This is a genomic window from Mesorhizobium sp. M0227, assembly GCF_040321855.1.
In the GTDB taxonomy this organism is placed as follows: Bacteria; Pseudomonadota; Alphaproteobacteria; order Rhizobiales; family Rhizobiaceae; genus Mesorhizobium.
Genome location: NZ_JAMYSJ010000001.1, coordinates 57,672 through 113,830, shown reverse-complemented (window position 1 = coordinate 113,830; position 56,159 = coordinate 57,672). Strand labels below are relative to the sequence as shown.

Annotated in this window: 54 protein-coding genes and 1 pseudogene (2 of these 55 cut by a window edge); 38 read left to right on the top strand and 17 right to left on the bottom strand. The window is 62.5% G+C overall.

Annotated elements, in window-relative coordinates; genetic code table 11:
- Together NKJ00_RS00485 and NKJ00_RS00480 are read left to right on the top strand one after the other, a co-directional pair.
- Positions 1 to 832 carry the 3' portion of a carbohydrate ABC transporter permease gene (locus NKJ00_RS00485; RefSeq protein ID WP_352440741.1) on the top strand. The gene continues 77 nt to the left of window position 1, outside the view, so 832 of the gene's 909 nt are visible here — the last part of the coding sequence; the start codon falls outside the window, past its left edge; its stop codon occupies positions 830 to 832.
- A 1-nt stretch (position 833) separates the two neighbouring features.
- Positions 834 to 1,904 carry a Gfo/Idh/MocA family oxidoreductase gene (locus NKJ00_RS00480; protein WP_352440742.1) on the top strand — a complete coding sequence of 357 codons (1,071 nt, stop codon included), beginning with the start codon at positions 834 to 836 and terminating at the stop codon, positions 1,902 to 1,904.
- Here NKJ00_RS00480 and NKJ00_RS00475 read toward each other — a convergent pair.
- The gene (locus tag NKJ00_RS00475) at positions 1,901 to 2,707 is read right to left on the bottom strand and encodes an SDR family NAD(P)-dependent oxidoreductase (RefSeq protein ID WP_352628333.1); all 807 of its coding nucleotides are present in this window, start codon (positions 2,705 to 2,707) and stop codon (positions 1,901 to 1,903) included. The genes NKJ00_RS00480 and NKJ00_RS00475 overlap by 4 nt on opposite strands.
- Positions 2,704 to 3,558 (bottom strand): NAD-dependent epimerase/dehydratase family protein, encoded by an 855-nt coding sequence (locus NKJ00_RS00470; protein ID WP_352628331.1) that lies wholly within the window; start codon positions 3,556 to 3,558, stop codon positions 2,704 to 2,706. Before NKJ00_RS00470 ends, NKJ00_RS00475 begins: the two co-directional genes overlap by 4 nt.
- Before the next feature lie 232 nt (positions 3,559 to 3,790).
- Between NKJ00_RS00470 and NKJ00_RS00465 the strand changes: the two genes are divergently transcribed.
- The 3 genes from NKJ00_RS00465 to NKJ00_RS00455 are packed head-to-tail and all read left to right on the top strand — an operon-like array spanning position 3,791 to position 6,274.
- Positions 3,791 to 4,435, top strand: coding sequence for a cysteine hydrolase family protein (locus tag NKJ00_RS00465; RefSeq protein WP_128302615.1), 645 nt, complete (start codon positions 3,791 to 3,793; stop codon positions 4,433 to 4,435).
- A 49-nt stretch (positions 4,436 to 4,484) separates the two neighbouring features.
- The gene (locus tag NKJ00_RS00460) at positions 4,485 to 5,036 is read left to right on the top strand and encodes a MarR family winged helix-turn-helix transcriptional regulator (protein WP_023809100.1); all 552 of its coding nucleotides are present in this window, start codon (positions 4,485 to 4,487) and stop codon (positions 5,034 to 5,036) included.
- A 44-nt stretch (positions 5,037 to 5,080) separates the two neighbouring features.
- The gene (locus NKJ00_RS00455; protein WP_023809101.1) at positions 5,081 to 6,274 is read left to right on the top strand and encodes an amidohydrolase family protein; all 1,194 of its coding nucleotides are present in this window, start codon (positions 5,081 to 5,083) and stop codon (positions 6,272 to 6,274) included.
- A gap of 3 nt (positions 6,275 to 6,277) precedes the next feature.
- Here NKJ00_RS00455 and NKJ00_RS00450 read toward each other — a convergent pair whose 3' ends face one another.
- Together NKJ00_RS00450 and NKJ00_RS00445 are read right to left on the bottom strand one after the other, a co-directional pair.
- Positions 6,278 to 6,862, bottom strand: coding sequence for an amino acid synthesis family protein (locus tag NKJ00_RS00450; protein WP_023809102.1), 585 nt, complete (start codon positions 6,860 to 6,862; stop codon positions 6,278 to 6,280).
- Positions 6,859 to 7,443 (bottom strand): amino acid synthesis family protein, encoded by a 585-nt coding sequence (locus NKJ00_RS00445; protein ID WP_352628328.1) that lies wholly within the window; start codon positions 7,441 to 7,443, stop codon positions 6,859 to 6,861. The genes NKJ00_RS00450 and NKJ00_RS00445 overlap by 4 nt, the downstream gene beginning before the upstream one ends.
- Before the next feature lie 254 nt (positions 7,444 to 7,697).
- Here NKJ00_RS00445 and NKJ00_RS00440 point away from each other — a divergent pair, with 254 nt between their 5' ends.
- From NKJ00_RS00440 to NKJ00_RS00415, 6 genes are all read left to right on the top strand, one after another.
- A complete protein-coding gene (locus NKJ00_RS00440) occupies positions 7,698 to 8,702 on the top strand; it encodes a BMP family lipoprotein (protein ID WP_013530296.1) in 1,005 nt (334 codons plus the stop codon).
- Between the two features lie 136 nt (positions 8,703 to 8,838).
- Positions 8,839 to 10,368 carry an ABC transporter ATP-binding protein gene (locus NKJ00_RS00435; RefSeq protein WP_502895793.1) on the top strand — a complete coding sequence of 510 codons (1,530 nt, stop codon included), beginning with the start codon at positions 8,839 to 8,841 and terminating at the stop codon, positions 10,366 to 10,368.
- A complete protein-coding gene (locus NKJ00_RS00430; protein ID WP_023809105.1) occupies positions 10,365 to 11,405 on the top strand; it encodes an ABC transporter permease in 1,041 nt (346 codons plus the stop codon). Before NKJ00_RS00435 ends, NKJ00_RS00430 begins: the two co-directional genes overlap by 4 nt.
- On the top strand, positions 11,393 to 12,379 hold the full coding sequence (locus NKJ00_RS00425; protein WP_352628323.1) for an ABC transporter permease: 987 nt from the start codon (positions 11,393 to 11,395) through the stop codon (positions 12,377 to 12,379). Before NKJ00_RS00430 ends, NKJ00_RS00425 begins: the two co-directional genes overlap by 13 nt.
- 10 nt (positions 12,380 to 12,389) lie before the next feature.
- Entirely contained in the window at positions 12,390 to 13,403 is a 1,014-nt protein-coding gene (locus NKJ00_RS00420; RefSeq protein WP_352628321.1) for a nucleoside hydrolase, read from the top strand.
- Positions 13,400 to 14,347, top strand: coding sequence for a nucleoside hydrolase (locus NKJ00_RS00415; RefSeq protein ID WP_352584258.1), 948 nt, complete (start codon positions 13,400 to 13,402; stop codon positions 14,345 to 14,347). Before NKJ00_RS00420 ends, NKJ00_RS00415 begins: the two co-directional genes overlap by 4 nt.
- A gap of 180 nt (positions 14,348 to 14,527) precedes the next feature.
- Here NKJ00_RS00415 and NKJ00_RS00410 read toward each other — a convergent pair whose 3' ends face one another.
- From NKJ00_RS00410 to NKJ00_RS00390, 5 genes are read right to left on the bottom strand one after another with little or no spacing between them, the layout of a single operon-like run.
- Positions 14,528 to 15,067, bottom strand: a complete 540-nt coding sequence (locus tag NKJ00_RS00410; RefSeq protein WP_352628319.1) for a prepilin peptidase — start codon at positions 15,065 to 15,067, stop codon at positions 14,528 to 14,530.
- A 1-nt stretch (position 15,068) separates the two neighbouring features.
- On the bottom strand, positions 15,069 to 15,611 hold the full coding sequence (locus tag NKJ00_RS00405; RefSeq protein WP_352628317.1) for a tetratricopeptide repeat protein: 543 nt from the start codon (positions 15,609 to 15,611) through the stop codon (positions 15,069 to 15,071).
- Positions 15,612 to 15,663: 52 nt separating this feature from the next.
- On the bottom strand, positions 15,664 to 16,614 hold the full coding sequence (locus tag NKJ00_RS00400; protein WP_352628315.1) for a type II secretion system F family protein: 951 nt from the start codon (positions 16,612 to 16,614) through the stop codon (positions 15,664 to 15,666).
- Positions 16,615 to 16,631: 17 nt separating this feature from the next.
- The gene (locus NKJ00_RS00395; RefSeq protein WP_352628313.1) at positions 16,632 to 17,603 is read right to left on the bottom strand and encodes a type II secretion system F family protein; all 972 of its coding nucleotides are present in this window, start codon (positions 17,601 to 17,603) and stop codon (positions 16,632 to 16,634) included.
- Positions 17,603 to 18,991, bottom strand: a complete 1,389-nt coding sequence (locus NKJ00_RS00390; protein ID WP_352628311.1) for a TadA family conjugal transfer-associated ATPase — start codon at positions 18,989 to 18,991, stop codon at positions 17,603 to 17,605. Before NKJ00_RS00390 ends, NKJ00_RS00395 begins: the two co-directional genes overlap by 1 nt.
- Positions 18,992 to 19,521: 530 nt before the next feature.
- Here NKJ00_RS00390 and NKJ00_RS00385 point away from each other — a divergent pair.
- The 10 genes from NKJ00_RS00385 (at position 19,522) to NKJ00_RS00340 (ending at position 27,751) form a co-directional block, all read left to right on the top strand.
- Positions 19,522 to 19,734 carry a Flp family type IVb pilin gene (locus tag NKJ00_RS00385; protein WP_352628309.1) on the top strand — a complete coding sequence of 71 codons (213 nt, stop codon included), beginning with the start codon at positions 19,522 to 19,524 and terminating at the stop codon, positions 19,732 to 19,734.
- Positions 19,735 to 19,822: 88 nt separating this feature from the next.
- Positions 19,823 to 20,851, top strand: a complete 1,029-nt coding sequence (gene cpaB / locus NKJ00_RS00380) for a Flp pilus assembly protein CpaB (protein ID WP_352628307.1) — start codon at positions 19,823 to 19,825, stop codon at positions 20,849 to 20,851.
- 54 nt (positions 20,852 to 20,905) lie between these two features.
- Complete coding sequence (locus NKJ00_RS00375) at positions 20,906 to 22,345, top strand: type II and III secretion system protein family protein (protein WP_352628305.1); 1,440 nt, start codon at positions 20,906 to 20,908, stop codon at positions 22,343 to 22,345.
- Positions 22,332 to 22,616, top strand: a complete 285-nt coding sequence (locus tag NKJ00_RS00370) for a hypothetical protein (protein WP_352628302.1) — start codon at positions 22,332 to 22,334, stop codon at positions 22,614 to 22,616. Before NKJ00_RS00375 ends, NKJ00_RS00370 begins: the two co-directional genes overlap by 14 nt.
- Positions 22,617 to 22,696: 80 nt before the next feature.
- A complete protein-coding gene (locus NKJ00_RS00365; RefSeq protein WP_352628300.1) occupies positions 22,697 to 24,247 on the top strand; it encodes a TadE/TadG family type IV pilus assembly protein in 1,551 nt (516 codons plus the stop codon).
- A gap of 5 nt (positions 24,248 to 24,252) precedes the next feature.
- Positions 24,253 to 24,777: a TadE/TadG family type IV pilus assembly protein gene (locus NKJ00_RS00360; RefSeq protein ID WP_352628297.1), complete on the top strand. Its 525-nt coding sequence runs from the start codon at positions 24,253 to 24,255 to the stop codon at positions 24,775 to 24,777.
- 41 nt (positions 24,778 to 24,818) lie between these two features.
- Positions 24,819 to 25,427: a TadE family protein gene (locus tag NKJ00_RS00355; RefSeq protein ID WP_352628295.1), complete on the top strand. Its 609-nt coding sequence runs from the start codon at positions 24,819 to 24,821 to the stop codon at positions 25,425 to 25,427.
- Positions 25,424 to 26,587: a CpaE/TadZ family protein gene (locus NKJ00_RS00350; protein ID WP_127366254.1), complete on the top strand. Its 1,164-nt coding sequence runs from the start codon at positions 25,424 to 25,426 to the stop codon at positions 26,585 to 26,587. The genes NKJ00_RS00355 and NKJ00_RS00350 overlap by 4 nt, the downstream gene beginning before the upstream one ends.
- A complete protein-coding gene (locus NKJ00_RS00345; protein WP_352628293.1) occupies positions 26,571 to 27,161 on the top strand; it encodes a L,D-transpeptidase in 591 nt (196 codons plus the stop codon). Before NKJ00_RS00350 ends, NKJ00_RS00345 begins: the two co-directional genes overlap by 17 nt.
- Entirely contained in the window at positions 27,158 to 27,751 is a 594-nt protein-coding gene (locus tag NKJ00_RS00340; protein WP_352628291.1) for a hypothetical protein, read from the top strand. The genes NKJ00_RS00345 and NKJ00_RS00340 overlap by 4 nt, the downstream gene beginning before the upstream one ends.
- 44 nt (positions 27,752 to 27,795) lie before the next feature.
- On the opposite strand, the gene NKJ00_RS00335 is transcribed toward NKJ00_RS00340, so the two are convergent.
- The 6 genes from NKJ00_RS00335 to NKJ00_RS00310 form a co-directional block, all read right to left on the bottom strand.
- Positions 27,796 to 28,329 (bottom strand): hypothetical protein, encoded by a 534-nt coding sequence (locus tag NKJ00_RS00335; RefSeq protein WP_352628289.1) that lies wholly within the window; start codon positions 28,327 to 28,329, stop codon positions 27,796 to 27,798.
- Positions 28,330 to 28,388: 59 nt separating this feature from the next.
- Positions 28,389 to 29,303 (bottom strand): carbohydrate ABC transporter permease, encoded by a 915-nt coding sequence (locus tag NKJ00_RS00330; RefSeq protein ID WP_127395315.1) that lies wholly within the window; start codon positions 29,301 to 29,303, stop codon positions 28,389 to 28,391.
- A gap of 113 nt (positions 29,304 to 29,416) precedes the next feature.
- Positions 29,417 to 30,712 carry an extracellular solute-binding protein gene (locus NKJ00_RS00325; RefSeq protein WP_352628287.1) on the bottom strand — a complete coding sequence of 432 codons (1,296 nt, stop codon included), beginning with the start codon at positions 30,710 to 30,712 and terminating at the stop codon, positions 29,417 to 29,419.
- Positions 30,713 to 30,807: 95 nt separating this feature from the next.
- Positions 30,808 to 31,632 carry a carbohydrate ABC transporter permease gene (locus NKJ00_RS00320; protein WP_081734746.1) on the bottom strand — a complete coding sequence of 275 codons (825 nt, stop codon included), beginning with the start codon at positions 31,630 to 31,632 and terminating at the stop codon, positions 30,808 to 30,810.
- Entirely contained in the window at positions 31,629 to 32,804 is a 1,176-nt protein-coding gene (locus tag NKJ00_RS00315) for an ABC transporter ATP-binding protein (protein WP_352440768.1), read from the bottom strand. The genes NKJ00_RS00320 and NKJ00_RS00315 overlap by 4 nt, the downstream gene beginning before the upstream one ends.
- A 174-nt stretch (positions 32,805 to 32,978) precedes the next feature.
- Positions 32,979 to 33,779, bottom strand: a complete 801-nt coding sequence (locus tag NKJ00_RS00310) for an SDR family NAD(P)-dependent oxidoreductase (protein WP_352628739.1) — start codon at positions 33,777 to 33,779, stop codon at positions 32,979 to 32,981.
- A 165-nt stretch (positions 33,780 to 33,944) separates the two neighbouring features.
- Here NKJ00_RS00310 and NKJ00_RS00305 point away from each other — a divergent pair, with 165 nt between their 5' ends.
- From NKJ00_RS00305 to NKJ00_RS00280, 6 genes are all read left to right on the top strand, one after another.
- Positions 33,945 to 34,805 carry a DeoR/GlpR family DNA-binding transcription regulator gene (locus tag NKJ00_RS00305; RefSeq protein WP_352628285.1) on the top strand — a complete coding sequence of 287 codons (861 nt, stop codon included), beginning with the start codon at positions 33,945 to 33,947 and terminating at the stop codon, positions 34,803 to 34,805.
- A gap of 39 nt (positions 34,806 to 34,844) precedes the next feature.
- Entirely contained in the window at positions 34,845 to 35,645 is an 801-nt protein-coding gene (locus NKJ00_RS00300) for a BtpA/SgcQ family protein (protein ID WP_023809131.1), read from the top strand.
- Between the two features lie 160 nt (positions 35,646 to 35,805).
- Positions 35,806 to 37,326 carry an FGGY-family carbohydrate kinase gene (locus NKJ00_RS00295; RefSeq protein WP_352628283.1) on the top strand — a complete coding sequence of 507 codons (1,521 nt, stop codon included), beginning with the start codon at positions 35,806 to 35,808 and terminating at the stop codon, positions 37,324 to 37,326.
- Complete coding sequence (locus NKJ00_RS00290) at positions 37,326 to 37,955, top strand: HAD family hydrolase (protein WP_292336009.1); 630 nt, start codon at positions 37,326 to 37,328, stop codon at positions 37,953 to 37,955. Before NKJ00_RS00295 ends, NKJ00_RS00290 begins: the two co-directional genes overlap by 1 nt.
- A gap of 156 nt (positions 37,956 to 38,111) precedes the next feature.
- Positions 38,112 to 39,098, top strand: coding sequence for a tagatose kinase (locus tag NKJ00_RS00285; protein WP_128302642.1), 987 nt, complete (start codon positions 38,112 to 38,114; stop codon positions 39,096 to 39,098).
- Complete coding sequence (locus NKJ00_RS00280) at positions 39,098 to 40,366, top strand: D-tagatose-bisphosphate aldolase, class II, non-catalytic subunit (protein WP_352628281.1); 1,269 nt, start codon at positions 39,098 to 39,100, stop codon at positions 40,364 to 40,366. The genes NKJ00_RS00285 and NKJ00_RS00280 overlap by 1 nt, the downstream gene beginning before the upstream one ends.
- Positions 40,367 to 40,423: 57 nt before the next feature.
- On the opposite strand, the gene NKJ00_RS00275 is transcribed toward NKJ00_RS00280, so the two are convergent.
- Positions 40,424 to 41,770, bottom strand: coding sequence for an NAD(P)/FAD-dependent oxidoreductase (locus tag NKJ00_RS00275; protein ID WP_352628737.1), 1,347 nt, complete (start codon positions 41,768 to 41,770; stop codon positions 40,424 to 40,426).
- 318 nt (positions 41,771 to 42,088) lie between these two features.
- Between NKJ00_RS00275 and NKJ00_RS00270 the strand changes: the two are divergent.
- Positions 42,089 to 42,304, top strand: a pseudogene (locus NKJ00_RS00270) (L-2-hydroxyglutarate oxidase); the annotation flags it as partial.
- 731 nt (positions 42,305 to 43,035) lie between these two features.
- On the opposite strand, the gene tssH reads toward NKJ00_RS00270, so the two are convergent.
- A complete protein-coding gene (tssH, locus tag NKJ00_RS00265; RefSeq protein ID WP_352440776.1) occupies positions 43,036 to 45,816 on the bottom strand; it encodes a type VI secretion system ATPase TssH in 2,781 nt (926 codons plus the stop codon).
- Positions 45,817 to 46,128: 312 nt separating this feature from the next.
- Between tssH and tssA the strand changes: the two genes are divergently transcribed.
- The 10 genes in view from tssA to tssK are tightly spaced (at most 47 nt apart) and all read left to right on the top strand, a layout consistent with a single transcriptional unit that may run on beyond the window.
- Entirely contained in the window at positions 46,129 to 47,301 is a 1,173-nt protein-coding gene (gene tssA / locus NKJ00_RS00260; RefSeq protein ID WP_352440777.1) for a type VI secretion system protein TssA, read from the top strand.
- Positions 47,302 to 47,307: 6 nt separating this feature from the next.
- Positions 47,308 to 47,847: a type VI secretion system contractile sheath small subunit gene (gene tssB / locus NKJ00_RS00255; RefSeq protein ID WP_352440778.1), complete on the top strand. Its 540-nt coding sequence runs from the start codon at positions 47,308 to 47,310 to the stop codon at positions 47,845 to 47,847.
- Between the two features lie 3 nt (positions 47,848 to 47,850).
- Entirely contained in the window at positions 47,851 to 49,356 is a 1,506-nt protein-coding gene (gene tssC / locus NKJ00_RS00250) for a type VI secretion system contractile sheath large subunit (RefSeq protein WP_023809141.1), read from the top strand.
- A 47-nt stretch (positions 49,357 to 49,403) separates the two neighbouring features.
- Positions 49,404 to 49,865, top strand: a complete 462-nt coding sequence (locus tag NKJ00_RS00245) for an Hcp family type VI secretion system effector (RefSeq protein ID WP_027035516.1) — start codon at positions 49,404 to 49,406, stop codon at positions 49,863 to 49,865.
- Positions 49,852 to 50,607 (top strand): type VI secretion system baseplate subunit TssE, encoded by a 756-nt coding sequence (tssE, locus tag NKJ00_RS00240; protein ID WP_023809143.1) that lies wholly within the window; start codon positions 49,852 to 49,854, stop codon positions 50,605 to 50,607. Before NKJ00_RS00245 ends, tssE begins: the two co-directional genes overlap by 14 nt.
- A gap of 1 nt (position 50,608) precedes the next feature.
- The gene (gene tssF, locus NKJ00_RS00235; protein ID WP_352628278.1) at positions 50,609 to 52,483 is read left to right on the top strand and encodes a type VI secretion system baseplate subunit TssF; all 1,875 of its coding nucleotides are present in this window, start codon (positions 50,609 to 50,611) and stop codon (positions 52,481 to 52,483) included.
- Positions 52,447 to 53,514: a type VI secretion system baseplate subunit TssG gene (tssG, locus tag NKJ00_RS00230; RefSeq protein ID WP_023809145.1), complete on the top strand. Its 1,068-nt coding sequence runs from the start codon at positions 52,447 to 52,449 to the stop codon at positions 53,512 to 53,514. The genes tssF and tssG overlap by 37 nt, the downstream gene beginning before the upstream one ends.
- Complete coding sequence (gene tagH / locus NKJ00_RS00225; protein WP_023809146.1) at positions 53,511 to 54,983, top strand: type VI secretion system-associated FHA domain protein TagH; 1,473 nt, start codon at positions 53,511 to 53,513, stop codon at positions 54,981 to 54,983. Before tssG ends, tagH begins: the two co-directional genes overlap by 4 nt.
- A gap of 3 nt (positions 54,984 to 54,986) precedes the next feature.
- On the top strand, positions 54,987 to 55,439 hold the full coding sequence (gene tssJ / locus NKJ00_RS00220) for a type VI secretion system lipoprotein TssJ (protein ID WP_023809147.1): 453 nt from the start codon (positions 54,987 to 54,989) through the stop codon (positions 55,437 to 55,439).
- Between the two features lie 39 nt (positions 55,440 to 55,478).
- Positions 55,479 to 56,159, top strand: partial view of a type VI secretion system baseplate subunit TssK gene (gene tssK / locus NKJ00_RS00215; RefSeq protein WP_023809148.1) — the 5' portion only. The gene runs 654 nt beyond the window's last position; 681 of the gene's 1,335 nt are visible here — the first part of the coding sequence; its start codon is at positions 55,479 to 55,481; its stop codon lies beyond the right edge, outside the window.

Genomic DNA, 56,159 nt, shown 5'->3' with positions numbered 1-56,159 from the left:
CCTCGGCATGCGCGGCATCCTCGAACTTGGCGGCATCTATGCCGCGCTCATTCTCGTGCTCTTCGAGACCCTTTATCCGCTGCTTTGGGTGCTGTTCGGTTCGCTCAAGACCAAACAGGAAATGCTCAGCAATGTCTGGGGTCCGCCATCGAGCCTGGTGCTGCAGAACTATGCCGATGCCTGGCGGATCGCCGGCATGGGATCGCGCATCGTCAACAGCATCTTCGTCACCGGCTCGGCATTGATCATCCTGGTGGCCGTCGCGACGCCGTGCGCCTATGCGGTGGCGCGTCTTCGTTTCCCCGGACGCGGTCTTGTGGTCGCAGTCGCAGTTGCGGCCATGCTGGTGCCGCCGCAGGTGATGGCCATTCCGCTGTTCCTGGTGGCGCGCGATCTCGGCCTGATAAACAGCCGGCTCGGCATTGCCTTCATCTATGCCGCGACGTCGCTGCCGCTTTCGGTCTTCATCCTGCGCAGCTTCTTCATCACATTGCCGGCCGACCTCGAAGATGCCGCTCGCATCGATGGCGCCAGCCGGCTCGAGATCCTGATCCACATCATGCTGCCCCTGGTGCGGCCGGGCGTGGCGCTGATCCTCATCTTCGGCTTCATCGAGATCTGGAACGATTTCTTCCTGGCCTTCCTGCTGTTGCGCGACCCTTTAGTGCAGACCATTCCGCTTGGACTGGTCAGCTTCTTCCAGCAATACGACTCGCTCTGGACGCTCTATTTCGCCGCGTTGACGATCACGACACTGCCGGTGATCGTCGTCTTTGTCGCCATGCAACGGCAGTTCATCGCCGGCCTGACAGCCGGCGCCGTGAAGGGTTGACATGCAGGATCGCGTCATTGGCGTTGGCGTCATCGGCTGCGGCGAGATCGCCCAGTTGATGCACTTGCCTTATCTCATGGAATTGCCGGCGTTTCGCATCGCCGCCTTGTGCGACATCTCTCCCGGCACGGTCGACAAGGTGGCGGAACATTATGGCGTCACTGCCAGATATACCGACCATCGCGCGCTGCTTGCCGACCCGAATGTCGACGCGGTCGTGATCTGCACCTACGATCATGGCGAGATGGTCGCCGATGCAATCCGAGCCGGCAAGCACCTGATCGTCGAGAAGCCGCTTGCCTTCACGCCGCAGGAGGCGCGCCCGCTGGTCGAGCAGGCCGAGCGGAGCGGCCTCGTCGCCCTTGTCGGCTACATGAAATTCTATGATCCCGGCTATGAGATCGGGCTGGAGCGCATCGCCGCCATCGGCCGGCCGAAGTCGATCCATGTCCACGATTTCGCGGGCCGCTTCGACCGTTATGGCCAACTCTACACGCAGACCAGGGTCACCGACGTGCCGGCCGATGTGTTAGCGGCGGGACGCGAAACGGTCGCTCGGCGCATCGAGGCGGCGCTCGGTGTGGACCATGCCGGCTATCGCGATCTCTATCTTGTACTGCTCAGCCTCGCCAGCCACGACCTTGCCGTCATGCGCGGCGCTTTCGGCACGCCGGACCGCGTCGTGCATGCACAGCAGACCGGTCCCAACCAGCTGCTGGCCGTGCTCGATTATGGCGGCGTCCCTTGCCTCTTCGACATGGCACTTGCCCAGTATGAATGGTGGGACGAGTGGATCCACGTGCATGGTGAGCGCGACGAGGTGCGGATCGAATTCCAGAACCCCTATTTCCGCAATGCCTCGGCGACCGTCCGGCTGCGCGAAACCACAGGCGAAGCTGCATCCGAACGCGCTCTGCCTGGCGTTCCGGATACGTCGTTCCGCCGCGAATGGCTGCATTTCGCCGATTGCGTCCATGGCGGCGCGAAGCCGCGCACGCCGCTTTCGGGCGGGCTCGCCGATCTCGATCTTGCCGTTCGGATCATCCAGGCAATGCCGCCGAAAAGACTTTAGCGAAATTTCGGAAACGCGCCGCCAGCCGGCGCGTTGGCCCAGCTCTGCAAGGTCTGGCCGCCGTCGATCAGCCAATCCACGCCTGTGACGTGCTTCGCCTCGTCGGAGGCCAGGAAAGCCACGGCGGCCGCGACATCGTCCGGCTGGCCAATGCGGCGCAACGGAATGCGGTCGGCGAAATGCTGGACGCTGCTCTTGAATTCGCCGTCGCCGGAAACCGGCACGCCAAGCGTCGTCTCGATCACGCCGGGGCAGATGGCGTTGACGCGTATGCCGTAAGGCGCGGCATCGAGCGCCGCGACCCGCGTCAGGCCGACCACCCCGTGTTTGGAAGCGACATAGCCGGCACCCCCCGAAAGGACGTCCCAACCGGCCATGGACGAGCCCATGTTGACGATCGAGCCACCGGTCCCGGCCTTGATCATCGCCCGAAGCGAAGCCTGCAGCACGAGGAAGATGCCGCGCAGATTGATGCGGATGGTCGTATCCCAGTCCTCGACCGGCAGGTCGTGAACGGGAGCGACGACGCCGGAAATGCCGGCATTGTTGAACACCACGTCGAGGCCGCCGAACGTCTCGACGGTCGTTGCGACGGCGCGCCGCACATCCGCTTCATCGGTGACGTCGGCTTGGATCGCCAGGATGTCCTCGCCGAGAGAGCGGGCCAGTTGCCGCGCCGCCGCGCCATCGCGGTCGACAATCGCGACCCGCGCGCCTTCATCACGGAAGCGCCGCACCGCGGCGCTGCCGATCGCCCCCGCGCCACCGGTGACGAGAACATTCTGTTTGTCGAACCGTTTCATTGTCCAGCCTCCGGCTTCGGATAGGAACGCCACGAATGGCTTGGCTCGAAGCCGATCGTTTCGCGCGCATGGATCGTATCAAGCACGGCGCCGAAGCCGGTGATCGGCCGCGACAGCGCGACATCAGGGTAGACCCGGCGCAAAAGCGCTTCGGTTTCTTCTTCCATGAACGTATCGGCAGCGCTCAGGAGGACGCGCAGATGGCCGTCGCCTTGCCATTCAAGCGCCCGCAGGAAGCCCTGCCCGGCGTCGCGCGCATCGAGATAGGCCCACAGGTCGCGGGCACTGTCGGCGGTGGCGCGGCGCGGCCCGACGCCCTCGAAAAAAGAACCCGGCGTCTGGATCCACGGCATGCGGACACTGACCGCCGAGAAGGCCCCCCGGCGCACCGCCGCGTCGACGATTTCCTCGCCCAGCCATTTCGACAGGCCGTACGGGTCCTGCGCGCCGACCGGATGGTTCAAGTCGACCGGCAGATAGGGCGGCCGCACAGGTTTCTCGAAAAAGGGATAGCCGAAAACGCTGAAGGACGAGGCATAGACGAAGCGCCTGGCGCCGGCCATGGCAGCTGCCTCGACCACATTGTAGGCGGTCGTGATGTTGGTCTTGAACACCTCGCCGCCGGCCCGGCCGGTCGGCCGCGGAATGGCCGCGACATGCACAACGGCATCGCAATCGCGCACCAGCTGCAGTGTCGATCCCAGATCGGTCAAATCGGCGGTTGCGTGGCGCCATGCGACCTCACCCGGCACCACGGCATCGACACCAAGCACATCGTGGCCGGCCGCAACCAGAGCCTCGGCCACATGGCGGCCAAGCAGGCCGCTGGCTCCGGTGACGATGGTTTTCATATCTCGGCCTCGGCTCCGCAATTAAGCGGCTTGAATATTGTTGATGGTGATACAAATCGAGCACATGCCTGACAAGCGTTGTCAAGGCCATTTCGCGATGGACAAATAGCGCATACGCTTGTCGGAGCGCGGTGCGCAAGGCCGACCAGCACGCTTTGCGTCGAACGGGATTGACTTGGCATCCGCTAGGGTTTTTTGTATGAGCATCAACGATCGGTCAAAGGAGCTCGCCATGTCCGTGGACAGTTTTTCCTCACATCGGCACGATGACGCGGTGCGCCTCGATCCACGCCGTGCAGCCGTTATCGTCATCGATATGGTCAATGAGTTCTGCAAGCCCGGCGGGGCCATGGTCCTGCCTGGGTACGAGACGCTGGTCGCGCCGCAACTGGCCGTGATCGAGGCCGCGCGCGCCGCCGGCGTGCCGGTGATCTGGGTCCATGACAGCCACCGGCCGGGCATGCGACGCGAGCGCGAATGGCTGAAGCGCACACCGCATTGCCTGGATGGAAGCTGGGGGCCGGAGATCATCGAGGATCTCGGCGCCCGCGATGACGAGATCCATGTGATCAAGCGGCGCTACTCGGCCTTCTTTCAAACCGACCTCGACCTGACGCTGAAAGACATGCAGACCGATCAGTTGATCATCTTCGGCGTGGTCACCAACATCTGTGTGCGCTCGACCGTCCATGATGCCTTTTTCGAGGGCTATGAGGTGGTGGTGCCAAGCGATTGCTGCGCGGCGACGGGACCACGCGAGCAGGAAAGCTCGCTCTACGACATAGCGACCCATTTCGGCGTGGTCAGCGATTCGGCTGATGTCGTCGCAGCCCTCCGCGACGGGAGGTCGCTTCAACCAGCGGAGGTCGCGGCTTGAGCTTTTTTCAAACCGGCGACATCCAAGACAGCGGCGATAGGAGTCCGGTGTGACGACTGAAAAGAAACCGCAATCCGAAAAAGGCGCGACGCCGAAAACGCCGAGCGGCGATGCACCCCCGAGCCGCGAGCAAGTGCTGCAACAATACGCCGAGACCGGCTATGAATTGGACCGCCACCCGGCGCACGTCATCCGCCGGGCGCATCAGCGCGCGACGTTGCGCTTCCAGCAGGTGATGGCCGGCGAAGACCTTTCGCCAACGCAATTCGCGGCGCTCGCCACGATCCTCAAGCATGGCGAAGTCTCGCAGAACCATCTCGGCCGGCTGACGGCGATGGACCCGTCGACCATCAGCATCGTCATGCGCAAACTGCTCAAACACGGGCTGATCACGCGCAGCGCCTCCGAAACCGACCAACGCCTGACGATGATCGCGCTGACCGGCAAAGGGACCGACTATACGCTGGAGCGGCTCGAACGCAGCGTCGAGGTCGGGCGGCGGTTCCTGTCGCCGCTCTCACCGGCTGAGCAGGCGACGCTGCTTCGCCTGCTCCAGCGCATCAACGACGACGACCCATCGAATGGCGACGGCGGCAAATAAGCCGCGTCCAGTCCTTTTTTCCATAACAGCAAAAGTGAGAACCGATGTCGTCCGACTCCCAGTCGTCTGCCAACACGCTCGTCGTCCGCAATATCGGTCTCATGCTGAGTGGCGATCTCGCACAACCGATCATCGACGCCGACACCATCGTCGTGAGCGATGGACGCATCACCAGCATTGGCAAGGCAGGCGACATTGATGGCGGCAGCGCGGCGACGATCATCGATGCGATGGGCTGTGCGGTCTCGCCGGGTCTTATCGATAACCACGCCCATCCGGTGGCCGGCGACTGGACGCCTCGGCAGAACCAGATCGGCTGGATGGATTCGACTGTGCATGGCGGCGTCACCACCATGATCTCGGCGGGTGAAGTCCACACGCCGGGCCGACCGCGCGACCTTGTCGGGCTGAAGGCGCTGGCGATCGCTGCCCAACGCACCTTCTCCAACTTCCGTCCGAACGGCATGAAGATCCTGGCCGGGGCACCGATCCTGGAACCCGGCCTTACCGAGGAAGACTTCCGCAGTCTCGCCGAGGCCGGCGTGACGCTTGTCGGCGAGGTCGGACTTGGCGGCGTCAAGGACGGGCCGACCGGCCGGCAGATGATCGCCTGGGCGCGCAAATACGGCATGACCTCGATGACCCACACGGGCGGTCCATCCCTGCCCGGCTCCGGCCGCATCGGCGCGGATGTCGTGCTGGAGGTCGACGCCGACATCGTCGCCCACGTCAATGGCGGGCCAACCGCCCTGCCCGACGCGGAAATACGGCAGATCTGCGAGAAGGGCTCGAGGGCGCTTGAAATCGTCCATAACGGCAATTTGCGCACCGGACTGTTCGTGCTCGACCTGGCAAGGCAGCGCGGCGAACTTTCGCGCGTCATCCTCGGCACCGACAGCCCGGCCGGATCCGGCGTGCAGCCGCTCGGCATCCTGCGAACCCTGACCATGCTGGCTTCGCTGGGTGGTATCGCGCCGGAAGTGGCGTTCTGTCTTGCCAGCGGCAACACGGCGCGTGTGCGCGGACTGGATGATCGCGGCATCATCGAGGCCGGTCGCGCCGCCGACCTGATCTTCATGGATCAAGCGATCGGCGGTGCCGGCGACGGGCTGCTCGACAGCGTGGCGCTGGGCAATCTTCCAGGCATTGGAATGGTCGTCATCGACGGCGTGGTGCGGACCGGCCGGAGCAGAAATACGCCTCCGGCGATGCGGGTGCCGGAAGTCCTGGCGGCCTGACGGTCAGCCGACGCCGTCAATCCCGACAATCTTGTCCTTGGTCAGCCCGCCGACGCGCGGGTGCGGCCTGCCGGAATCGGTGACGGCGATAGCGACGACGATCTCGTCGGCCCGCGGTGCGTCGGGAACACGAACCTCCATGCCGTCGAAATGGCTGCGCACCCGCGCCGCATCCTTGTGACCGAGCGGAATATCGAGCGGCACGCCGAGGCCGCCGCGCTTCTTCGATGAAGGAATGAGCGCGGCCCCCTTGCCGAGCACATCGCGGAACGGGGCACCGAGCTTTGGATGAAGGATGGCGGCGGCATGTTCGAGCTCACCGTCGGCGCCGACGGCGGCGGCCTTGCCGAAGCTCTCGACCCGGTCGCCGGCAATGCCCAGAGCAGCGACGGCGCGCTTGGGCAAGATATCTCCCAATGCTTCGCCTATGGCGCTCAGTGCCGACAGGTCCTCGACGTAGGTACCCGCATAGGGGTTGCGGATCACCGCGATGGCCGCGGCACGCCGCGTCGGCGGATCGACGGGCCGCCCGCCTTCGATCCGGGTTTCCTCGACGATGGTGATGATACGGCGGATTTCCGGGTTCATCGCAATCCGTCCTCGCCCTTGATGTCGGCGGAGGCAAGGCCGCCGACCCGTGCATGAACGCGTGCGCCGGTGGTCATCGCCAGGATGACGGCCATTTCGTCGCCGCGCGGCGCATCGGCAATGCCGATCTCGATCGCATCGAAATGGCTGCGCACATAGGAGGCGTTTATGTGCGTGATCGGGATATCGATGCGCGTTCCGGGGCCGCCGACCTTCTTGGTCGAAGGCACGATCGCCTTGGCATTGCCGAGCAGTTCACGCATCGCATAGCCGCCCGGATTATGCCAGAGCGCGCCGTGTTCAAGCTCGCCGGCGGCGCCGACTATGGCACCCTTGCCATAGCCTTCGATGGCCTGGCCGCCTTCACCAATGGCGTCGATCAGGCGCCGAGCCATATCGAGACCGAGCGGCTTCAGGTCTTCCATGAAGCCAGTGATCTCTTCGACATAACGTCCGGCAAAAGGGTTGGCGATGACCGCGACGACCGCGCCCCGCTTGAGCGGGCGTGCCGCGTGGGGTCCGCCCTCATGGAATATCTCTTCGACCTGAACCAGAAATTTCCTGACCACCACAGCCGGCATCGTTCGCTTCCTTCATCCCGTCGTTCATAAAAACTCATTAGAGTATCAACAATTATGCCCATGGACATTTGTCAAGCGCAGACGTCGAGCAAGTGGGCGAAGGGCCAAGAAAACTGCATCGGATGACGATTGACAGCCTGTTAAGCCGCTCCTAAACTCATATGACCATCAACGAACTCGCCGTTGTCCCGGCGGACACGTGGGGATGGTCAAAGCGTGGCTTCAAAAGCTGAAAAAAGCTGAAGGGGAATGACATGAAAAGGGCGCTCAAGAGTTTATTTCTGGCCGGCACGATGCTTGCCATTTCGTTCGGACCGGCCGCGGCACAGGCCAAGGTTTCCGTGGCCGCCATCTCGGGATATTTTGCACAGGGTTTTGGCGTTTCGATCGTCAACGGCCTCAACAAGGCCAAGACCGATTTCGGCATCGACCTCAAGCTGGTCGACACCGGCAATCGCGCGCTCGACTACCAGCAGCAGTTCGAGAATCTTGCCAAGGGCAAACAGTACGACCTCATCTTCGTGATGGGCTGGGAGCTGGTGGACTCGCTGCAAAAGGTCAGCGCCGAATATCCTGACCAGCGCTTCGTATTCATCGATGGCGTCCTCGACAACCCCAAGATGATCTATGCCAATTTCGCCGAGGAGCAGGGATCCTTCGTCGCCGGCGCGCTTGCCGGCATGATCGAAGCCAAGGGCACCGCCTTCGACAAGATCGGCGACGGCAAGGCGATCGGCTTTGTCGGCGGCCGAGATATCCCGGTGATCCGCAACTTCCTGGGCGGCTACGAGCAAGGCGCCAAATATGCCGCGCCCGACGTCAAGGTAAACTCCGTCTTCGCCGGAACCTTCGACGATCCCGCCAAGGGAAGCGAACTTGCCCAGGCGCTTTACGGCCAAGGCTCCGACATTGTCTACAACGTCGCCGGCCCGACGGGTGAAGGCGTGATGCAGGCAAGTGCCGCGGTCGACAAATATTCGATCGGCGTCGACATCGACATGTGCGGCTCGGCTCCCGGAAATGTGCTCGCCAGCATGCTGAAGCGCGGCGACATCGCCGTCTACACGCTGATCAAGGACGAGGTCGAGGGCCGCAAGATCACCGCCGGCACCCGCACTTTCGACCTCGCCTCGGGCGGTGTCGAGGTCAAGGTCTGCGATGACATCGCCGCCAAGATCCCGGCAGAGATGACCGCCAAGCTCGATGAGATCAAAAAGGGCATCGTCGACGGCAAGATCGTGATCGCCAAGGCAAAATAAGCCAACAACAGCGCCTCCCTCCCAAGAAAGCGCTACACTGATCCGCCGCGGCTTGCCGCGGCGGATCAGTGTCCAATCTGCGAGAGCCACGTTGTCGAACACGCCGGGGTCGCCGACCCTCCACAGCAATGCCGCGATGGCCGTCGAGTTGACTGGCATCACCAAGCGTTTTGGCGCATTCGTCGCCAATGACGGCATCGACCTTGCGGTCCGCCGCGGCGAGATCCACGCCATCATCGGCGAGAATGGTGCCGGCAAGACGACGCTGATGAACATCCTGTTCGGCCTCTTGCAGCCGGACGAAGGCTCGATCCGGCTGAACGGTGAAGAGATCGTGATCGCCGACCCGTCCGTGGCGATAAAGGCCGGCCTCGGCATGGTTCACCAGCATTTCAAGCTGGTTCCCTCGCTCTCGGTTGCCGACAACGTCTTTCTCGGTATGGAAATCCGTCGCCATGGGCTGATCGACCACGCTGCACAAATTGCGCGCACGCGCGACCTGTCGAAGCGCTTCGGCCTGCAGGTCGATCCGACCGAGCGCGTCGGGCTGCTCTCGGTCGGCATAGAGCAACGCATCGAAATCCTGAAGGTCCTGGTGCGCGGCGCGCGCACCATCATCCTCGACGAACCGACCGCCGTGCTGACGCCGCAGGAGAGCCGTGAGCTGTTCCAGACGCTGCGCAGCTTCGTGGGCGAGGGCATGACGGTGGTCTTCATTTCGCATCACCTGGAAGAGGTGATGGAAGTGTCCGACACGGTGACGGTGCTGCGCAATGGCAGGAAGGTGGCGACCCGGCCGACGGCCGAGCTCAGCAAGGACGAGTTGGTGCACATGATGGTCGGCCGCGAGGTCAGCTTCGACCGCCGGGCGCGTGCGTCGCTGCACGGCGACGTGGTGCTCGAAGTCAAGGACCTGTGGGCGCGCGACGATCGCCTGCTGCCGGCCCTTCGCGATGCCAGTTTCACGGTCCGCTCCGGCGAGGTGGTGGGGATCGCGGGTGTGGCCGGCAATGGGCAGACAGAGCTGGCGGAAGTGCTTTCGGGCCTGCGACCGGCAAGCCATGGCGGGGCGTGGCTGAAGGGCCGGAATCTCACCGCTCTCTCCCCCGCCGCGATCCGCCAGGCAGGCCTCGCCCATGTTCCAGGCGACCGCATGGTGCGCGGGGTCGATCGCAACGCTTCGATAGCGGCCAACACCCTGATGGGCCGCCAGCATCGCGCACCATGGAGCCGCGGCGGCATGCTCAACTGGAATGCCATAAATCAAAACGCCGAAACGCTGATCAAGAGCTTCGATATTCGCGCGCGCGCAGCCGGCGATGCGGTCAAGCGGCTTTCGGGCGGAAACATCCAGAAGGTCGTTCTGGCACGCGAATTCACCAACGGCGCCGATTTCCTGCTGATCGATCAGCCGACGCGCGGCGTCGACATCGGCGCCCAGGAGGCCATTCATGATGAGATCATGCGCCAGCGGGCCGCCGGCCGCGCGATCCTGCTGATTTCCGTGCAGCTCGACGAACTGGCCGCCCTTGCCGACCGCATCCTGGTGATGTTCAACGGGCGGATCATGGGCGAGGTCGCCGGCGACGATGCCGACGAGGAGCGCATCGGCATGATGATGGCAGGCGTGGCCGCGCCGGAATTCGCCGCGGAGACCGCATCATGAAAGACCATTTGCGTGCCGTTTCCGGCCAGGTCATCGCCATCGGCGTGGCGCTGCTGATGGGCGCGATCATCATCCTCATGGTCGGCGAAAGCCCGTTGCGTGTGTTCATGACGCTGTTGCGCGGCGCCTTCGGCGATCAGGAGAAGATCGCCGGGACCTTGCTGCAGACGACGCCGATCCTGATCTGCGGTGTCGCCGCCTGCATCGGCCTGCGCGGCGGCATGTTCAACGTCGGCATCGAGGGCCAGCTGTTCCTCGGCGGCTTCGCTGCCGCCTGGGTCGGCTTTGCCATGCCCCTGCCCGCGGGCATTCACACGCTGGCCGCGCTGGCGCTCGCGGTCGTGGCAGGCGCGGCCTGGGTCGCCATCCCCGCCTACTTCCGCGCCCGCTACAACACCAACGAGGTCGTCTCGACGATCCTGTCGAACTACGTGGCGGTGCTGCTCACGTCCTACTTCACCATTTTCCTGTTCAAGCGGCCGGGTGGCTGGTCGGAGACGCCGCCGATCCTGGCGACTTCCTATCTGCCGGAGATCTTCACCTTTTCGCGGTTGAACTGGGGCCTGGTCATTGGCCTGGTGCTGGCGGTCGGCGCAGCCCTTGTCTTCCGCTACACCAAATGGGGTTACGGCGTCACGATGGTCGGTTCGGCGCCGAAATTCGCCGAATATGGCGGCGTCAACGTGAAACGGCAGGGTTTCCTGGTCCTGCTGCTTTCGGGGGCCGTCGGCGGGCTGGCCGGCGGCGTCGAGACGCTCGGCGTCCATCACCGCTTCATGGAAGGATTTGCCCCTGGTTTCGGCTTCGACGGGCTGATCGCCGCCCTGCTTGCCAATGGCTCGCCTGTCGCCACCATCTTCACCGCACTGTTCTTCGGCGCCCTGCGCAACGGATCGCTGCTGCTCGAGGTCGATACCAGCGCGTCGCGCGAGATCATCACCGTGATCCAGGCGCTGATCATCCTCAGCGTGTCGGCCCAGGTGCTGGTGAGAAAGCGCGGCGACAGCCAGGCAGGGGAGCGGCGATGGAAATTCTAGACAAGCTCATCAACGTCGCGCTGATCGCGGCGACGCTTCGCACCACCGCGCCCATCCTTCTGGTCGCGCTTGGCGGCTCGTTCACCACCAAGGCCGGCATCTTCAACATCGGCCTCGAGGGGCAGATGCTGGTCGGCGCCTTCTTCGCCGTCCTTGGTTCGATCTGGACAGGTTCCGCACTCGCGGGCGTCGCCTGCGGCGTCGCGGCGGCGCTCGTCTTCGCCCTGGTTTTTGCCGTCCTGGTGGTGAGCTTCAAGGCCAATGAAGTGGTCGTCGGGCTGGCGCTCAACATCCTGGCCGGCGGCATGACGATCTCGCTGATGAAAGCGATCTTCGGCACGCGCGGTTCGATCGTCGGTCACGGCATCGTCGGCCTGCCGAAAGTCCAGCTGCGCGGTGCCCGCGACCTTCTCGGCTCGTGGGCGCCGCTGATCTCCGGCTTCACGCCGCTCGTCTATGTCGCCTTCATCGCCGTGCCGCTGCTGGTCGTCTGCTACAAGCGGACGCGGCTCGGCCTCTATATCCGCGTCGTCGGCGAAAAGCCGGAAGCCGCCGAGGCGCTTGGCATATCGATCACCCGCGTCCGCTACATCGCGTCCCTGCTGTGCGGATTGCTGGCGGGCCTCGCCGGCGCGCATCTGTCACTCGGCTACATCACCATGTTCACCGAAAACATGTCGTCGGGCCGTGGTTTCATGGCGGTGGCGATCCTGATCTTTTCCAATGGCGATCCGCTGAAGGTGCTGGCCGGCTGCCTGCTGTTCGGCTTCGCCGATGCTTTTTCGCTGCGCCTGCAGACGTTCGGCTATCCCTCCTACCTGGTTCTCACGGTCCCTTATGTCGTCGCGCTGATCGCATTGTTCGCGCTGTCCTACCGGGCGCGCCCGAGGATTATCGCGGAGACGCTGGAATCGATGCGTAAGCTGCTGTCGGTAGACAAGAACACTGAACCCGGCCGCAAAAATCCCCAGTGAAGGAACCTCTATGGAACGCATAATCCTCGACGTGGATTCGGCCGGCGACGATATTCTCGCCGTGCTGTTTGCAGCGGTCAATCCGAGGCTCCGGCTCGAGGGCGTGACCACCGTGACCGGTGCGGCCGGCCCGATCGAGCAGGTCACCAACGTCGTCCTCAACACGCTGACGCTCGCCGGGCGTGACGACATCCCGGTTCACGCCGGCGCGTGGCGGCCGATCGTCGGCAACGCCAAGGCCGACATGGAGGCGCCGGTGCATTTCGAAAAACGGCTCGTTGCCCGTTTCGGCGATCGCCTGAAGAAGTTCAACCCGCCGGCGCCGACGCCGGTGCGGCAGGCCACATCAGGACACGCAGTCGATTTCATCATCGAGACGGTCATGGCCAATCCGGGCGAGATCACGCTGGTGACGACCGGTCCCTTGACCAACGCGGCGATGGCGCTGTTGCAGGAGCCAGGATTGACCGCTGCGCTGAAGCGGCTGGTCGTACTGGGCGGCAATTTCCAGACACCGGGCAACATCACGCCCTTGTCGGAATACAACATCTGGGCCGACCCGGAAGCCTCGCGCATCGTGCTGAACGCCGATGTCGAGAAGATTCTCGTCCCGCTCGACATCTGCGAGGACAACCGCGTCGCCGATTCGATGCTGACCCGCGACGACATCGCCGACATGCAGGCCGTGGCAAGGGACAATCCCGTCCTTGAGATGATCGCCGACAGCTTCCCGATCTACATCGACATCTGGCGCGAATTCTTCGACCTCGTCGGGTTCCCGATGGACGACGTGATCACCGTGGCGCTGGCTTTCGATCCCGGCCTGGCGACGATGACCGAGCCGCTGTTCGCCGACGTCGTGCTCGACGGCCGGCTGGCGCGCGGCCAGACCGTCGCCTATCGCGGCCGGCAGTTGCTGCCCGGCGGCGGGCCCAAAACGACCCGCATCTGCACCGGCCTGGACGGTCGGCGTTTCCTCGACGGCTTCAAGAAAACCATAGCGCGCTACGAGCGGGCGGCGTGAAAGACGACATGATGACCAAGCCAACTCCTATCCTGTTCGACTGCGACCCCGGCCACGACGACGCCATCGCGCTGGTCATGGCGCATCGCTCGCCGGCCATCGAGCTACTCGGCGTCACCACGACCTGCGGCAATGCGGAAGTCGAGAAGACGACCGCCAATGCCTTGCGCATCCTGGAGTATATCGGCGCCGGCGACGTGCCTGTCGCGCAGGGCTGTCACCGTCCGCTGGCGCGCCCGCTGGTGCTCGGCACCGCAGATGGACCAAGCGGGCTCGAGGGCTCGCCCTACCTGCCGCAGGCGACGATCAAGCCGGTTGACCAGCACGCCGTCGATTTCCTGGCCGACAGACTGCGCGCCGCGCCCGAACCGATCCTGGTCGTCGCCACCGGCCCGCTCAGCAATATCGGCCTGATGATCCTCAAGCATCGCGACGTGCTGCCCAAGATCAAGGAGCTGATCTGGATGGGCGGCGTGTTCTACCGCAAGAGCGAGATCATCACGCCGACCGAGTTCAACGCGTTCTGCGACCCCGAGGCGCTGAAGATCGTTCTGGACAGCGGCGTGCCGATCCTGATGGTCGGCCTCGACGTCACCATGCAGGTGCTGATCGAGGCGCCGCAATATGCCGAACTCGCCACCATCGACACGCCGCTCGGCCGGCTCGTCAACGACTGGCTGCTGTTCTACGAGAAGCTGCACCGCAACTCGATGGGCGTCGGCGGCGCCATGCACGATCCGCTGGCGCTGGCGCTGGCCATCGACCCGACATTGGTGCGCACGCGCCCTGCCCATATCGGCGTCGATCTGTCCGGCACCTACGCCTTCGGCGCGACCATCGCCGATTACTGGGGCGAGCGCGGTGAAAAGGACAATGCCCGCATCGCCCATGAGGTCGACGCGGACCGCTTCTTCAAGCTGATGTTCGATCTGCTGCGGGACTGAACGGAGCGCCCCAGCACCGGCAGCGTTTCACGATAGGAATTTTTTCTTGACTCCCTGCCCTCAGCTATGGTACATTTTTGTCTATGGTGCAGATTTACGCCAATGACCCGCCGAGCAAGGGGGTTTTTCGTTTGGTCCGTCAAATCTCCCTGACAAATTCAGCCGCGTGAGATGTCAGGGTCAGTTGAGCTGGTTGAGGATTCCAGAGCTGCTCGCGACCATCAAACTCCTGTAGATCAGGAACGCCAGCGTACAGATCGCGGCTAGCGCGATCGGGACGCCGAATGGCACGACGCCCTTGCGGTCCAGATGCTGCACGACAAGCCGAAAAGCGCCCGCGGGCAGCATGAACGGGTTTTTCACGATCACCGCGGTTGCCAAAGCGAAAACCAGAAGCAGCACCGAAAACACCGCGAGAGCGCCGCCGCTGATCAGGAATGGCACGACCGCCAGCAGCTTGACATCACCGGCGCCGATCTTGCGCAAGACCCAGAAGGGCAAGAACGCGACGAACAACAGAAGCCCTGCACCGGCGCTCAGCCCCATATCCCACCACGATCCGGATTGGATTGACAGCAGCAGCAAACCCCCGGCGCCCAGGCAGAGCAGCAGCAACACGTCGCGATTGGCAATCTTCTGGGTGGTGAAATCGAGCCAGGCAATCCTTGCCAGCAGAGGGATGGCGAGCGCCTTCAGCAGCAGTGCCTCGACGAGCAGCATGCTAGCGCTCGACGTTCTGCACGCTTGACGACAAAAGCTTCAGATTGTTGGCGACGGTCGGGTCGTTGGGCGCCAGTTCGTAAGCTTTGAGGAAATTCGAGCGGGCATCCTGCAGCTTGCCGCGCAGCAGGTAGGAATAGCCGACATTGTTGTAATATTCGGGTGTCGCGCCGACCAGCCTGAAGGCCCTGGCATAGGCCTTGTCGGAAAGGTCGAAGCGGTGGATCCGGTCGGTGCAGGCGGCCAGTCCCATCCAGGCGTTGCCATCATTGGGCGCCAGTTGCGTCGCCTTGAAGAACAGGGCGCCGGCATTGCCGTAATTCTCGGCGCGGAACTGGTTCTTGGCTTCGGCGACAGCCTGGTCCGAGGCATAATATTCGACGTCGCTGACCGTTTTCAGCCCATCGAAAGCATCGCCAAAAGACGTTACGTCGCCTTTCGACGGCTCGTTCGTGCGAACGACACCGTCGGTTACGTCCGCCGTCTGGCAACCGGCAAGCACCGCCATGAGCAGACAGGCCGCGGCCGCGATAACCCTCTTCATACGTCCGTCCCCTGGGTCCCCGACTCACATTAGGGCCAAATGATATACCAAACTAGAAGAAAACGCCTCTCATGCGAATGATCACCGGCAACATGATAACCATCATCACGACTGGGAATATACAGAGTCCCAACGGAATCATCATTTTAACGGGCAGTGAATTGGCGCGCTCCTCGGCACTCAGAATTCTCTGACTGCGCATCTCTTCGCTGTAAACACGCAAAGCGTCCGTCAAACTGGTGCCGAGTTCCTCCGATTGCCGGAACAGTATGGCCAAAGCCCGCGCCTCATCGAGTCCGATGCGGTCAGCAAGTTCTCGCAGTGCTTCCCGCAGCGGCTTGCCAGCGCGCAACTGCAAATTCATGATCGCTAGCTGGATGCCGAGCCATTTGTGGGTGCCGGCCAGTTCACCGCTGACGCGCTCGACTGCTGCCTCCAGGCTCATGCCGGCGTCGGCACAGGTGATCATCATGTCCATGAAATCGGGAAAGCCCCGACGATAGATTTCCTTCTGCGCATTCTCGAAGCGATCGAGCATGATGCTTGGAATCACGATGCAGGCGAGCCCGAACAGGCCAGCCCCGGCAAAGCCTATGAAACCGGGCAAGGAAGGCGGGAGCACTCGAGTCAGGACCGCATAGACAGCCAGAAATCCTACACTGACCGCACCAAGCCGCGACAGGGTGTAGATGAGCGGGGCGCTGCGCTGGTAGAAGCCGGCGCGGAAAAGTTTCGCTTCAAGGGCATTTGGCTCGTCCCGCTCCTTCTCGATCGATCGAAAATATGCATCGACCGGTCGCTGCGCTGCGATCTTGGCGAGCTGCTCCTGTCCGACCAGCGAACGGCGATCGGCGATACCTTCGGCGAGCAAGCTTTGTGCGACCAACCTTCGTGTTTGGAGAGCCGGCAAAAAAACAAGAGCGCCGAACAGAAAAAGTGCCGCCGCCGCCAGAAAGACGGAGGCGGAGACCAGAACACTGAGATCTTGAATAGTCGAAAACAAGTCTATGCCTCGTCCTGCTAGAAATCGAAACTGACCATTCGATACATGATATAATCGCCCAGCAGCGCCCACAGCCCAAAAATCAGGAACACCGGCATGACCACCGGGTCATGCCAAACCTTGCCGTAGTAGGCTGGAGCAGTGAGCTGAAGGAGCAGAAAAATCACGAGCGGGAACAGGGAGATAATCCATGCAGACACCCGACCCTCGGCGGAAAGCGCCTTGATCTTCATCCTAAGTTTCTGCCTTTCGCGCAGCACCGACGAAAGATTGGACAAGATTCCGGTCAGATTGCCGCCCGTCTTGGACTGGATCGACAGCGACACCGAAAGCAGATGAAGGCCGTCGAAGCCGACACGCTGCGAAAGCTTTCGCACGGCTTGCTCGATGCTGAGGCCAAAGGTGATTTCATCGGAGACAATGCCGAACTCGGTGCCGAGCGGATCCGGCATCTCGCGCGCGACCAGACCAACAGCGACCGAAGCTGGATGTCCGGCCCGCAGTGAACGAACGATCATGTCGAGTGCATCAGGGAGCTGTTTGGCGAATTTCCGGATTCGCCTATTGCGAGCCCGGCGAAGAATCAGAAGCGGCAACACAAATCCGACGGCCCCAAAAGCCATGGACGACACCAATGTCGAGAAACCCAGCACGATCGACAGCAGCAACGCCAGCACCAGCCCTGCTAAAAGGAATGCCGCGGCGAAAGACAGCGGATTTCCGGTAACACCGGATTGGGTGTAGAGCCTGTTCAGTCCGACCAGACCAAAAAGAAAGTCCCCCGATTTCGACAGCCCGCGTTCGCGCAGCAACACTTGCAGGGTCTGTTCAGCCGAAACGTCATCAGTCAATCGCCTCAATCGATGGTTGACCGCGCCAATCCGTGAACGGCGTTTGGCAAAGGAAAGATACATGGCCTCGCCGGCGAGAATTACCGACGCCGCCGCGAGCACGTAAATGAAATAGAGCAAAGCCTGACCGGTCGGCATCAGAGGGCAACCTGCGGGTTGAAGGCATCCTTGGCAAAATGATGGCCAAGCGTCGCGGCCTCCGGAGCGAAGCGCGGACGGACACCGGTTGCGCGAAAATCTCCGATGACTTTGCCTTCGGCTGTGACCTCTCGGCGAACGAAGTGATAGATTTCCTGGAGCTGGACGACATTGCCTTCCATGCCGGTCAGTTCCGATATGGAGGTGACGCGCCGTCCGCCGTCCGAAAGACGCTGTGTCTGGACGATGATATCGATGGCGGAGGCGATCTGCGCCCGGATAGACTCATGCGTCATCGGCATGCCGGCCATGCCGACCATCTGTTCGAGCCGCGAGATGGCATCGCGCGGGGTGTTGGCATGGATTGTTGTCATCGACCCCTCATGGCCGGTGTTCATCGCCTGCAGCATGTCGAAAGCCTCTTCGCCGCGCACCTCGCCAACGATGATGCGATCGGGCCGCATGCGCAAGGCGTTCTTCAGCAATTCACGCTGACGCACCTCGCCCTTGCCCTCGACATTGGGCGGGCGCGTCTCCAGCCGGCCGACATGCGGCTGCTGTAACTGCAATTCGGCCGCATCCTCGATGGTGATCAGCCGCTCCTTTGAGGGAATGTAGCTCGACAATGCATTGAGCAAGGTGGTCTTGCCGCTGCCGGTGCCGCCGGAAACCAGGATTGATTTGCGCGCCTGCACCGCGATCCGCAGCAGTTCGATCATCGGCGGACGGATAGAGTTGAATGCCATCAAACGCTCGAGCGAATAGGGGTTTTTGGAGAATTTGCGGATCGACACCAGAGGGCCGTCGACCGAGATCGGCCGCACCGCAATATTGACGCGCGAACCGTCTTCCAGCCGCGCATCGACCATTGGCGAAGATTCATCAACGCGGCGGCCTATTGCTGAGACAATCTTGTTGATGACGCGCAGCAGGTGCGCCTCATCCCGGAACCGGATTGGCGTTTCTTCGACGATGCCACGCCGCTCGATGAAGACGCGCTTGTGGGTGTTGATCAGGATATCCGTAATGGAATCGTCCTTGAGCAGCGGCTCGATCGGCCCAAGTCCCAGCATCTCATCGGCGGTGTCGCTGGTCAGTTGATCGAGCTCGCGTGCGTTCAGCGGCACCGCACGAGCGCGAACGAACTCGCGTACGATCGGACGGATCTCATTCAGGATCTCATCCTTGGAGGCACTTTCAAGAGCGGCCAGATTGAAGCGATCGATCAAGTGGCGATGCAACTCGACCTTGATCGTCAGAAAATCGTCGCCATGCGCTTCAGTATCGGCCGCTGGTAAAATGGCAGAAGCAACAGGCTGTACAGCCAGCGAGTCTACCTTCGGCGCTGCCTGCTGCTCACTTGGCCCCTTGATGAACCGCCCCAGCATAATCGCTTATACTCCCCTCGGACACGCATTAGCGGAAACTAAACGTTAACCAACGAGGGCACAAGCGCCTGGATGCCCCGCGCGCAGCCATTACTTCAGACATAGTTAAGAGCAAGAGCCGGCAATCCCTTGTTTATTTGACATGTAAGGCACGCAGGTTTTCCCGATTTCATCGGCGGCTCTCAGACTCTATTCGTCCGTCCCACGAAAACGAAAAAATACCCACTTAAGTCCTTAGATATAAAGGAATATGCGGTACTGCTAATGCTTCCCTAATTTCGTCACATCCGAGACTGAATTGTGAACGAATGGTTAAGGCGATTGAAAAGTGAAACGAATCAACCCGTTGGCAAGATCGGACTTTGCAATCTTCTTGCCGAATCACGTATATGAAAGTTAAGGAACCCTTAATCTCGTTTGACTCTCCGTTTTCTCGGGACCTAGGATCGAGATGACGGGGGATGCTTGGGTATGGATTTCATCCTTTGCTCTGTCTCGTCGGGTTCAAACCTCCAAAGGGAGAAATTGACATGAAGAAGCTCATGACGATGACCCGGCAGTTCCGCGACGACGAAAACGGCGCTGCCATGGTCGAATACTCTATCCTGATTGGCATTATCGCCACAGCGTCAATCCTGGTCGTTCTGGGGATCGGAGCTTGGGTTACAGACTCGTTCACGTCGCTTTGCGACAGTCTGATCGCTGTAGGCGATATCGCGGCCTGCGATCCTGACGGCGCCTAACTTCTTAATTCAGGCCCGGGTTGTTTGATCCGGGCCTGAAAGCCGGTCGAGGCGGGCGATTCCCGCATAGGATTTGGGGCTAGGGGCTATGCGCGCCAATACAGTTATCATGATCGTCCTCGCCGGCGTGTTCGGCGTGTTGGCGGTGGTGCTCGCCAATATCTGGCTGGCTGGCCAGCGTAATGCGATGGCAAAGGGGGATGGTGCCCAACGAGACACGGTCGTGGTGGCGGCTATGCCGCTCAAATTCGGCGACCCGTTGAGCGCCGACAAGCTGCGCGAAATTCCCTGGCCGGCGGGCGCAATACCAGCAGGGGCGTTCAAGACGACAAAGGATGCATTGGCAGGCGAAGGCACAAGGCAGGCGCTTCAGACAATCAGCGCAAATGAGCCTATTCTTACCAGCAAGATCACCGGGCCAGGCCAGCGCGCCACGCTTTCGGCGGTGCTTGGCGAAGGCATGAAGGCAGTATCCATTCGCGTCAACGACGTGCTTGGCGTCGCCGGCTTCGTCTTTCCGGGCGACCGGGTCGATGTGCTGCTGACGCGAACCGCGCGCGGCGATGGTGGCGCGGACCAAAGTTTTGTAGATGTGCTGCTACAGAGCATGAAGGTGCTCGCGGTCGACCAGGTGGCCGACGAAAGCAAGGACAGCCCGACGGTCGTGAAGTCGGTGACGCTCGAGGCCAGCACCAAGGACGCCCAGAAGCTCACACTGGCGGCAGGGGCCGGCCAATTGTCGCTGGCGCTGCGCCAGGCCGCCGCCAACAAGGGCGAGACGACCGAGCGGGTGACACTTTCCGACCTGACCGGCGAAACGCCGGCAGACGTCGCCGCCAGGCAGGCGGAACTCGACAAGAAGGCCGTAGCGGAAGCCGCGGCCGCGGAGGAGCGCAAGCGCGCCGAAGACAAGATCGCCGGTTTGACCCAAGCCGTGGAACAAGTGGGAAGCCGACTTGATCAGCTGAGCAAGGTCAAGCCGGCTCACGCTGTGGCATCTGCGCCGCAGGTGAAAGAAGTTGTCAAATATGTGCAGCCGGAAGCACCGGCGCGGGCGACAGTCGGCGTCTTTAGAGGTATAAAGCTCGAAACATATGATGTGCCGCGACAAAAATAACACCGGCTATCAAGATATGTGGAGTCCGAATCAGCCGGCGAGGGGGTAGCGTTAATGCGCGTGTTTCGGGGATCACTGACCGCCGTTCTGGCCTTTTTCTCTGCGTTGCTGTCGTTGAGCTTCGTGGTTCACGCTGCAGACCGCTTCATCGACGTGTCGACACCCAGCGTGCACCGGATTTTCCTGCCGATGTCGCAATCGGTGACGATCCAGGTGAGTGCCAATCTGGGCGATATCGTCGTGGGCGACGAGAAGATCGCCGACGCCCAGCCGATGACCGACCGCACGCTCTATGTCATCGGCAAAGGCGCCGGCACCACCACGGTCAATCTTTTTTCCACGGACAAGCGCTCGCTCGGCGCCCTCCAGATCGAGGTCGGCGTCGACGTCAGCGACATGGCGCAGGCAATCCGCCAAGTGGCGCCGAAGTCACGCATCGAAATCGGCTCGGTCAATGGCAAAGTCAGGCTCGGCGGCCATGTCAAGGACGGCGCCACACTGGCGGCGATACTGGAGGTCGCGCAGCAATACGGCCCCAACGCGATCATCAACTCGGTGATCGTAGACGACAGCCAGCAGGTCAATCTCGAAGTGCGCGTGCTGGAAGCCAAGCGCAATGCCGGCCGCGATCTCGGCGTGTCGATCCAGAGCAGAAACAGCAGCGGTACGACCCGGGTTGGAACTGGCGTCGCCACCGTCGACAAGGACGGAGCAGTGCTTGGCGCAGGCGATCTCGTCAGCGGCCTCCTGTCGAACAGCAATCCGTTTGCGGCGCTTATCACACGGGTCATCGACAGTAATATCAAGGTCGATTTGATTATCGAGGCGCTTGAGTCGAAGGGGGTGGTACGGACTTTGGCCGAACCGAACCTCACCACCCTCTCCGGAGAACCAGCTAATTTCAACGCGGGCGGCGAAGTGCCCGTGCGTCGCATTGTCGATGATGAGGTCGTCATCGAATACAAACAGTTTGGCGTCAATCTTACGTTCACGCCCGTCGTGCTCGCCGACGACAAAATTCACATCAAGCTTGCCCCGGAAGTCAGCGACCTGACCGGCTTCACCACCGCCGGCGATCCGATCTTCACCAATCGCAAACTGGCAACAGTGGTGGAGTTGCGCGACGGACAGAGCTTCGCGGTCGGCGGACTTCTGTCCAGCAAAAGCGTCAAGAACCAAAACCAAGTCCCATGGCTCGGCCAGGTCCCGATCGTTGGTGCTCTATTCCGCAATTCGAGCAGCCAGAAGGAAGAAACCGAACTGGTTATCATCGTCACGCCGCATATCGTGCGACCAGTAAAGCCCGGCGAGCAACTGGCCACGCCGTTCGACAAGACGCGCCCCGCCAACGACCCGGAATTCTTCGTGCTCGGCCAGCTTGAAGTGACCAAGGACATGGTCCGCAAGTATGAATTGGGCGAAGGCGTTACAGGCCCCTATGGCCACATGCTCGACTTCAAATCGAAGGACAAGATGCTCTATGTCAAAAAATAGCGCCTTGATCCTCATTCTATGCGCGGGTGCGCTGTCGGGTTGCGCCGCGGACTATCTGAACCATTATGATAGGGTGACCCTGGCCGCCGGCGACACGCAGAAGTTCAATTCGATGCTGCAAACGGTCGATCCGCTCAATCCGGCTTCCAGGAATACGAAGATCGAAGGCGACGGCGCACGCGCGGCATCTGTAGCCCAGCGCTACAAATTTCCACCGCCACCGCCACCGCCGCCGGCCATCACGGTCAATGTCGGCACACCAACGAACTAGGACATCGGACAGAGGGATGCGGTTTCAGCGCGCCGGGCAATACGAGGAAACCTGGCGTCAGGGGAGCAAAGAGTAACGCCATGCTGCGAACCATTCGCGCGTTCTGGCAAGACCAGAGGGGAATAGCGCTGATCCTCGTCAGCATCACGCTGCCGGCGCTCATCGGCTTTTCGCTGCTGGCAATCGACATGAGCCGGGTCAACAACCTCCATAACGATCTGCAGAAGGGCGCAGACGCCTTTGCACTTGCGGCGGCAGCGGAACTGGACGGGTCGAGCGGTTCCTGGGCGCGGGCAGAGCGTGCCATGGCCATGCTGGTCGACAACGAGAGCAACTTCTCGACGGCAGGCCGGGTTGGGCTGACTTCCGGTCAACCGGGCGGCACGCAGGTGTGCAATAGCGCCGGGAGTATCTCCTGGTGCTTCTTGAAAGCTATTCCCGCGAATGACGGAACCAGGATAACAACCGCCAATCAGGCTAATTATTTAGCCGATGCTAGTCCAGCCACAGGAGAGACCCAGACACGGTTTATCCAAGTGACGGTCGTTCCCACCGGCTTTGCTGCGATCTTCCCAGCCTCTTTTGTCACAGCCGGTGCAAGCGGCAGCTTCAATGTCGATGCAGTCGCCGTCGCAGGTTTCACCTCCGGTGTTTGCAACTACACCCCAGTCTTCATGTGTAACCCATACGAGATGGTGAACGGGACGAACTCAGCAGGCGGCGTTACGCTCGAGCAGGCTGCGGCGGATCCGGCAATCCGTCGCCGGCTTATCGAACTGCGTACGGTAGGAAACAACGCTGCGTACGGCCCGGGTAATTTCGGCTTCCTGGAGCCGCCAGCGGGTGTTGGTAACGGGGCGCAAGCGCTTGCGCAGACGATCGCCACATCGACGCCCATTGGATGCTATTCGGCGCAGGGCGTAAGCACCAAGACTGGCCAGAATACAGGACCAGTCCAGGATGCGTTCAATGTCCGCTTTGGCATCAGATCGAGCGGAAACCAATTCAACAGCCCTGAGTATGGACCCGCCGCCAACGTCCGAAAGGGCGCATCGTCCGGAGGAGGTGGCAATGGCAATGGCAATGGGGGCGGCAATCAGTGCCCACAATATAACCAGTTGACGTTCGGCACCCCAAATATGGGCCTGCCAAGGGATGTCACAACGCCGTATATGGGCGGTCGGATGGGCGATGGAAACTGGAGCTTTTCCACCTATTGGAGCACCAACTTCGGTTCTGCTTCTTATCCCGCTTCATGGGCCACGAACACGCCAACCCGCTACGACGTTTATAAATATGAGACGTCGGCGGGGCTGGTCGGAACAGCTTCGGCAGGTGGCGAGGTGGGAACGCCGCCGAGTTCTTGCCAGCCTCCGGTTACAACTGTTGATCGCCGACTGCTATATGGCGCGCTCCTAGACTGTAGTGCACTACAGGCGGCTGGAAATGATTTAAACGGCAACAGCACAAATCTTCCCGTCAAAGCATTTGCAAGCTTTTTTATCACCGAGCCAGTCGGAGGAGCCTCAACCGGAGCGTCGGTCATGGTGGAGTTGGTCGACATAACCGGGCGCGGCGGCCAGGGCACGCTTGACAATTTCCTTCGCGACGAAGCCCAACTTTACCGGTGACGGCCATGATCGCATCGCTTTACCGCCAGCTGCATAGATTTAGACACGATCGGAGTGGGACGGCGCTAGTCGAGATGGCGCTGATCGCCCCACTAATGCTGGTCCTGTCGGCGGGTGTCTTTGAATTCGGCAATCTGATCCACGAAAAGCTGCTGATGGAGGCAGGACTTTCAGACGGTGCCCGCTTTGCGGCGCGCTGCAACAGTCAGTTGTATACCAATGCTGGATTGACCATCGACTGCGCCAACGTCGCTACTAATATCGCGGTGTTCGGCAATGCCGCCGGTACCGGCAACGCCCGCGTCAGCGGCTGGCAGAAAGCGGATGTTACAGTGACCATCGCCGCCTCCGGTTCCTGTCATGACGCCGTTGTCGCCGGCGTCACACAGTATCGCTCGACCACCGCACAGGTCTGCATCGTCAGGGCCGCTGGCACCCTGGACTACAGCGACGTCGGAATGCTGTCGCTTCTCAGCATCGGTCCGATCACGCTCAACGGCTTTCACGAGGAGCGGTTGATCCGGTTCTGATCATGATCAAGCGTTTCACAAAATCAGACGCCGGCGCGGCGATGGTGGAGATGGCCATCGTAACGCCGCTACTGTTCACGCTCGTGCTGGGCTTCGTCGATTTCGGTTATGCGCTGTATCAATGGAACGCGGCGACAAAAGCCGTTCAGCTCGGCGCCCGTCTGGCGTCGATCTCTGATCCGGTTGCAACCGCGCTGGCGATAGCCGCGCCAATCTCGGCACCGGGCGCGCCGGTGGTGGCGGCTGCCTATGGCCCGTTCGTCTGCACATATACCGCCGGCACGGGAGGTTGCACCAATGGCGGCGCCTTCAATGCCGTCAATTTCAGCCGCATCTTTCGCGGCGACACGGCCTACACCGACGACGACACCTGCCCGGCAATCACCCCGGCAGAGCGACCGACCACGCGGCCCGGCATGTGCCATTTTTTTCCGCGCCTGCACCGCGACAACATAGTGGTCACCTACAGCGCGACGGGCCTGGGCTATCAGACCCGCCTTGGAGGACCAGTGCCGACAATCACCGTCAGCCTGAAGACCATCACCTTCGAGTTCTTCTTCCTGGGCGGTCTGCTTGGATTCAACAATCTCACCATGCCCTCCATGCTGAGCACGGTCACGGGCGAAGACCTGAAGAGTACCGCGTCATGAATGCCATCAACACCAAGGTTACGCCGACCAAGCGCAAGCAGGTGGCGCTGTTTTCGTCGGATCCGAATTTCAAGCGCGATGTGGCGACGCGGCTCGACGCGCTGGCGATCTACGACGTCAGGGTTTCCGAGACGAGCGACTTCCTCAAGGGGCCGCCCGCCGATACGCGCCCGGGCATCGTCATCCTCGATCTCGGCAATGGCGAGCTGCTCGGCAGGCCCGGCATCGTCGAGGCGCGCGCGCTGTGGGCCAGCGTGCCGCTGATCGCGGTTTCCGACGAGCTGACCTCGGAGCAGACGCGCGTTCTGGTGCGCATGAACGCCTCGGACTGGCTGCACAAGCCGCTCGACGGCAAGGAGCTGCTCAATGCGGTGACCTTCCACGACACCGGCAACCAGGGAACGAAGAGCCGGATCATCACCTTCATCAGTGCCAGCGGCGGCGCCGGCGCGACGACGCTGGCGCTGTCGGCGGCCGAATTCCTGGCGTCGAAATCGGCCGAGCGCGCGGCGTCCACCTGCCTCGTCGACCTCGATTTCCAGAGCGCCAATTGCGGCGCCTATCTCAATCTGTTCAACCAGTTCGACCTTGCCGGCATCATCGGCCAGCCGGAGCGGCTCGATGTCGAGTTGATGGATGTCATCAAGCTGTCGCGCCCGTCCGGGCTCACGCTCTACGCATTCGAGCGGCCGCAACTGCCATTCGAGCCGCATGGCAGCGATTTCGTTTTCCGGCTGCTCGACCTCGTCGCCTACCGCTTCGACGACATCGTCATCGACCTGCCCAATCTCGAAACGCCCTGGCACAATTCCGTGCTGTCGACGAGCGACGAGATCTTCATCGTCTTCGAACTCAATGTCGCGTCGCTGCGGCAAGGCAAGCGGCTCTACAAGAAGATCCGCGAGCTGCGCGGCAATGCCGTCTCGATCACGCTGGTTGCCAACAAGCACAAGCGCAAATGGTTCGGGAACCATTTTTCGCGCAGCGAGCTCGAAAAGATATTCAAGGCGCCGCACATCAAGTCGGTGGCGCTGGACAATGCGCTTCTGACCGATGCGCTGAACAGGGCCATTCCGCCATCGGAGGTGGATGGGCGGGCGCGCTTCAACAAGGACCTGAAGCGGATGTTCAAAGAGCGGCTCGATGACGCTGCCCGATAGATATCGGATCGTCCCAAAGCTCGCCGGCGCCTGCGTGCTCGGCGTGGCGCTGGCGCTGTCCGTGCACGACTTCGCCGAGGCGCGATCAGCACTTTCGGAGCGGCCGCCGCTGCCGGCGATGGGACCCAGCCTGCGCAAGGCGGTTGCCTTCGCGACCGCCGAGCAGCCGGGAACGATCATCATCCGCAAGGACGAGAAGGCGCTCTACCTGGTGACCCGCCAGGGCCAGGCGCTGCGCTACCAGATCAGCGTCGGGCGCGACGGGTTCGGCTGGACCGGAATCGTCAAGGTCGGGGCGAAGACCGAATGGCCGGAGTGGCGCCCGCCGCAGGAAATGCGGGCCCGCCAGCCGGAGCTGCCGAAAATGGTGCCCGCCGGCCCCTACAACCCGCTCGGCGCAAGGGCGCTCTACCTGTCGCGGGACGGGCGCGACACGCTCTACCGCATACACGGCACCAACGACCCATCGGGTGTCGGCTTCGACGGGACATCGGGTTGTTTTCGTCTCACCAACACGGATGTGATCGATCTTTTCAAACGCGTCGCGGTCGGCGCAAAGGTGGTGGTCCAATGACGATGATCAGCGAACCGGACATGCCGGCGATCGATATCGGAAACCAGGAACAGCGCGAACCGGCTGCCACTGGGAAACCCAGCAAGGCAAAGACGATCGCCGTCATCGTCGCCGGTGGCGCGCTTCTGATCACCGCGGTCAACATGGCGGCCGCGGTCTATCTCTATCGGGGCATGAGCGACCTGCGTTTCGTCGAAGCGCGGCTGGAGCAGCTCGGCGCGTTCGAGCAGCGGATCGCGGCCCGGCTCGACACGGTCAACAACGGTTTTCAGAGCCGGTTCGAGAAACTGGACAGCCAGTTGCAAGGCAGCTTCAACGAGATCGATGCCGGCATTGCCCGGCTGGGGCAGAATGTACCGGTCGCCGGCGGCGAGGCCATGCCGGGTGCGGAAGAACCGTCCGAATTCGCCACCAGCACGCTGGCGCAAGCGCCCGAAGCCCTCGACGGCGAGAGCGCGAGCGAGCCCGGCGTCATCGAAGCGCCCGCACCCAGGAAGAGAATCGCGTCGGCCTCGCCGCCTGCCCCAAGCTCCAACTACCAGCGCATCCAGCAGCCCGACGGCAAGGTCTATTACCGCCGGATCAACTAGACGCCATAGAGCCCAGATCGTGCAGGGTACAGGTAGCGAACGGTCTAGAGATCGCGCTGCAGCGCCAGGATGCGGATGGACCGGACGGACCGCTCCCGCGCCTCAGTGAGGAAGGCGATGTGGCAGTAGGCACAGGCCACGATGCCCAAAAGCAGAACCAGGCTGTTCTTCAAGGTGAAATCGACGGCCAGCGAATACGGAAGACCCTTGGGCGAGGTGAATTCGGCAATCGTGCTCGCCGTTTCCGAATGGCTGCCGACGGCGATCATCAGGCCAGCGAAAATCAAGGCGACGTGGTTGGCGAGGAACGAGAATGCCGACTTTTTGGTATGGCACGCCACCCAGCAGACGATCGCTGCCACGGCAAGGATGACGGCGTCGACAGCCATCGAGCCGCCCAGCCAGACATCGACCTGCTGCCAAAGCACCGTCGACAGAGGGCGCAGTTCAAGCCATAGCCACCATGCGGTGGGGCTGGCCGGATAGGTGCCCAGCAACAAGGTCGCCATGCGCTCCCCTGCCAGGAGCGCCAGAATGAGAAACGGAAAGGCGAAAAGCAGAAGCGGCTTGCGTTTCATGTTCCCTCGACAATCTGCAAGCCAGGATAGACCGCATAGATTGCTCAAGGCTTAACAGCCTACTTCCTGCCCTCTCCCGATTGCGAGCGTTCGAGGACGGCGAAGAAGATCACGGTGAGCAGAAGGACGATCAGCAGCAGCACGAACGCGGCTGCCGCGCCTTCGTTGAGCGAAAGGCCGAGAAAGGCACGGCGATAGGCAAAGAAGCTCAGCACTTCGGTCGCGTTGCCTGGCCCGCCCTTGGTCAGGACATAGGGCAGATCGTAGGTCCGGAACTCGTTGATCAGCTGGATGATGATGGTGATCGCCGCGACCGGCCGAAGCATCGGCAGCGTGATGTAGAAGAATTGCTGCCAGCCGCGTGCGCCATCCACTTCAGCTGCCTCATAGGGATCGCGCGGCAGAGCGGCGAGCCCCGCGGCGAGGATCAGCACGACGAAGGACATTTGCTGCCAGATGTCGATCGCCGCCATCGTCCAGAGCGCCATGCCTGGCGTGCCCAGCCAGTCGAGGCGCGGCAGGCCGAACGTTTCCATCAGATGATTGGCGATGCCGAGATTGGGCTGGAGCAGCATGCGCCAGATCAAGGCGACGCTGATCGGCGACATCGCCATGGGAATGGTCAGAACCGCGAAATAGACCGGCTTCATCCGGACCGTCCGGTTGAGCATCAGGGCGATGCCAAGCCCGATCACGAATTCGCCGACAACCGTCACCGCCGAATAGCGCACGGTGAGCCAGAGCGCGTTCCAGAACAGCTCATCGCCGATCATCGAGGCGAAATTCTTGAACCCGACAAGCGGCAGAAGCTGCGGCTTGATCAAGGTCATCGAGGAGATCGAGAGGATGCAGGCATAGGCCAGCGGAAAGCCCATCACGATCGCCAGCAGCAGCAGGCCGGGCAAGGCAAAGGCCCAGCCGGTCCGCCACTCGCGGCCACGGGCAGCCCATCCTTTTTTGATCGCATTGTGCATCGTAGCCGAGCCTTGGTCGGGGTGGCATTGCTGATCTCGTCAAGATCCGGGGTCTGGGCAGGATCCGGCGCGGCTGACACCGCCGCGCCGGATCTCCTTGCCGAGCCGGACCGCTATTTGTCGAGGAGCCCCTGCAGGCCGTCGGAAGCCGCCTTCAGCGCCGCGTCCGATGTCGCCTGGCCGCCAGCCGCCAGCGAGAGCTGGGTACCGAGCAGATCCTCGTATTGCGCCGAATAGGTGAAGATCGGGAACGACTTGCCGGTCGCCACCACATCCTCGGCGGTCTTGTAGAAGGGATATTTCGCCAGCACCGCCGCATCGGTATAGACATCGCTGCGCACGGGCGCGTGGCCCTCGAGCGCGCGCTTCACCGAAACATCCTTGCTCTGCACCCACTGGATGAAGGTCCAAGCGGCTTCCTGCTCTTCCGGCGTCGTGTTCTTGGGAATGCCCCAACCCCAACCGCCGCTTTCGCCATGGCCACCCGGCATCACTGACAGGCCGACCTTGCCGGCGACCGTCGGACACTTCACGGCATCGTCCATCTGCGGCAGCATCCACCAATAGGTGACCATGCTGAAGGCCGAACCGCTGCACATCAGGCGCATGGTGTCATCGAGCGTCGCCGACACGGCACCCTGCTGGGCGCCGTGCTGGATGTTGTCGACATAGAGATCGAGCGCCTTCTTGGCCTCTGCCGTGTCGAGGCTCGCCTTGCCGTCGGCATTGAGATAGCTGCCGCCGGCGGAGAACAGGTAGTTGGAGAATTCCATGCTGTTGGGATCGCCGCGCTGGCCCTGCATCGCGGCTCCGGCGACGCCTGCATTGGCCTTCATGAATTTGGAAATCGCCACATAATCTTCGAGGGTCGTCGGCAAAGCGAGTTCCTTGCCGGTTGCCGTCTTGTAGGCGGCCTTGAGCTTCTCGTCGCCGATCAGGTCCGTCCGGTAGAGGAGGCCCATCGAGTAGTTGTACATGGGCACCAGGAACAGCTGGTCCTTGGTCCGGCCGAGCAGGTCAAGCGTCGAGGGAATGAAGGGGCTCAGGTCGTATTTGGATTTCTCGACGAAGGGTTTCAGGTCGGCGAGCCAGCCGGCGGCCGGAAATTCGCCGGCCCACAGGAAGTCGACCTCGAGCACATTGTAGTAGCTCTGCGCCGCGGTCAGCTGGGACACCAGCTTGTCGTGCATGTCGGGATAGCCGATCTTCTCGAACTCGACCTTGATGCCGGTCTGCTTCTCGAATTCGGGCAACAGCGCTTCGATGATCTTGGTTTCCGGCACGTCCTCCATCAAGGCGTGCAAGGTGATGGGCTCAGCCGCCCTGGCCGGAAGCGATGCGCTGACAACAGCTGCCCCGCTCACGGCCGTCATCAGCATTTTGATCAAGGTCTGCTTGTTCCAAGTCATAACTCTCTACTCCTCTTTCCCTCTGGACGCGGCGGTGATCCCGCCACGATTTCCTAACCGGCTAGCGAGCCATGTCGGCTCTCGGAGCGGCCGGCCTATTTCACGCTGCCGAACGTCAAGCCCTGGACGATGAAACGCTGGATGAAGCGGGAAGCCACGACCAGCGGCAGGATGGCAAGCACGACGCCGGCAGAAACCTTGGCGATCTGGACGCCGTTCGAGGTCTGCAACGCGGCGAGCGCAACCGGTATGGTCGCCGTCTTCGGCCCGCTCAAAACCAGGGCAAACAAAAACTCATTCCACGCCAGGATGAAACCGAGCACGCCGGCGGCCGCGATACCGGGCATCGACACCGGCAGCACAATGCGCCAGAAGGCGCCCCAGGCGGTCGCGCCGTCGGTCATCGCCGCCCACTCCAGATCGACTGGAATGCCTTCGAAGAAGCCCATCAGGATCCAGGTCAGGAAAGGCAGGTTGAGCGCGGCATAAACGATGATCAGCCCGGTCAGCGAATTGCTGAGCTCCAGGCTTCGGAACAGCGTGAAGGTCGGCAGCACCAGCGCCACGGGCGGCAGCATTTGCGTCGCCAGAACGGCAAAGCGCGCCCAACGACCGCCCGTACGGAAGCGGGCGAAGGCATAGCCGGTGGTGGCGGCGAAAGGCAAAGCGAGCAGAACCGAGCCGAGCGCGACGATCAGGCTGTTGAGGTAGGACTGACCGAAGCGACCTGACAGCAGCGCCGAATAATTGTCCGTCGTAAAGGCCGGCATCAGCTCGTTGCTGTAGGATAGCTGCTCGGGCACGAAGCTCGTCCGCAGCACCCAGAGCGGCGGCAGCAGCACGATGGCGCAAACGACAATCAGCCCGAAATGCAGGCCGAAGCGGCGGCGAAAGGCAGGCCGTTCGTTTCTGTCCATCATCGAGTGGCCCCCATGAGGCTCGGCCGCGCGATGACCAGTTCGGTCTCGGGATCAAACAGGTGCATTGGCAGCGGGTCGATGTAGAGCTCGACGATCGAGCCGACGGGCGCCGTGAAATAACGGCTCAGGCGGGCGGCGATCTCCAACGGCTTGTCGTCTCCGGCGGGGTGGGCATGATCCTTGCCGGTGGCCTGACCCGCGATCTGGCCGATCAGGACGTTCTCGGCGCCGAGAGCCTCGACGGCCACGACCCGTACGGCAATCTTCTGCCAGTCCGGCTTGTCGGCGCGTTCGTGGAAATCTTCGGCTCGAACGCCCAGAATGACGCGGCGCCCGACACGCTCGCCATAGGCGTTGCGGTGGCGGGCGGGGACGGTAAGCACGGCACCACTGTCGGTCACGACGGAGAGCCCTTCGCCAGGTGCGGGCTGAAGCGTGGCCGGAATGAGGTTCATCGGCGGCGTCGCCAGGAAGCGCGCGACGAAGGTGTTGACCGGGTCGGCATAGACTTCAAGCGGCCGGCCGGCCTGGACCAGGCGACCATCGCGCATGATGCATATGCGATCGCCCATGGTCATGGCCTCGACCTGGTCATGCGTGACATGGACGATGGTGCGGCCAAGGCGCCGGTGCAGCTTGACGAGTTCGAGCCGCATCTCTGCACGCAGCTGCGCATCGAGGTTGGACAGCGGCTCGTCAAGCAGGAAGGCCGCCGGTTCGCGAACGATCGCCCGACCGAGCGCGACACGCTGCCGCTGGCCGCCCGAAAGCGCTGCCGGCTTGCGGCCGAGAAGATTCTGCAGCCCGAGCAGGTTAGCGGCGTCCGCAATCTTGGCATCGATGACCGCTGCGTCGGTGCCGCGCATCTTCAGCCCGAAGGCCATATTCTGCCGCACCGACATATGCGGATAGAGCGCGTAGCTCTGGAAAACCACCGCGACGTTGCGGTCGCGCGGCGCGACATTGGCGACGCTCTTGCCACCGATGCGGAGATCGCCGGAAGAGATACTCTCCAGGCCGGCAATCATCCGCAGCGTCGTCGACTTGCCGCATCCCGACGGGCCGAGAAAGATCACGAATTCACCGTCAGGAATGGTGAGATCGACCTCATGCACCCCGTAATTGCCATTGCCGTAGAGCTTGGAAACGCGATCGAGCTCGATAGACGCCATAGACTTTCCTCATGAACCCGTCTGACCCGGCTGAACGCCGAAGGCCGGAGTCGAGCGAACGGTCATCTTAGAGAACAAAATATAACATTGAAAGCCTGCCTTCTGATCATATGTGTTCACTTTTTTGGATGGCGCGTGCCAGCATCAGGATCCGGTTACAGCCGCCAAAAGCCGTCAGGTCATGTAGACGCCGCCGGTCACGTTGACCCCCTGGCCAGTCATGAAGCGGGCTTGATCCGAACAGAGGAAGACGACGACGTCGGCGACATCCTCCGGCAACTCGAGCCGGCCGAGCGGCGTCTGCGCGATATAGTCGGCGACCACCCGTTCGGGCGTGACTTGCCGCAGATGCGCCTCCCACTCGACTTCTCGCGATTGCATGCCGGTCTTGACGAACCCCGGGCAGACGGCATTGACGCGTATCCCTTTGGGCGCGAGCTCGCGGGCAAAGGCCTGCGTCCAGCCGAGCACGGCGAACTTGGACGCCGAATAATGCGCTAGGAGCGGCGCACCGACCTTCGCCGCAAGCGAGGCGGTGTTGACGATACAGCCCGTGCCCTGCTTGACAAAATGCCGTCCAGCGATCTGATTTGCCAGGAATACACCACGTGCATTGACGGAGAAGTTGAAGTCCCACTCCTCGTCGGTCAGGTCCAGCGCATGCTGCATGGTGGACACGCCGGCATTGGCGATCAGGATGTCGCAGCCGCCTAGCGCTTCCAGCACAGTGGCAAAGGCCGCCTCGACGGAATCGCGGCGGCGAACATCGACCGTGACGGCGGCGGCACCGCCGCCAATCTCCTCGGCGGCTTTGCGCGCCGCGTCGGGATCCAGATCGCCGATCGCCACGGCGACACCCTGCCGCGTCAGGGCGGTCGCGATCGCGCGACCGATCCCCGCGCCGCCGCCCGTCACGAAGGCACGCTTGCCCGCGAGTTCGGCAAGCACTGGAGGAATGACGGAGACAGCCGGCATGGTCGTATTCTCTCTGCTTTGTGACGGAATGCGTTCTGTTGATATGGAGATGCATACCAATAAATTCGAACACTGCAAACATATTTTTGTTTGAAAATGTTTGATCATGCGATAGAGTCAAAACTGCAGACCGCTTCGTCAGCGGCTTACCCACCGGATACATCGATGGCAGACGACACCGCCCCTCCTGAGACATCCACGCATGGCGCACCGCGCGATGCCGATCGTCAGCGCCTTCTCGCGCACGATCGACAAGCCCGCATCCTCGCTTTCCTGCGCCGGACGGGGTCGCTCACCGTCGCCGCGGCAGCGGCCGAACTCGCCGTTTCCGACATGACGATCCGCCGCGATCTCGTCGAACTGGAACGCGAGGGTAGGCTGGTGCGAATCCATGGCGGCGCGATCGAGGCCGATAACCCGCCGCTGGTCGCCATGGACAGTGAGGAGCCGAGTTTCGATTCGCGCTTGCGCCAGCGCCGTGACCCGAAGGCCGCGATTGCCGCCGCCGCGGCCGCCTTGGTTTCGGGATACCGCACGATCGCATTGGATGTCGGCACCACCACCTATCTGATGGCCGAGCACCTCAAGGACCTTCCGCACGCCAAGGTGTTCACCAACAGCCTCAGGATCGCGGCGGCGCTGAACGGCGGTATGCCCGAAGTCTATGTTGCCGGCGGCCGCGTACGAGCCGACGAGATGTCGACCGGCGGACCCGCGGCCATCGCCCAGTTCGAGGCGCTGTGGTTCGACGTCGCCGTGATCGGCGTCTCCGGCATCACGGCGGACGGCCTTTTCGACTATTCCTTCGATGATACCGATATGAAGCGCGCCTATCTGAGACGCTCAGGCACCAAGATCGTGCTCTGCGATTCCGCCAAATTCCTGCGCATGTCGCTGGTGCGGATAGCGCCACTATCGGACATCGATATCCTCATCACCGATGCCGAGCCGCCGGCCAAGATCGCCGCGGCGCTCGCCGCGGCCAAGGTCGACCTGCGCATCGCGCCGCCACTGACGCGCGACTGAGGCGCAACATTCTCACTTTATCCCCAAGGAGACGACTCGATGGTATTTGAATTTTTCGGCGACAAGAAGAAGGCTGTCATCTCGATGGCCCACATCGGTGCCCTGCCGGGAACGCCCCTCTATGATGCCGATGGCGGCCTCGACAAGCTGATCGATGGCGTGCTCTCCGACATTCGCAAGCTGCAGAGCGGCGGCGTCGATGCCATCATGTTCGGCAACGAGAACGACCGCCCCTATGTCTTCAAGGCGCCGCCCGAAGGCATTGCCGCCATGACTGCGATCGTCCAGGCGGTGAAGCCCGAACTGAAAGTGCCGTTTGGCGTCAATTATCTCTGGGATCCGACCGCCAGCGTCGCGATCGGGGCTGCCACCGGAGCCCGTTTCGTGCGCGAGATCTTCACCGGCCTGTTCGCTTCCGACATGGGCTTGTGGGAGCCCGATTGCGCCGCCGCCTCGCGCCTGCGGCACAATCTTGGCCGCGACGACATGAAGCTTCTCTTCAACATCAATGCAGAGTTCGCACACTCGCTCGACCAGCGTCCTATTGAATTGCGCGCCAAGAGCGCGGTGTTCTCGTCGATGGCCGACGCCATCCTCGTTTCCGGTCCGATCACTGGCCAGCCGGCCGACCAGTCCCACCTGCGCAGCGTCTGCGAGACGATCAAGGACGTGCCGGTCTTCGCCAACACCGGCGTGAACATCGACAATGTCCGCGATGTCCTTTCGCTGGCGAGCGGCGTCGTGATCGGCACCCATTTCAAGATCGATGGCAATACCTGGAACGCCGTCGACGGCGATCGGGTCAAGCGCTTCATGGACGTTGTCGCCACCTTGCGCTGAGGACGGCTTCCACGGCGATGCCGGCCACCGCCGGCTCGCGGTGATCATATCGATCGTTGCGGGCCGGCGTCCGGAATGATCGACTGGTATCGAGCAGTGGGACACAACGAGGCAGACAGGTTCGCCCGCCTGCCCTTCCCGGCATTTCAATGGATTCGACATGGCGTTCGTTCTAGGGCTCGATATCGGCACCACCTCGACGATCGGCATTCTGATCCGGCTTCCCGATCAGGTGCTGGGCCTCGCCTCGCGCCCCGTCACGCTACATTCAGAGCACGCGGGCTGGGCTGAGGAAGACCCCGCGCAATGGTGGATCAATGTCCGCGACATCGTGCAGGAGTTGCTCAGGACCAGCGGCATCAAGGCCGAGGAGATCGTGGCGGTCGGCACCACCGGCATGCTGCCGGCGGTGGTTCTCCTGGACGACCAGGGCGAAGTGCTGCGGCCGAGCATCCAGCAGAGCGACGGCCGCTGTGGCGCCGAAGTGGCCGAACTGCGGACCGAATGCGATGAGACGGCTTTCATCGCCAAGGCCGGCAACGGCATCAACCAACAACTCGTCACCGCTAAGCTGCGCTGGATAGAGCGTCACGAACCGGAGGTGTTCAGCCGCATCGCCACCGTTTTCGGCTCCTATGACTATATCAACTGGCGCCTCACCGGCGAACGTGCGGTCGAGCAGAACTGGGCGCTGGAGGCCGGCTTCGTCGACGTTTCGACGCACCGGATCGACGACGATCTGGTGGCGCTCGCGCACATACCGCGCTCGGCCGTGCCACGAAAGATCGCCTCGCATGAGATCCTCGGTTCCGTCTCGGCGAAGGCCGCGGATGAGACCGGCCTGATGGCGGGAACACCTGTCGTCGGTGGTGCGGCCGACATGATCGCCTCCGCGCTCGGCGCCGGAGTTGCCAAAGCAGGCGATGTCCTCCTGAAATTCGGCGGCTCGGTCGATATCCTGATCGCCACCGATCAGATCAAGCCCGATCCGCGCATGTATCTCGATTACCACCTGGTGCCGGGCCTGTTCATGCCCAATGGCTGCATGTCGACCGGCGGCTCGGGCCTCAACTGGTTCGTACGCAATTTCGCCGGCGGCGAGATGGCCACGGCACAGGCCGAGGGTATTTCGGTACACCAGCGGCTCGATGCGCTGGCGGCAGAGCGTCCCGCCGGTGCCGATGGCCTCACCATCCTGCCCTACTTCCTCGGTGAGAAGACGCCGATCCATGATCCAGCGGCTCGTGGCGTGATCGATGGGCTGACGCTGTCGCACGATATCGGCCATGTCTGGCGCGCTTTGCTCGAGGCCTATGCCTTTGCCATCGCGCATCATATCGAGGTGCTCAACGACATGGGTCACCGGACCGAGCGCTATCTCGCCTCCGACGGCGGCTCGAGCAGCAAGGTCTGGATGCAGATTGTCGCGGATGTCCTGCAAAAGCCGGTCCAACGACTGACCGGGCACCCCGGCTCTTGCATCGGCGCTGCCTGGACGGCGGCGATCGGCGTCGGCCTGACCGACGACTGGTCGGGCGTTTCCGGTTTCGTCAGCTTCGCCGACCGGCTCGATCCCGACCCGCGCAAGGCTGACATCTACCGCGACGGCTATCGCCGCTATCGCGATCTTTATGCGCGCCTGTCGGCTCCTGGCGCGACCAGAGCGGGATCGTCATCGTGATGTATCGTGCCGTCGCCTGGGACATCGACGGAACGCTGATCGACAGCGAGCCGTTGCATCATCAATCCCTCCTCGCCGGCTGCCGCAACTGGAACGTCGATCTTGACGACCTGCCCGACCAAGCCTTTCGCGGCATCCATATGGGCGACGTCTGGACAATGCTGCGTCCGCGTCTCCCAGTCGGGCTCGACCAGGCGGAGTGGCTCGCCGCTATCAATGCCCACTACGTCGCGAACCGGGCGAACGCCGTCCCAATCCCCGAGGCGGTCGAGACGATTCGGACCCTGGCTGACCGCGGCGTCCCGCAGGTCTGCGTCTCGAATTCCGGCCGGCAAGTCGTCAATGCCAATCTCGATGCGCTCGGCGTGCTCGATCATATGAGTCTCACAATCAGCCTCGACGACGTGTCGGCCGGCAAGCCCGACCCCACGCCCTATCGCGAGGCCTGCCGGCAGCTCGCCGTAGCTCCAGGGTCGGTGGTGGCCGTGGAAGACAGCCGCACCGGCACTAAGGCAGCACGAGCCGCCGGTCTGTTCGTGGTTGGCTATCTCCCCAGCGGCGGCCTGCTCGGCGACGTCGATCTCAGCACCAACCGTCTGTCGTCGATCCTGGATCTGTTTCCAGGCTGAGGGTTTGCGCGTCGTTACCTTCCAGGTGTGCGCTTGACCATGCATTCAGGATCGTAGCGTGATGGCAACTGATCGATTCACATCGACCGGTAGGAATCCCCCTTGCGCCTCGGCGTCGTGAAACCGCAAACGACACCACACCAGGATGGACGCTTGATGAACGACCTCCCCCAAACACTTGCAGCGGACTCGCTCGGGCCAACCGTGACGATTGGAGAAATCCTGGTAGAGATCGTCGCGAGGCAGACAGGCACCGGCTTCCGGGAACCTATCGACCTCATTGGCCCCTTTCCGAGCGGCGCGCCCGCCATCTTCATCGATCAATGCGCACGTATGGGCGGAGCGGCCGCAATGGTGGGCGTGGTCGGCGACGACGATTTCGGCGTCGTCAACGTGGAGCGCCTGAAGCGGGACGGCGTAGACACTTCCGCCATCGCTGTTTCCCCGGATTATCCGACGGGCAGCGCCTTTGTTCGCTACCGCACGGACGGAAGCCGCGATTTCGTCTACAACATCGCCAAATCCGCCGCCGCTCGATTGGAATGGACCCCGCAGGTCGAGGCGCTGATCGCGCGTTGCGGGCATATCCATGTCATGGGAACGGTGTTCGCAAGTCCCGCAGCCTGGGCGATCACCGAACGCGCGATCCCGCTGATCAAGGCACGCGGCGGCACGATGTCGCTCGATCCGAACCTGCGCAAGGAATTGCTGGCGCACGGCCAGACCGAGGAGAAATTCGCCGGTCTGGTGGACGAAGCGGACCTGCTGCTGCCGTCGGGCAATGAATTGTTCCTGGCCGCCGGCACGGACGGCGAGGAACGCGCGATCGAGGCGCTGTTCAGACGAGGGGTCAAGGAGATCGCCGTGAAGCGCGGCGAACATGGCGCGTCAGCCCGTCAAAGCACCGGAGCCCGCGCCGATTGCCCCGGCCTGATCGTCGAGGAAACGGACCCCACCGGGGCCGGCGACTGTTTCGGGGGAGCCTATGTCGCATGCCGGCGGCTGGGCATGGCGCTGCAGACGGCGCTCGAATTCGCCAACGCGGCAGGGGCGCGCAACGTCACACGCCACGGTCCCATGGAGGGAGCCGGCACGCCGGCCGAGCTGGAAGATTTCATGGCAAGAACGGCGAGAAGAAATTGATGCGTGTGGCGATCGAAGATTTGCCGGCCCTGCACAGGGACGGGAAGAAAATCGGGGTGACCTCGGTGTGCTCGGCGCACCCGCTGGTGCTTAAAGCCGCACTACGCCACGGCCGGGAAACCGGCACCACCGTGCTGATCGAGGCGACGTGCAATCAGGTCAATCATCTGGGCGGTTATACGGGCATGACGCCGGCCGATTTCGCGGCGATGGTGGAAGCGCTCGCGGCAGCCGAGCGGTGCCCGGAAGAGCTGATCGTGCTTGGCGGGGATCATCTCGGCCCTAATCCCTGGAAAGACCGGCCCGCCGAGGAGGCGATGGCGCAGGCCGGGACGATGGTCGATGCCTATGTCCGCGCCGGCTTCCGCAAGATCCACCTCGATGCTTCGATGGGCTGCGCGGGTGAACCGGCGACGCTAGACGACCACACGGTGGCCGGGCGCGCGGCCAGGCTGGCGGGCGTCGCGGAGCAGGCGGCAGCGCAGAGCGGCGGGGCAAGCCCGGTCTACATCATCGGGACGGAGGTGCCGCCGCCCGGTGGCGCCGATCACACATTGGATGCGATCACCCCGACCAGTCCGGAGGCCGCTCGCCAGACACATGCCATTCACGCTCAAGCATTCCACACAGCCGGGCTTGAAAGCGCATTTTCCCGCGTCATCGGGCTTGTGGTGCAGCCGGGCGTGGAGTTCGGCAACCAGAATGTGATTTTCTACGATCGGGCAAAGGCCCGCGACCTGGCGGCAACCCTCGACAGATTGCCGTCGCTCATTTTCGAAGCCCATTCGACGGACTATCAGGGTGAGAGGCCGTTGCGTGAACTCGTCGAGGACGGCTTCGCCGTCCTCAAGGTCGGACCCGAGCTGACCTTCAAGCTGCGCGAGGCGCTGTACGCGCTCGACCTGATCGCTTCCGACCTGGTGCCTGACTATGGCGAGCGGCCGCTTTACCACGCAATGGAAGAGCTGATGCAAGGCACCCCCAAGAATTGGGCAAGCCACTATCATGGAAGCGATGCCGACAAGCGGACGCTGCGCCACTACTCCTATTCCGATCGCATCCGATATTATTGGGCGATCCCGCAAGCCCGTGCCGCCTGTAACCGTCTCTTCGATACGTTGAACGGCCGCAAGGTGCCGGTGACGCTGTTTCTCCAGCACCTGCCTTCTGCAGTCACATGGGCTGGCCGCGCCTGCGACGTCGAGGATATCGCGATCGGTCACGTCCGGCGGAGCATCGAGGCCTACGCCCGGGCATGCGGCACCTGAGATCCTCGTCCGGCACTTCAAGGCCAGAGCGGATGGGCTGGCGGGCGGCAGGAACGCTTACAGCGATGGTCCCAATCGTATCGGGCTGCCGTCGCTGAAACGGGATTGACGGAACCTGTGGAGATTGTGCCCGGTCTCGTTGCCCTGGATCAAATCGGACAGGATGCGGCCCATTCCGGGTCCTATGCCGAAGCCGTGGCCGCTCATCCCGGTCGCTATAACGAGACCCGGGATCGCAGCGGCGCGATCGACGATGGGCACGACATCAGGCATCGCATCGATCATGCCCGCCCAGCTCGCCTTGAGCGGTACAGTCGTGAACTGAGGGAAAAGCTCCCTGAACCCGCGGTCGATGGCGCGGAGCGCCGACGTCTCGGGAGCGGGATTGAGGACCCGCATCCGTTCGAAAGGGCTTTCTTCATCCGCGTTCCATCTGCGCGGCGTCGACCAGCCATCCGGGTATCCTCGCGGCGCGGCCGGCAGGTAGCGCGTGCCGAAGGGATTGGCCATCAGGGCGCTGAAATATTTGCCCGCATGGCGAAATGCGTCCGGCCCTATGTAGAGTTGGCTGCTGCCTCCCGATGCGAGCGTATACCCGCCATCCTGCCTGCGCCGGAAAGCGATGCGTTCGTCCGCGGCGGCACCGGCGTGGATCTCCGGCATCGGGGCTGTCGCGGCGACGGTCGCCCTGACGCTGAGCTGCGGAATCGAGATGCCGTGGGCGCGCAGAAAGAGCGACGTCCACGCGCCGCTGGCGACGACGACGCTCGAGGTCGCGATGTGCCCTTTCTCGGTCCAGACGCCACTGATGCGTCCCACGGAGATGTCGAGCATACGTGCCGCGCAATTCTCGATGATCGTCACACCTTCGCGGGCCGCCAGGCGAGCAAGCGCGGGCACCGCGACCCAAGGTTCCGCCCGCATGTCCGATGGGGTGATCATTGCGCCTTTGAACGGTCGCGACATGGCCGGGATCAGGCTTGCCAACTCACCTTGGTCGAGGAGACGCGTGTCGACGCCATGAGCCTGGGCAATCTCGAGAAACTTCGCGAAACCGGCCATCTCCTTGTCTGTCCGCGCAAGATAGGTAACGCCCGTCTGCTTCAGTCCTATGTCCTCGCCACATTCCTGCGCCAGTTGCCGCCAGAGGCGCTGCGCTTCGATGACGATCGGCAGTTCGTCGGCATCGCGGCCCTGCTGCCGGATCCAGCCCCAATTGCGCGAGGATTGCTCGGCGGCGATGCGGCCCTTTTCCAGCAGCGTCACCGAGACGTTCCGTCGCGCCAGGAACAGTGCCGTGCTCACGCCAATGACCCCGCCGCCGATGATCACGACGTCCGAAGTCTTCGGCAGGGGCTGCTGGAACTGGATCGGGGTGGCTTCGGTGAAGGGGAAGATTGTCAAAGAGCACCGTCCTTCTTGGTATGCTGCGGCGACATCCGGTCCACGCTGGCAGCGAGATCTGGGCAGCGATATCTGGCCGCCGTGAAATGTCGATACCACGCGAGGAGATTGATCGTCAGCTACTGCTTGCCGACAAGGACGGCGACAGATCGCGGGTCTGGAAGCCCCTCTGGACAATGAGTTTTGAAACTGCCGGCCAAAGGCTGGCGACTGTGCAAGCGTGCCCCACTATTGCGTTATCGGCGGCGGCATCGTCGGCCTGGCGACGGCCATGCGGCTGGTTGAGACATATCCCGGCTGCAGCCTGATGCTGTTGGCCGGAAATACTGTCCGAGCCTCGGCCTCGCCGACCTGCTCCCGCACGAAGCAGGCATCCGCGCGCAAGCCGTGCGCAAAGACAGTGCCCTCATCCATGATTTCCTGTTCGCACAAACGGACCGCATGCTGCACGTCTGTAACGCCCCTTCACCCGCCGCCTCCTCGGCGATCCCGATTGCAGAGATGATTCGAGATCGCCTCATGCAGGGCTGCTGAAAACGAGGCGGTATGCATGGAGCCGCAACGCCCGCTGAACGCTGGAGTATCCGTCTTGGCCAAGAAAGGGATTGGGGCACCGGCCGCGGGCAACGCAGCTTTTGCGTCAGAACCAGATCCGCTCACCACCGGGCCAGCAATTCCGCTCCCGGCGAGAAGGTACTTGGCCTGCCGGCCATAGCCGCTCGGCCTCAGGCCTGCGGTTTCCGCAAGCGTTAGCCTCCTGTGGACGCCGGCATTTTTGGCTGCGCAAAGATCTCAAGCGAAACGACGGCCGACGTCGCAGGTTCGACCGTCATAGGCATAGCTCGACGAGCTCCCTATGGTACACGTCCACAGAATGCACTGACACTCAAGCCAGCTTGGCTAAGCCAGAAATCTTTAAGTCTTTGAAATGACCTGACTATTTATGGTACCCTTGGCTGGGACCTATCCCCGGATCAAGCTATTGTTTTTATTATGTTTTTTCTGCTCCAACGTCCGATTTGTATCACAATAGGTATCACAATCTGTAGCACCTTCTCCGCGACCCTTGGATGCCTTCGCCCACAGCGGCCGCAGCGTGTTTGACTAAAGCCACTCGCAGATCCGGTGTCGTGGCAGGTAAAAGAATACCGTCATTCTTCTAACCGATTGCGTCATACGAATTCACCGCCACCGGCCGCTCCCAGGCTAGTCGGCTCAGCTTGCCTATGCACGAAGAAGCCGAAGCAAACCGTCATCAACTTTCCTTACTCGAAGGAATAGGTGAAGCCCTCCTTGGAGGCGCCGACGGTTACCCTTGTCATCCTTTCGCCCTCGAGCGAGCGGTTCAGCACGCCGCGGCTCAATTCCGGCAGCAGCGTGTTTGTCAGGATGGCATCGATCATCCGCCCGCCGGATTCGATCTCGGTGCAGCGGGCCTTGACTAGGTCCATGACGCCATCGCCGATCACCAATTCTGCGTCGTTGGTCGCACGCAGCCGGCGAGCGATCTTGGCAAACTGGTGACGGGTGATCGCTTCGATCATCGAACCCGAAAGCGGATAGTAAGGAATGGTCACCACCCGGCCAAGAAAGGCCGCAGGGAAGACCTTCAGCAACGGGCTGCGCAGCGCGGTGTCCAGATCGTCGAGCCCTGCCCGCAGCGTGCCATTCCTGGTCCGATCCATGATGACTTCGGAGCCGACATTCGAGGTGAGCAGGATCAGCGTGTTCTTGAAATCGATGCGCCGGCCCTCGCTGTCGTCCATCATCCCCTTGTCGAAGACCTGGAAGAAGATTTCGTGCACGTCAGGATGCGCCTTCTCGACCTCGTCGAGCAGGATCACCGAATAGGGTTTGCGGCGGACCGCCTCGGTCAGGATGCCGCCCTTGCCGTAGCCGACATATCCGGGCGGCGCCCCCTTCAAGGTAGAGACCGTGTGCGCCTCCTGGAACTCGGACATGTTGATCGAGATCAGGTTCTGCTCGCCGCCGTAGAGCGTCTCGGCCAAGGCCAATGCGGTTTCGGTCTTGCCAACGCCCGAGGGGCCGCAGAGCAGGAACACGCCCACCGGCTTCTCCGGCGCGCCGAGCCCGGCGCGGCTGGTCTGCACACGCTTGGCAATCATCTCCATGGCGTGATCCTGGCCGACCACGCGTTCGGACAGAGTGCTGGCCAGCCGCAGCGCTTTTTCGGTCTGGCTCGACAGCATCCGCCCCGTCGGGATGCCGGTCCAGTCCTGAACGACCGCCGCCACGGCGTTGCGGTCGACCGACGGCAGGATCAGCGGCGTCTCGCCTTGCGCCTCGGCCAGTTCGACCATCAGTTCGCGCAACCGGGTGAGATCGGCGGCCGGATCGGGTGGAGGGGCATTGGCAGCCGCCGGTGCCTCCACATTGATTTTGGCCGTTTTGGTCTTGGGCGTTTCGACCTTGGGCAGCGGAGTCTCAACCGAGTCCGTGCCTGCTGTTTCCCTATTGGTCTCCGGCGTCTCCACCGCATCGAGCGGCACACCTTCGCCACGCAGCCTGGCGCGCAGTTCGAGTATTTCGGCAACGAGTGCCTTTTCCCCGTCCCAACGCTCCTGTGCGGCGGCGAGCATGACTTCGGTTTCGGCTAACCCGGTGTCGACCCGTGCCTGCCGGTCGCTCACCTCGATGCCGATCGCGGCCTCGCGACCGATGATGCCGCGCTCGACCTCCAGCGCCTGGCGTCGGCGCATGATGTCCTCGACCTCCGCCGGCGTGGCGTGCTGCGATATGGCGACACGGGCGCAAGCGGTGTCGAGAAGGCTCACCGCCTTGTCAGGCAGTTGCCGCGCCGGGATATAGCGATGCGAGAGACCAACCGCCGCCTCGATCGCCTCATCCAATATCTGCACCTTGTGGTGCTGTTCAAGAACGCCGGCGATACCGCGCAACATGAGAACGGCCACCGCCTCGGACGGCTCGTCGATCTTGACTACCTGGAAACGGCGGGTCAGCGCCGGATCCTTCTCGATATGCTGCTTGTACTCGGCCCAGGTCGTTGCCGCGATCGTGCGCAGTTCGCCGCGCGCCAGCGCCGGCTTCAGCAGATTGGCCGCGTCGCCTGTTCCAGCCGCGCCGCCAGCGCCAATCAAGGTGTGAGCCTCATCGATGAACAGGATGACCGGCGTTTCGGAAGACTGCACCTCATCGATGACTGCCTTCAGCCGCTTTTCGAACTCCCCCTTTACGCTTGCACCCGCCTGCATCAATCCGACATCGAGCATGCGCACACTGACCCCTTGCAGTGTCGGCGGCACGTCGTCCGCAGCGATACGCAAGGCAAAGCCCTCGACGACCGCGGTCTTGCCGACCCCGGCCTCACCGGTCAAGATCGGGTTGTTTTGCCGGCGTCGCATCAGGATATCGACGATCTGCCTGATCTCTGGATCGCGGCCGACAACCGGATCTATCTTACCGTCGCGGGCGCGCTGGGTCAGGTCGGTGGCGTATTTCGCCAGCGCCGAATCCCCACCCGGAGGCCGCCGCGGCGCCTCTGCGGTGGAGACCGTGGTCGAGGCGCCGGCTTCGAGCGAGCCCTCCATGACAACGGCGAACCGTGCGATGACCGCGGCGGCGTCGATCTTGTCAAACTCGCCGCTGATCTTCGACAGCAGGCCTTCCAGGACCGGCGTCTTCAGGCAGGCAAGGAGAATGTGGGCGCTGCGGACTTCCTCGACGCTGAACTCCAGCGTGGCTAGGTTCCAGGCTTCCTGGATGGCATGGAAGATATGGTCGGAAAATTCCTCGATCGACGTTGCGCCGTAAGGCAGCTTGTCGACGGCGCGGGTCATATCGGCCGTGAGCCGGCTCGCATCAAGGCCCGCATCGGCGATTATCATTTGCATATCCGAACGGTCGGAAAGTACCAGTTGCTCGATGAAGTGGACGAGCTCGACGTAAGGATTGCCGCGCAGTTTGGCGGTGTCGGCCGCAGCCTTGAAGGCGCGCACACCGACAGGATTGAGCTTGCCGACCAGTTCCTTGCGTTTGAAGGTCTGCGATGACCGGCGCTGTTCCATCGAACGTGCTCCTGCAATCTGCCAGTCGATAACCTGCCACATAAGCCGTCACTTGACAAAGCGTGATGAACAGCGCCCCTTCCACTTGTGGAGAGTGCCGCGCCATCAGATGCAAACAACCACGCAATTGTCCGCCTCGGTGTAATGCATTTCACATACAGGGTCAGCAATCTGGTCAAGGGTTCCAGCACCCAAGACGCGGCTTGGTCAGCTTTCGTTAATTTTTTGAGCAGTGCTTGAATTGTGGTAAAGTGCAACCGTGTGATACCGTAGGGTCACGTACGGTTTGAGGGCCGATCGCTGGGGGTTGGTGTGATTGATGTCGCACTCTGGCTTGCTCCGCTCGACGGTGAAAATCCGTCAGGGGAGGATTTGCGCAACGACCCGGCTTTTCATGAGCTGGAGCGCCTGACGGAACCCGAGATCAAGGTCGTCCACGACGGCCAGAACAAACCCGCCTCGCAAAGCACCATTCCGGTCGACTGGCCCGCGGTGCTCGCCAAGGCGGAGGAATTGCGTGCGCATGGCCGGGACCTGCGCCTGCTCGTCGTCGTCACGCGCGCGCTGGCCAATGAAGAAGGACTGGCCGGGCTCGCGCAGGGGCTGGCCCTTATTGCGCAGACCTTCGATCAGCATTGGGAAACAATGCATCCGGCACTGCGGCCCAACGCTTTGCCACGCGATGCCGCCTTGCGCCGTATCAACGCGCTGCTCGACCTCCAGAATGGTCAGGAGGGGTTGTTGGCGAACCTGCGGCAAATGACGTTCTTTGCGCCACGTGCGATCGGCCCGATCCAGGGCAAGGATCTGGAAAGGTGTGCGCTCGACGACCGTGTCATGCTCCAGGAAGCCGCCTCGGGATTGAACGCGGCAGAAAAGGCCGCACTGGTCAGTGCGCACGGACAATTGTTGAACCGGGTGCGTGCTGGATGTGCGGCACAGATGGATCAAGCCAACGCAGAAATGGTCTTGCTCGTCGCCGACGCCCGGGCAGCGATCGCAGCCCTTGATGCGGTCGAGACCGCTCTCAACGCCCGTCTCGAGGGCGGCGGCGCTCCTGTTCCGGAATTGAAGCGGTTTCTGCAGCGTCTGCTGACGACCCTCGAACGGAATTCGGCAGCCGGCGCCTTGGCGAATGGCGCGGCCAAGCCGCCCACGCCGGCAGAACCGGCAACGCCTGCTCGAAACGGTCATGGAGCCGATACTATGGCAAGTGCGGCAAGCTACGCGGACTCGAGCACGGGGCTTCCCAACCGGATTTCCTCGCGCGACGACGTGGTGAAATGCCTCGACCTCGTCGTCGCCTTTTATGACCGCACTGAACCGTCGAGCCCGATTCCGCACCTAGCGCGGCGCGTGCGCCGGATGGTGCATATGGATTTCGTTGAACTGATGGAAGATCTCGCGCCGTCGGGGCTGAAGGAATTCCGGCTCCTTGCCGGCGTTCCCGATGTCAAGAAGACGGCTCAGAAGGATGAAAGGTAACAGCACATGCCAGCCGAAAGCAAAGCGAAGGTTATCGAACGAAATCGCGCACCGCGGGTGCAGATCGCCTACGACGTGGAAACCTACGGTAGCCCGACGACGATCGAATTGCCGTTTGTCATGGGCGTGATGGCCGACCTTTCCGGTGCTTCGCAGACCAAGGAAGCGTCAAAGTCGGTGCTGGACCGTTCCTTTGTCGAGACCGACGCAAACCGCTTCCCCAAATTCATGGAGGCGCTCGGACCACGAGTGAAAGCCCGCGTGAAGAATACGCTGCCTCAGGTTGAGGGCGCCGAGCGGGACGAGGAACTGGCGCTCGACCTTACATTTTCCAGAATGGGCGATTTCGCCCCGGACAAGATTGCCGAGCAAGTTCCGCAACTGGCCGAGATCCTCAAGATGCGGCGCCAGCTCGAGGAGCTGCTTGGCTTCATGGATGGCCGCGTCGACGCCGAAAAACGCATCGCGCAACTTCTGAACAACGAACCACTTCTTGGCAAGATCGCCAGCCAGGCGCTGGCCGACGACGACAAGGTTGGGGAGTAAATCATGGCCGAACAGCAAAAGACCGCCGCCGTCGCCGCCGAGGCGGAAGCCATAGATCTTGGAGAATTCAGCGGGCTTCTCGAGAAGGATTTCAAGGTCAAGAAGGACGACAGCGAGAAACTGCAGCAACTCGTGCGCAATCTCGCACTCGCGGCGCAGTCCCGTTCCGAGACCACCACCATCTCCTCCAATGCGATCAAGTCGATCAAGTCGCTGATCGCGGGCATCGACAAGATGCTGACGACACAGGTCAACGAGATCCTGCACGCGCCCGAAGTGCGTGAGATGGAAGGCACATGGCGCGGCCTCTGGTATCTCATCAACAACACCGAGACGGATCAGAAGCTGAAGATCCGGGTGATGAACATCTCCAAGGAGCAACTGGCCGACACGCTCGAAGACTATGAAGGCCAGATGTGGGATCAGAGCCCGATCTTCAAGAAAGTCTATACGGACGAGTATTCGATGCTTGGCGGCGAGCCGATCGGCTGTGTGATTGGCGCCTACGAATTCTCGAACCACCCGCGCGACGTCGGTTTGTTGCGTAACATCTCCGGCATCTGTGCTTCAGCACACACGCCGTTTATCGCAGCCGCCTCGCCGCGCCTGTTCCGCATGGACAGCTGGCAGGAATTGCCGAACCCGCAAGATCTCCAGCAGATCGTCTCCAACCCGGCCTATGCCTCGTGGCAGTCGTTGCGCGAGAGCGAGGACGCTCGCTATATCGGCCTGACCATGCCGCGTGTTCTGGCGCGGCTGCCATACGGCACGGATACCGTTCCGGTGAAGGGCTTCACCTTCGAGGAAGAGGTGCAGGGCGATCACAACAAATATGTCTGGATGAACGCCGCCTTCCCTATGGGCGTGAACATAAACCGCAGCCACAAGCTCTATGGCTGGGGCACGCAGATCCGCGGCGTCGAGAATGGCGGCACGGTGCTTAACCTGCCGGTGCACAGCTTCCCGACCGATGACGGATCGATCGCGATGAAATGTCCGACCGAAGTCGCCATCGACGACCGGCGCGAAGCGGAACTGGCCAAGCTAGGCCTGATGCCGATCCTGCATCGAAAGAACACCGATCTCGCGGCCTTCATCGGCGCACACTCACTGCAGGACGACGAGACGCGGGCGGGGCGGCTGGTCGACCCCGACGCGCAGTCCAATGAGCGGCTGAGTGCCAACCTGCCCTATCTCTTCCCGGTCTCGCGCTTTGCGCATTACCTCAAGGCCATTGCGCGCGACAAGGTCGGCTCGTTCAAAGAGCGCTCCGACATGCAGATCTGGCTGACCGAATGGATCAACCGATATGTGCTGGCCAACCCGGCCTTCGCCGACGACAAGGCGCGCGCCAAGCGCCCGCTTGCCGCGGCCGAGGTTCAGGTGGACAGCGTTGAGGGGCGGCCGGGCTATTACAACGCCCGCTTCTATTTGCGTCCGCATTACCAGCTCGAGGGCATCAATGCCTCGCTCCGACTGGTCTCGGAACTACCGTCCGTGAAGACTTGAATTGCAGCAACACCATCTTGGTTTTTTGAAAGCGGTGGAGAAAGACAATGCCCACAGGTACGAAGATTGATGGCTTTCTAAAAGTTCCGGATATCAAAGGCCCAAGCGTTCGTGACGGCCACGAGGACGAAATCGAAATCCATGGGGTCGATTACAAGATAGTCGCGCCATACGATCCGAATTCGCTCTCGCGCCGCGGCCGTGTCTCCTTGGGAATGATCAAGTTCACCAAGCACTACGACAAGTCCTCGCCCTATCTGAAGAAAGCACTGTTCGAGAACAAGGCGCTGGACGAAGTGGTGTTCTCGGCTCGCCGGACCATCGATGGCGAGACGAATGATTACCTGGTCGTCACCCTCACCGACGCCTCGATCATGGAATACGACCTGTCGCAGGCGGAGGATGAGGAAGACCTGATCGAGGAAGAGGTCAGCTTCGCCTACAAGAAGATCAAGTTCGTCTATGACGGCAATGACGAAATCGAAATGGATGTCTATGTCGGCAAGTGAGGGCCGGCGGCCCGACGCGGACAAGCTGCAGGTCACCGCTGGTTCGCGAGCAAAACGCGAAGCGGTCCAGCCCTCTCTCTGGGACCGCCTCGTAAACGACCTGCCGGGCATGACCTCCGAGATAGACGGGCTGCGCCAGGCCTTGCAGGACGAACTCGGCGCCGACCGGCTGGAGGGTCTGGTTGCGGGCAGCGCGCGGCTCATCGATGCCGATGCGGAGCTGACGGCCGATCAGAAGCGGCGCCTGCACCGCCTGGCCTTTCAGATCCAGCATCGCGTGGAGATGGAAAGCCGCGGCGTGGTCGTGTCGGCCCGCGTGCTCCGGGAGGCCGTGCGGCGCGATATCGAGGCCCTGTTCAACACCGAGCGTTTCGAGGCTGTTCCGCTTCTTTCCGATCTCGAAAGCGAGCAGGCAGCGGACAACCCGCCGTCGCTCGCCGATTTCCCGGAGGTGCGCCGAAGCGTGATCAACTACGGCGTGCCCTCCTTTTCGGGCCGTTCCTCCCGCGATTTTGATCGCGAGGCGCTCGCCCGCGAGATCCGCTCGGTGCTTGCTACCTTCGAGCCACGCCTCAAGGAAAGTACGACGAAGGTCACGGTGACGCTTGGCGACAAGAGCGTGGGTTTGAAGATCGAGATTGACGCGGTGCTGATCATGACGCCGACGCCGGAACGCATGCGTCTGCGCACCACGATCAATCTCGACAACGGCTTGGCGCGGACCGAATTTAGGGAGGCCTGAGATGGATCGGGTCTTCGTGGAATATTACGAGGAGGAACTGACCCATATCCGTGCGCTGGCGGCGGAATTTGCCGACCTGCATCCGGCGGTGGCGCGCAATCTCTCCCTCGACACGGTGCCGTGTCCGGATCCGTATGTCGAGCGGTTGCTTGACGGCGTCGCTTTTCTCGCGGCGCGCACCCGGCTGAAAGTCGATGCCGAGCGCTCGCGGTTTTCACGCAGCGTGCTGGATGTCCTCTATCCCGATCTGGTCACGCCGGCGCCGGCAACGGCTATGGTGGTGCTGAAACCCGGCCAGCAGGTCCAGACGATGGTTGCCGGCCATGTCGTCAAGCGCAACACCCGGCTGGTTTCCGGCCTGCAGCCCGGCCTTTCGACGCGCTGCACCTTCACCACCGCCCAGGACGTCACGCTGTGGCCGATAGGGGTGACTTCGGTAAGCTATTTTCAAGATCGCAGCGCGCTGGCGGCGGCCGGCATAGGGCCGATCGGCGGTGTGGCCGGCGAGGCGGCGCTCCGCATCGTGCTGGCCCGAACCGGAAAAGGCAGGCTCGACGAATTGTCGCTCGACAAGCTTGATCTCTATTTTTCCGGGCGCACCAAGGCACCCTTGATTCTCGACGCGATTTTTGGCGCTTGTTCGGCCGTTGGCGCACGCGCGGAAGGCAAGACCAACCCCGTATCGCCCTTGCCGGAACCCGAAATGATCGGCATCAGCGACGACGAAGCCCTGATGCCTCGGACCCGTCCGACATTCGAGGGGTACCGTCTGCTGCGCGAATATTTCATGATGCCCGAGCGCTTTCACTATGCGCGGGTTTCCGGACTGCAGCCCGTCGTGCGCCGATGCGCCGCCGGGCTCGAGATCATCTTCATGTTCAGGCGTCCAGTGCCCGAGCTTGCCGACTTGACCCCGGCCGATTTCGAACTTTTCGCAACGCCGATCATCAATCTCTTCGAGCGTGAGTGCAACGTCATCGAGCTTGATCCGCGCAGGACGCGCCAGGTGCTGCATGCCGACCGAACGCGGGCGCGTGACTTCGAAATCTATCGGGTCATCCGCGTGGAGGACGCCGACACCGGGGGCAGCGATGCCGAAATTCCGGAGCTCTTCAGCCTGGGTCAGAATCGTGGCAGTGGCTGGGTCTACTCGACCGAGCGGCGTCCTCGTCGCGCGACGGAAGACGAGCGGCGCGACGGGCTGACCCGCACCTCCTACGCAGGGGACGATGTTTTCCTGGCAATTTCACGCCCGGTGGAAAGCCAGGCGAACCGGTCGCTGAAGCGTGTCGACATCGTGGCGCTTTGCACCAACCGCGATCTGCCGATCCTCGATGACAATCCCACTTTGACGCTGGAGGCCGGCGACCCGGTCGAAACGGTGCGGCTTCTCGGCGCGTTGCGTCCGCCTCGCCCGGCCATCCCCGCGGCGCTGCCTTCGGGCGCGGCGGGCGAATCGCGCGCCGACAATCTCGCCTGGCGGCTGGTGGCGCAACTGGCGCTCAATTTTCTCAGCCTTGCCAAGGAAGGCCGCGGCGTCGATCCGCTGCATGCGCTGCTTGATCTTTACGCCGACCGGGGAGATCCGAGCCTTGCCCGCAACGTGCATTCGATCGTTCGCATCGACTCGCGGTCGGTCATCGAACGGCTGCAGATCGACGGCCCGATGTGCTTTGGACGTGGCACGGAAGTAACATTGCATGTCGACCAGTTGGTCCTGGCAGGGCAAAGCACATTGCTGCTTTCGGCCCTGCTGGCACGGCTGTTTGCCCGGCATGCCGGGATAAACGGCTTCGTGCGAACCCGTACGCGGCTGCTGCAGAAGCAGGAGGATGTGCCATGGCCGATGACGCCCGGCAATCGCTACCTGATCTAGACACAGTCGACCCGAACCATGCCGAGGCGCTGTCCGGGACGTTCGACTTCTTCGAACTGTTGCGCCGACTCGAACGGAGGGGCGGGCTGTTCGGCTATTCCGGCTCGCCAGAGCGCGAGCCTGCAAGGCTCGGACAGCATGTGCGTCTTAGCTTTTCGGCCAGGGACGTGGTTGAATTCCACGACGCGAAGGACAAGGCTCCGGCCAGGGTCACCGTCGCAAATCTCGGCCTGATGGGACCCGAAGGTCCGCTGCCGCTGCATCTGACACGCTGGGTGCTCGATCGTCTGTCGCAGCGCTGGTTCACCGGCGCCGATGCCCAGCAAACCAGCGACACGACATTCGTGGACTTCGTCAACATTCTTCAGCACCGCATGATCGCCCTGTATTATCGGGCATGGGCGGATGCGCATCCGGCCGTACAGGTCGAACGCGCGGTCGGCGGGCGCGTTCGCGCCATGCTCGAAGCCATGGCGGGAATAGGACTTCCGGGCACCCAGAACACCGATCTCGATACGGTGAAGCTTCGCCAGGCGGCTTCGCTCGCCAGCCAGGTCGACGGCCCGGAACGGCTGACGCTGTTCCTGGCGGAAGCGTTCAAGGTGCCGGTTCAGATTAAGGAGTTCATCGCCGCCTGGATAATCATCCCAACCGGGCTCCAGACCCGTCTTGCAAAAGCCTATGCAGGGCTTGGCCGAGGAGCGACAATCGGCCCGCGCGTTTTCAACCGCCAAAGCCGAATCGAGCTCCGTGTCGGCCCGCTGGGGTACGAGGACTTCAAGGCGTTCCTGCCCGGTGGCCAGCGGTTCAAACTGTTCAAGCAAGCCGTTCGCGACATGGTCGGGGAATCGCTCGACGTCGATCTGCGCATCGTGCTTGCGCGGGAAGCCGTGCCGCCGCCCCGTCTCGGAGCGGTACAGCTCGGCCGAACTGCCTGGCTTGCGCGGCCTGTTGAAAGGGGCGATGCTGACGATCTGCGGCTGCGCACAATCGTCGGATGGCAGCCGGAAATGGCGGGGGTCGCGACATGAGCCTGCTGCTGACGCTGGAGCAAGGGCCACGCACCCAGGCCGTACGGCACACCCGGCTGGACGAAGGCGACCTGGTGATCGGCCGCAGCGCGGACGCAGGCTGGCAGATCGACGATCCCGACATGTTCGTTTCGCGAGCTCATTGCAGGATCTCGGGCGGGCGAGATGGATATTTCGTCACCGATACGTCAAGCAGCGGATTGTTCATAAACGATTCTGACAGCCCGCTCGGCGCCGGCAAGTCGACGCGTCTTCAAAGCGGTATGCGGCTAAGACTGGGCGACTACGTCGTCTATGTCGATCTGCAGACGCCAACCGCCCAAGCACCCACAGCCGGCCAGCCGGCTCCGGAACGCCTGCCGCCGGCATCCCGGGCGCCGGTGAGCATCGGCCACGACGACTTCTTTTCCGCCACGGTCGAAGAAGAGCCGCGACGGCCACGTCCGGCGGATTTGCCGGACCCGTTCGAACGGCCGGTTCCAGGCGCGTTCGAGCGTGCCACCTCCGGCCAGCGCAGTTCGCCTGGTTTCGATGACCCGTTCAGCCTCGATCCGGTTTCAACGCCTGTGTCGAAAAATGCCGCCTCTTACCGCGAACCGGGCGGCGCGGCGAACCAGGCGGACCCCTTCGGCCTCGACCCCGTGCCGTCTCCCAGCCGGGGAGCCGAGCCCGCTCATGGAAAGCCGTCCGATTTCAAGGATGATTTTGGTTTCGGATCGGCCGCGGCGCCCGGTTCGGCAAACGGCACCGGCTCGGCCGGGCAGCGCGAGCGCATCGCCCAACGACCACAATCCGCCAATCCCTGGGATTTGCCCGCGCAAGCGGCTGACGTCCCGCCTCCGGCGCGGGCAGGTGCTGCTGCCAAACCCGCCCGCCTGCCGGCAGCGCCGCAACTGGGGGACATGGCGCTCCGCTCCGCATTCCTGCATGGCATGGGTGTCGAGGAAGCCGATTTCCCCGAGCGCGACAGCATTGCGGAAATGGAGAAGTTTGGCCGCGAATATCGGTTGATGATGGAAGGCCTGATGCAGCTTCTGCGCAAACGGGCCGAGGAAAAGGGAAACGCTCGCGTCGCCCAGACCATGGTTGGGGCTTCCGAAGTCAATCCGCTCAAGTTTCTGCCGACGGTCGACGACGCCATCGTCACGCTTCTCGCCGAGCGCAGCCCTGGATTTCTCGCCGGCGAAGCGGCAATCGCCGACGCGGTTCGCGACCTCGCCCAACATCACGTGCGCGCCTGGCGCGGCGTACAGGGCGCCTTGCGGCGGATGATTGACCGTTTTGACCCGACAGCGATCGAGGAAGAGCTGAAATCGAATTCCGCGATCGGCACGCTGCTTTCGGGCGGACGCAGCGCCAAGCTGTGGGAGCTTTACCAGAAACGCCACCGTGAAATCGCCGAGAGCGCGGAAAAAAGCTTTCTGGGCGAAATCGGCGCTGATTTTCGGGATGCATATGAGGAGGAGTGAGACATGATCGATCGACGCGAATTCATTGTCGCCTTGGGCGCAACCGGGCTGCTTACGGCTTGCCAGAGCGGGCCGCCGAAACCATCGGTGATCACCGTCAAACTGACCGGCGGGGCCGGTATGAACCCGGGACCGGGCGGCGGCGACCGGCCGGTGACGGTCCTCGTCATGCGGCTGCGCAGCACCGGCAAATTCAATTCCGCCGACTACTTTGCCTTGCAGGGGGATGCCGGTTCGGCACTCGCAGGCGACCTCATCGGATCCGACCAGATAGCCGTCGGGCCGGGAAAGACCGCGTCCAAGACCATCACGGTCGAGCCGGACGCGACGGCGCTGGGCTTCGTTGCACTGATCCGCGAGCCCGGCGGCCGGAACTGGCGGACGACCAAGTCAGTGTCGGCGGGATCACAATTTACGGTCAACGTCTCGCTTGGCAGCGGCGGCATTTCCGCCTAACGGCCAGGGCAAGGGGAGCTCGATGCAGAGAGTAGCGGCATGAGCGATGCAAACAGGGTGCTGTGGTCCGAAGGTCTGTTTCTCCGGACCCAGCATTTCCAGCAGCAGGATCGCTTTTTCGAGGCGACGGTGCGCGGCGCGTTGCAGGCCGGGCAGTTGCATACGTTCGGCTTCCAGCAGCTGACGCTGGATCAGGCATTGCTGGAGGCCGGCCAGATCTCGATCCTGTCCGCACGGGGCATCTTTCCGGACGGAACACCTTTCTCCATTCCAGACATGATGGACGCGCCGCGACCATTGCCGGTCACCCCGGACACGAGCGCCGGGCCGGTGCTGGTGGCCTTGCCTCTGGAGCCTCCGGGAGGTGTCGGCTTCGATCCGGCACACGCAGCCGCCTCGGGAGCACGCTATCACGGGCGGGTCGTTTCGGTGCGTGACGCCGTCCAGGGCGGTTCAGATCCTGAAGAAATCGAGATCGCCCGTCCGCAGGCGCTGCTGCTTGCACCCGGCAAGTCGGTCGGTGGCTACACAGCCTTGCCGATAGCCGACCTCAAGGGGGTTCGAGCCGATGGTGGCGTCTCTCTGGACGAGACCTTCCTGCCGCCGACACTGATTACCGGCGCGGTGGCCTGGTATCGGCAATTGCTTCTGGAAGTTGTCACAGGCCTCGAGCAGATCGCCGAGGCGCATGGCAAGATGGTCATGGGCGGGCCTGGGCGC

Excerpts from the sequence above, each read along its gene's own strand:
- NKJ00_RS00290 (WP_292336009.1), top strand. The coding sequence starts at position 37,326 with ATGTATCGTGCCGTCGCCTGGGACATCGACGGAACGCTGATCGACAGC.
- NKJ00_RS00470 (WP_352628331.1), bottom strand. The coding sequence starts at position 3,558 with ATGAAAACCATCGTCACCGGAGCCAGCGGCCTGCTTGGCCGCCATGTG.
- NKJ00_RS00330 (WP_127395315.1), bottom strand. The coding sequence starts at position 29,303 with ATGCACAATGCGATCAAAAAAGGATGGGCTGCCCGTGGCCGCGAGTGG.
- NKJ00_RS00340 (WP_352628291.1), top strand. The coding sequence starts at position 27,158 with ATGACGATGATCAGCGAACCGGACATGCCGGCGATCGATATCGGAAAC.
- NKJ00_RS00440 (WP_013530296.1), top strand. The coding sequence starts at position 7,698 with ATGAAAAGGGCGCTCAAGAGTTTATTTCTGGCCGGCACGATGCTTGCC.
- tssB (WP_352440778.1), top strand. The coding sequence starts at position 47,308 with ATGCCAGCCGAAAGCAAAGCGAAGGTTATCGAACGAAATCGCGCACCG.
- NKJ00_RS00420 (WP_352628321.1), top strand. The coding sequence starts at position 12,390 with ATGGAACGCATAATCCTCGACGTGGATTCGGCCGGCGACGATATTCTC.
- NKJ00_RS00475 (WP_352628333.1), bottom strand. The coding sequence starts at position 2,707 with ATGAAACGGTTCGACAAACAGAATGTTCTCGTCACCGGTGGCGCGGGG.
- cpaB (WP_352628307.1), top strand. The coding sequence starts at position 19,823 with ATGCGCGCCAATACAGTTATCATGATCGTCCTCGCCGGCGTGTTCGGC.
- NKJ00_RS00310 (WP_352628739.1), bottom strand. The coding sequence starts at position 33,779 with ATGCCGGCTGTCTCCGTCATTCCTCCAGTGCTTGCCGAACTCGCGGGC.
- tssG (WP_023809145.1), top strand. The coding sequence starts at position 52,447 with ATGGCCGATGACGCCCGGCAATCGCTACCTGATCTAGACACAGTCGAC.
- NKJ00_RS00365 (WP_352628300.1), top strand. The coding sequence starts at position 22,697 with ATGCTGCGAACCATTCGCGCGTTCTGGCAAGACCAGAGGGGAATAGCG.
- NKJ00_RS00280 (WP_352628281.1), top strand. The coding sequence starts at position 39,098 with ATGCGTGTGGCGATCGAAGATTTGCCGGCCCTGCACAGGGACGGGAAG.
- NKJ00_RS00355 (WP_352628295.1), top strand. The coding sequence starts at position 24,819 with ATGGTGGAGATGGCCATCGTAACGCCGCTACTGTTCACGCTCGTGCTG.
- NKJ00_RS00305 (WP_352628285.1), top strand. The coding sequence starts at position 33,945 with ATGGCAGACGACACCGCCCCTCCTGAGACATCCACGCATGGCGCACCG.
- NKJ00_RS00300 (WP_023809131.1), top strand. The coding sequence starts at position 34,845 with ATGGTATTTGAATTTTTCGGCGACAAGAAGAAGGCTGTCATCTCGATG.
- NKJ00_RS00315 (WP_352440768.1), bottom strand. The coding sequence starts at position 32,804 with ATGGCGTCTATCGAGCTCGATCGCGTTTCCAAGCTCTACGGCAATGGC.
- NKJ00_RS00335 (WP_352628289.1), bottom strand. The coding sequence starts at position 28,329 with ATGAAACGCAAGCCGCTTCTGCTTTTCGCCTTTCCGTTTCTCATTCTG.
- tagH (WP_023809146.1), top strand. The coding sequence starts at position 53,511 with ATGAGCCTGCTGCTGACGCTGGAGCAAGGGCCACGCACCCAGGCCGTA.
- tssJ (WP_023809147.1), top strand. The coding sequence starts at position 54,987 with ATGATCGATCGACGCGAATTCATTGTCGCCTTGGGCGCAACCGGGCTG.
- NKJ00_RS00480 (WP_352440742.1), top strand. The coding sequence starts at position 834 with ATGCAGGATCGCGTCATTGGCGTTGGCGTCATCGGCTGCGGCGAGATC.
- tssC (WP_023809141.1), top strand. The coding sequence starts at position 47,851 with ATGGCCGAACAGCAAAAGACCGCCGCCGTCGCCGCCGAGGCGGAAGCC.
- NKJ00_RS00345 (WP_352628293.1), top strand. The coding sequence starts at position 26,571 with ATGACGCTGCCCGATAGATATCGGATCGTCCCAAAGCTCGCCGGCGCC.
- NKJ00_RS00370 (WP_352628302.1), top strand. The coding sequence starts at position 22,332 with ATGTCAAAAAATAGCGCCTTGATCCTCATTCTATGCGCGGGTGCGCTG.
- NKJ00_RS00295 (WP_352628283.1), top strand. The coding sequence starts at position 35,806 with ATGGCGTTCGTTCTAGGGCTCGATATCGGCACCACCTCGACGATCGGC.
- NKJ00_RS00395 (WP_352628313.1), bottom strand. The coding sequence starts at position 17,603 with ATGCCGACCGGTCAGGCTTTGCTCTATTTCATTTACGTGCTCGCGGCG.
- tssH (WP_352440776.1), bottom strand. The coding sequence starts at position 45,816 with ATGGAACAGCGCCGGTCATCGCAGACCTTCAAACGCAAGGAACTGGTC.
- NKJ00_RS00435 (WP_502895793.1), top strand. The coding sequence starts at position 8,839 with ATGGCCGTCGAGTTGACTGGCATCACCAAGCGTTTTGGCGCATTCGTC.
- NKJ00_RS00360 (WP_352628297.1), top strand. The coding sequence starts at position 24,253 with ATGATCGCATCGCTTTACCGCCAGCTGCATAGATTTAGACACGATCGG.
- NKJ00_RS00445 (WP_352628328.1), bottom strand. The coding sequence starts at position 7,443 with ATGCCGGCTGTGGTGGTCAGGAAATTTCTGGTTCAGGTCGAAGAGATA.
- NKJ00_RS00430 (WP_023809105.1), top strand. The coding sequence starts at position 10,365 with ATGAAAGACCATTTGCGTGCCGTTTCCGGCCAGGTCATCGCCATCGGC.
- NKJ00_RS00465 (WP_128302615.1), top strand. The coding sequence starts at position 3,791 with ATGTCCGTGGACAGTTTTTCCTCACATCGGCACGATGACGCGGTGCGC.
- NKJ00_RS00455 (WP_023809101.1), top strand. The coding sequence starts at position 5,081 with ATGTCGTCCGACTCCCAGTCGTCTGCCAACACGCTCGTCGTCCGCAAT.
- NKJ00_RS00425 (WP_352628323.1), top strand. The coding sequence starts at position 11,393 with ATGGAAATTCTAGACAAGCTCATCAACGTCGCGCTGATCGCGGCGACG.
- NKJ00_RS00410 (WP_352628319.1), bottom strand. The coding sequence starts at position 15,067 with ATGCTGCTCGTCGAGGCACTGCTGCTGAAGGCGCTCGCCATCCCTCTG.
- NKJ00_RS00320 (WP_081734746.1), bottom strand. The coding sequence starts at position 31,632 with ATGATGGACAGAAACGAACGGCCTGCCTTTCGCCGCCGCTTCGGCCTG.
- NKJ00_RS00375 (WP_352628305.1), top strand. The coding sequence starts at position 20,906 with ATGCGCGTGTTTCGGGGATCACTGACCGCCGTTCTGGCCTTTTTCTCT.
- NKJ00_RS00285 (WP_128302642.1), top strand. The coding sequence starts at position 38,112 with ATGAACGACCTCCCCCAAACACTTGCAGCGGACTCGCTCGGGCCAACC.
- NKJ00_RS00245 (WP_027035516.1), top strand. The coding sequence starts at position 49,404 with ATGCCCACAGGTACGAAGATTGATGGCTTTCTAAAAGTTCCGGATATC.
- tssF (WP_352628278.1), top strand. The coding sequence starts at position 50,609 with ATGGATCGGGTCTTCGTGGAATATTACGAGGAGGAACTGACCCATATC.
- NKJ00_RS00350 (WP_127366254.1), top strand. The coding sequence starts at position 25,424 with ATGAATGCCATCAACACCAAGGTTACGCCGACCAAGCGCAAGCAGGTG.
- tssE (WP_023809143.1), top strand. The coding sequence starts at position 49,852 with ATGTCGGCAAGTGAGGGCCGGCGGCCCGACGCGGACAAGCTGCAGGTC.
- NKJ00_RS00325 (WP_352628287.1), bottom strand. The coding sequence starts at position 30,712 with ATGACTTGGAACAAGCAGACCTTGATCAAAATGCTGATGACGGCCGTG.
- NKJ00_RS00390 (WP_352628311.1), bottom strand. The coding sequence starts at position 18,991 with ATGCTGGGGCGGTTCATCAAGGGGCCAAGTGAGCAGCAGGCAGCGCCG.
- NKJ00_RS00450 (WP_023809102.1), bottom strand. The coding sequence starts at position 6,862 with ATGAACCCGGAAATCCGCCGTATCATCACCATCGTCGAGGAAACCCGG.
- NKJ00_RS00405 (WP_352628317.1), bottom strand. The coding sequence starts at position 15,611 with ATGAAGAGGGTTATCGCGGCCGCGGCCTGTCTGCTCATGGCGGTGCTT.
- NKJ00_RS00385 (WP_352628309.1), top strand. The coding sequence starts at position 19,522 with ATGAAGAAGCTCATGACGATGACCCGGCAGTTCCGCGACGACGAAAAC.